Genomic DNA, 55,603 nt, shown 5'->3' with positions numbered 1-55,603 from the left:
CGTGCTGTCCTGGCTCGAGGGGCACGGGCGGACGGTCGTCAACGGGCGCGGCGTCCTCGAGCTCGAGATGAGCAAGGTCGCCCAGCACGCCGCCCTGCGGGCGGCGGGCGTCGACGTCCCGCGGACGACGGCCGTCCTGGGGCAGGACCGGCTCGTCGCGGCGGCGGAGCGCTTCACCGCCGTCAGCGGGGGCGCGCCCTTCATCACCAAGCACGACCAGGGCGGCAAGGGCCTCGGCGTCCGGCGCTTCGACGGCGTGGACGAGCTGCGCGACGCCCTGGCCGCCGGCGAGCTGGACCCGCCCGCCAACGGCGTCTGGCTCCTGCAGGAGCTGCTCGTCGCGGCCGAGCCGGTCGTCACGCGCACCGAGGTCGTCGACGGCGAGCACGTGTACTCCGTGCGGGTCTCCACCGCGCAGGGCTTCGAGCTGTGCCCCGCCGACGCGTGCGCCCTGCCCGGCCAGGAGCCGCTGTTCTCCCTGCGCGAGGGCTACGAGCCCCCGCAGCTGGACGCCTACCGCCGCTTCCTCGCGGCCACGGGCACGGCGATCGCCGGCATCGAGTCGATCGAGACGGTCGACGGCCGGGTCGTGACGTACGACGTCAACACGAACACCAACTACAACCCCGACGTCGAGGCGGTCGCGCCGCGCTCGGGGCCCCGGGCGATCGCGCGCTACCTCGGGCGCCTGGACGCCTGAGCGGCCCACCCGGCGCGGCTCGGGTGCGGCACCGCGTCGGGCGCGCCAGCGACGCCTCAGGTCGACGGCGGACCTGCCGACGGGGGGAGGGGAGCGCCCCGGCTCCTCCGACGACCGACCCCTCCAGGAGCACACCCCGTGACGTACCGCCTGGTCACCCGCAGCGACTTCGACGGCCTGGTCTGCGCGGTGCTGCTGCGCCAGCTCGGCCTCGTCGACGAGATCACCTTCGTCCACCCCAAGGACGTCCAGGACGGCGTCGTGGAGATCACCGGGCGCGACGTCCTCACGAACCTGCCCTACGCCCCCGCCGCGCACCTCGTCTTCGACCACCACCACTCCGAGACGCTGCGCCTGGCCGGGGAGCGCCCGAACCACGTCATCGACGCCGGCGCGCCGTCGGCCGCCCGGGTCGTCTACGACCACTTCGGCGGCGCCGAGCGCTTCCCGCAGGTCTCGCCCGAGCTCATGGACGCCGTCGACCGCGCCGACTCGGCCGCGTACGGGATCGAGGAGGTGCTGGACCCGCAGGGCTGGACGCTGCTCAACGTGCTCATGGACAGCCGGACCGGGCTGGGCCGCTTCCGGGAGTTCCGCGTCTCGAACTACCAGCTGATGATGCAGCTGGTGGACGCGTGCATCGAGCACCAGCACGTCGACGAGATCCTCGCCCTGCCCGACGTCGCCGAGCGCGTGGAGCTCTACCGCGCGCAGTCCGCGCTCTTCGAGGCCCAGCTGCGGCGCTGCAGCACCGTGCGCGGGGACGTCGTCGTCGTCGACCTGCGCGAGGAGGAGGTCGTCCACGCCGGCAACCGGTTCGTCGTCTACGCGCTGTACCCGACCGCGCGCGTGTCCGTCCACGTCCTCTGGGGCCGGGAGAGGCTGAACACCGTGCTCGCGGTGGGCAAGTCGATCGTCGACCGCACCTCGCCCGTGGACGTCGGCGCCGTCTGCCTGACCCACGGCGGCGGCGGCCACCAGGCCGCCGGCACCTGCCAGGTGCCGCACGCCGACGCCGAGCGCGTGCTCGCCGAGGTCGTCGACGCCGTCTCCACCGAGCGCGGGGCGCTGGTCGCCGGCTGAGGGCCCACGGCTCCGCGGCGGCGACCCGGGCAGCCCGGGCGGCGACCCGGGCAGCCCGGGCGTCGCCGGCCGCCGGGAGCGTCCCGGGTCCTCCTGCGTGCCACCGTGGGCCCATGGGCACCGACGGCACGACGAGCACCGACGGCACGACGAGCACCGGCCTGCGACGCGAGCAGGTGGAGGTCGACGGCGTCTCGCTGTCCTGCCTCACGGCGGGGCGCCCGGACGCGCCCCCGCTCCTGCTCCTGCACGGCACCTTCTGGAGCCGCGTCTGGCAGCCGGTGCTCCCGCAGCTCGGGGAGCACTTCCGCGCGGTCGCGCTCGACCTGCCCGGCTTCGGGCTCAGCGACGGCGAGCTGGACGTCGCCCGCGCCACCGTGCCCGCGCTCGCCGAGACGGTGCTGCGCGCCGCGGACGCGCTCGGCATGGAGGAGTTCCTCCTCGGCGCCCACGACATCGGCGGCGGCGTCGCCCAGCACCTCGTCGTCCACGGGGGCGACCGCGTCCGCCGGCTGGTGCTCCTGAACGCCGTGGTGCTCGACTCCTGGCCTGTGCCGGCCGTCGCCCGGTTCCAGGACCCGAGGGTGCGCGCCGCCGCCACCGTCGCGTCGACGCTGGACGGACGCCGGGCGTCCGTGGGCGCGGCCGTCGGGCGGGAGCTGAGCTCCGACGAGGTGGAGGACTACGTCCAGCCGTGGCGCTCCGAGGCGCGGGTCCGCTCCTGGTCGGCCATGGCCGGGGCGGCCGACCCCCGGTACACGCTCGACCTCGTGCCCGGCCTCGTGGACAGGGCGCTCCCGACGCGCCTGGTGTGGGGCCGCGACGACGACTTCCAGAAGATCGAGTTCGCCCGGCGCTACGTGGAGCAGGTGCCGGGCGCCGACCTCGTCGAGGTGGCCGGCAAGCACATCCCCACGGAGGACTCCCCCCGCGATGTCGCGGCCGCGATGCTGGAGCACCTGCGGGGCTGAGGTCGCGCCCCCGGGCGCGAGGGCTGGGCCGCGAGGTCGGACGGGGCGGCCCGCCGGCCGCGGCCGACCGCCGTGCGCGGCTGCGCCCCGGGACGGCAGGATCAGCGGGCATGAGCGCGCCGCCGTCCACCTCCGCCCGCCCCCGCGTCGTCACGGCGCCCGACGGGGCGGGTCCGGGCCCGGGTGCGGCGCCCTGGTGGACCAGCGCGGTCGTCTACCAGGTGTACCCGCGGTCCTTCGCCGACTCCGACGGCGACGGCGTGGGCGACCTGCGCGGGATCACCTCGCGGCTGGACCACCTCGCCGACCTCGGGGTCGACGTCGTCTGGCTCTCCCCGGTGTACGCCTCGCCGCAGGACGACAACGGGTACGACATCAGCGACTACCGAGCGGTGGACCCGGCCTTCGGGACGCTGGAGGACCTCGACGCCCTCACCGAGGGGCTGCACGCCCGCGGGATGAAGCTGGTGATGGACCTCGTGGTCAACCACACCAGCGACGAGCACCCGTGGTTCGTCGAGTCCCGCAGCTCGCCGTCGAGCGCGAAGCGCGACTGGTACTGGTGGCGGGGCCCGCGCGAGGGCATGCCGGCCGGCGCGCCCGGCGCGGAGCCCACGAACTGGCGCTCGCACTTCTCCGGGCCCACCTGGACCCTCGACGAGGCCTCCGGGGAGTACTACCTGCACCTGTTCGCACGCAAGCAGCCCGACCTCAACTGGGAGAACCCGCAGGTCCGCGCGGCGGTGCACGACATGATGCGGTGGTGGCTCGACCGGGGGGTCGACGGCTTCCGCATGGACGTCATCAACATGATCAGCAAGCACGTCGCCGAGGACGGGTCGCTGGCCGACGGCCGTGACGCCGACCCGCGCACGGGCCTGGCCGGTGGGGGCGAGCAGTACCTCTGCGGCCCGCGCATCCACGACTACCTGGCGGAGATGCACGCCGAGGTGTTCGCCGGGCGGCCGGAGGCGCTGCTGACCGTGGGGGAGATGCCCGGGGTGACGGTCGCCGACGCCCAGCGGTTCACCGACCCGCAGTCGGCCGAGGTCGACATGGTCTTCCAGTTCGAGCACGTCGACCTCGACCACGACGGCAGCAAGTGGCGACCGGTGCCGCTGGACCTGCTGGCGCTCAAGGCCTCGTTCGGGCGCTGGCAGGCGGGCCTGGCCGAGCGCGGCTGGAACAGCCTGTACTGGAACAACCACGACCAGCCGCGGATCGTGTCGCGGTGGGGCGACGACTCCCCGGAGCACCGGGCGGCGTCGGCGCGGTGCCTGGCCACGCTGCTCCACCTGCACCGGGGGACGCCGTACGTCTACCAGGGCGAGGAGCTCGCGATGGCGAACTTCCCGTGGCGCTCGGCCGGGGAGCTGCGGGACATCGAGAGCCTCAACCACCTCGCCGAGGAGGCGGGCCACGGCGCCGACCCCGAGGAGGTCCTGGCGCGGGTGGCGGTCTCCAGCCGCGACAACGCCCGCACCCCGGTGCAGTGGGACGCCTCGGCGTCGGCGGGCTTCACGACGGGCGAGCCGTGGATCGCGGTGAACCCCGACCACGGGGAGTGGAACGCCGAGGCCCAGCGGGCCGACCCCACCTCGGTGCTCGCGCACTACCGGCGCCTGGTCGCGCTGCGGCACGAGTGGCCGGTGGTGGCCCTGGGCGACTTCCGCATGCTGCTGCCCGAGCACGAGCAGGTCTACGCCTTCACGCGCCGCCTCGAGGGCGCCGACGCCGACGGCCGTCCGGCGTCGGACGAGCTGCTCGTGGTCGCCAACGTGGGCGGCACGCCGGTGGACCTGGCCGACCTGCTGCCCGAGGCCGTGGGCGCCGCCGAGCTGGTGCTCGGCACCGCGCACGGCCGCGACGAGGCCGACGTGCTCGCCGACCCCGTTCTCGCCCCGTGGGAGGCCCGCGTGCTGCGCACCGCCTGAGCGCCCCGGCGCCGGTCCGGGCGCCCTGCAGGACGCCTCCCGGGCGCTTCGGCGCGGCGCCGGAGGCGGACGAGCACGACGATGGGCGGATGGACGAGCGCGGGAGGCCCGCGGACGGCGGCGCCGACCCCGACGGGGCCGGTGTGGCCGACCCGTGGGGCGTGCCCTCGGTCGTGCACCTGCGCGCCGCGGGCACGAGCGTGCTGCTCGCCGCGGACGCCCCCGGTGCCCCGCGGGTGCTGCACTGGGGCGGCGACCTGGGTGACCTCTCGCCCGACGAGACGGAGGCGCTGGCGCTCGCGGCGGCGTCCCCCGCCTCCGGCGAGGTGCTGCCCGGCTCGCCCCTGCTGCCGACCGGGGCCGACCCTGGGGACGAGCGGGGCCGCGACCGCGGGGGCGACCCCGCGCCGGGCCTGCTGGTCGTCCCGGGGGAGGACGCCGCCGCGCCGGTGCTGGTGCGCCGGTCGGCCGCGCTCGAGGTCACCAGCGGCGGGTCCCAGCGCCTCGTGGTGCGGTCGCGGGACGAGGCCCTGGGCGTGGACGCGGACGTGGAGCTCGAGCTGGGGCGCACGGGCGTCCTGAGGGTGCGCGCCTCGGCGGCCGTCCGGCGCGACGGCCCGGTGCGGCTGCGCGGGCTGCACCTCTCGCTGCCCGTGCCCGCGGTGGGCCGGCAGGTGCTCGTCGACATCGGCGGCCGGCTCCGCCCGGCGCGCTCCCTGGTGCCCACGGCCGCTGCAGCGGCCTCCACCGGGCGCAGCGGGGACGCCGTCGTGGTGCAGACGGCGGGGAGGGGGCCGGAGGAGCTGTGGGCGATGGCGTCCTCGGCCGGCCGGGGAGCCGCCCTCGGCGGTCCGCCGACGGCGCCGGCGGTCCGCGCCGTCCGCGTGCCCGGGAGGGCGCTGGCCCTCGTGGGCGGCACGGACGCCTCGGCGGAGGCCGGCGTCCTGCGGTGGGCGACGCCCGCGCTCGTCGCCGTGCACGGCGGCTCGTGGCCGCACGTGCGGCGCCGCCTGGACGCCGCCGTCCGCCCCGGCTGAGGCGCCGTCGCGCCGCCGGGGGCGCTGGGCCGGACGGGTGGGCGCGCCGGGCCGGACGGGTGAGCGCTGGAGGCGGCGGCGCGTCGCGCCGAGGACCAGGGCACCCGCGGACCAGTCGGTCCGCCCCGAGACCCCGGAGGTCTCCGTGGCCCGCACCGGTCCCCAGCCCAGCACCACGCGCACCTCTGCCGACCAGGCCGGCGCGCGTCCCGCCGGGCCGTGCCCGCCCGCCGCAGCCCGCGTCCCGCGGCCCCGCAGCCCGGAGGAGCTCGACGCCCTCCTCGCGCACGCCCGCGCCGACCGCCTCGTGCGCCCGCGGGCGGCCCGCGTCCTGTCCGACGTCATCGACCGGCTGCTCGACGAGCGACTGGCCGCGACGGGCGGCGCCTCGCTCGTCGGCTGAGCCCGGACCTGCCGTCGGCGCGGGGCCGTGGCGGCCGACGCCGCGCGCGCGAGCCGGCGGCTGCCTAGCGTGGTCGGCATGGACACCGGCTCGCTGCTGCAGGAGGTGCTCGGGCGCGCCCGGGCGCTGGCCCCCACCGTCGTCGACGGGCTCGACGAGGAGGAGCTGGCGCGGCCGCCCCGGCCGGGCGCCAACCCGGTGGCCTGGCTCGTGTGGCACCAGGCGCGGGTGATGGACGACCACGTCGCCGACGCCGCGGGCCTCGAGCAGGTCTGGACCTCGCCCGTCGACGGCGGCCCGAGCTGGGCGGACCGCTTCGCGCTCGACCTGCCCCCGGAGGACACGGGCTACGGGCACGGCCCGGAGCAGGTGGCCCGGGTCCGCGCGAGCGCCGACCTGCTGGCCGGGTACGCCGACGCGGTCGGCGCGCGGACGGACGAGGTGGTCGCGCAGCTGTCGCCCGAGGACCTCGACCGGGTCGTCGACGAGGCGTGGGACCCGCCGGTCACCTACGGCGTCCGCCTGGCGAGCGTGGCCTCGGACTGCCTGCAGCACCTCGGCCAGGCCGGCTACGCGCGGGGGCTGCTGGGGCGCTGAGCGCCCGGCGGGGGCGGCGTCAGCGGCGCCGGGAGTCGGCGGGCACCGGCATGTGCCACCGCAGCCGCAGCGTGAGCAGCCGCAGGACGACGACCAGGGCGACGCCGGCCGCGGCGGCGGCCAGCCCGTAGACCTCCAGCTCCCACGTGACCGCGACGAGGAGCGCCCCGGCGAGGGCGGACACCGCGTAGAACTGCCCGTCCGACAGGACGAGCGGCACCTCGCGCAGCAGCACGTCGCGGATGACCCCGCCCCCGACGCCCGTGAGCACCCCCAGCAGGCACGCCTGCGGCGGCGCCAGGCCGGCCGTCAGGGCGGTCGCCGTGCCCGACACCGAGAAGAAGCCGAGCCCGAAGGCGTCCGCCACCCGCACGGAGCGGCGCAGGCGCTCCAGGCGGGGGTGCAGCCCCCAGGCCAGCGCGGCGGCCGCCGTCGGCACCGCCAGGTAGCGCCAGTCCCGCAGCGCGAGAGGCGGTTCCGTGCCCAGCAGGACGTCGCGCACGAGGCCGCCGCCGATCGAGGACACCATGGCGACGACGACGAGGCCGATCACGTCCAGGCGCGCCCGCACGGCGGCCAGCGCCCCGGCGAGGGCGAAGACGAACACGCCGCCGAGGTCCAGGACGAGCGACAGCACGGACGTCTCCACGCGGAGAGGCTAGGGGCGCACGGCTTCCGCGCTGCGACGCCGCGGGGCCCGTGGCACTGTCGCGGGCATGCGCGCCCGCCACCTCGCCCCCGCTGCCCCCCTCCTGCTCCTGCTCAGCGCGTGCAGCGCCTCGGTGGAGACCGGCACCGACCGGGAGCCGGACCTGATCTCCCAGGCCCCCGCCTACGAGGTGGTCTCCGAGGAGACCACCGACGCCGGCACGGCCATCGAGGTGAGCATCGACGAGGAGCCGGTGGAGCTCGGCGTGGAGGCGATCGTCGCCGACCTGCAGGGGGACCGCAGCGAGGACGGCGTCTACTCCCTGACGGTCCTGTGCGAGGGCTCCGACGAGGAGCTGGCCACGGCCGACTGGGCGCAGGGCGAGGACGCCCTCGCCGAGTCCGGGCTCGACACGGGCGAGATCGACACCGAGGTCGCCCCCGACGCGACCTGCGGGGCCTGAGCCCCGCGCGGGTCCACTCGCCCAGCCCGGGGCCGCGGCCGCGACCGCGCTCCCGGACGGGCGCGGGACGGGGTGACACTGGAGCCGCGCGCACCGCGCCGCCACCGCCGCCTCACCGCCGAGGAGCTCCCGTGCCCGACGCCGTCGTCGTCTCCCTCGCCCGCTCGCCCATCGGCCGCGCGGGGAGGGGCTCGCTCGCGGGCCTGCGCGCGGACGACCTGACCGCCCAGGTCGTGCGCTCCGCCCTCGAGGCGGTGCCCGAGCTGGACCCGGCCTCGGTCGACGACCTGCTGCTCGGCTGCGGCATGCCCGGCGGTGAGCAGGGCTTCAACATGGCCAGGGTCGTCGCCGTCCTGCTCGGCCTGGACGGGGTGCCCGGCGCCACGGTGACGCGCTACTGCAGCTCGAGCCTGCAGACCACGCGGATGGCGATGCACGCGATCCGCGCCGGGGAGGCCGACGTCGTCGTCTCCGCCGGGGTCGAGGTCGTCAGCCGCTTCGCGCGGGGCTCGAGCGACGCCCCGCCCGCGGACGCCCCGTCGGCGACGGCGGGCGAGCGCAACCCCTGGACCAACCCCCGCTTCGACGACGCCCGCGCGCGCACCGCCGAGCGCGCGGCGGGCGGCGCCCCGACGTGGCGGGACCCCCGCGAGGACGGGCTGCTGCCGGACGCCTACGTGGCCATGGGCCAGACGGCCGAGGACGTGGCCGCCCGGTGGGGCGTGACGCGCGAGGAGCAGGACGCCTACGCCCTGCGGTCGCAGCAGCGCGCCCAGGACGCGATCGCCTCCGGCTTCTGGGCGCGCGACATCACGCCCGTCGTCCTGCCCGACGGCTCCGTCGTCGACGCCGACGACTCGCCCCGCGCCGGCGTCACGGCGGAGGGGCTGGCGGCGCTGCAGCCGGTCTTCCGCCCCGACGGCACCGTGACCGCCGGCAACTGCTGCCCGCTCAACGACGGCGCCGCCGCGCTCGTCGTCATGAGCGACGTCCGCGCCCGCGAGCTCGGCATCACGCCGCTGGCGCGCGTCGTCTCCACCGCCGTGTCGGCGCTGTCCCCGGAGGTCATGGGCCTGGGGCCGGTGGAGGCCAGCCGTCGCGCGCTCGCGCTCGCGGGGATGGAGATCGGCGACGTGGACCTCGTCGAGCTGAACGAGGCCTTCGCCGCGCAGGTCGTGCCCGCGGCGCGCCAGCTCGGCGTCCAGGAGGACCGGCTCAACGTCCACGGCGGCGCGATCGCCGTCGGCCACCCCTTCGGGATGACGGGGGCCCGGATGACCTCCACGCTCGTCCACGGCCTCCAGGAGCGCGACGCGACCATCGGCCTGGAGACGATGTGCGTCGGCGGCGGCCAGGGCATGGCGATGGTGCTCGAGCGGCTGTCCTGACGCCGGCGGAGCGCTCCGCCGGGGCGCCGGGGCCGGTGGCTCAGCCCGTCGGCCCCGGGGCCCGCGGGGGGCGGGGGAGGGCGAGCACGAGGTCGGCGAGCCCGCGCAGGGTCGTCGTCCGGTGCGCCTCGTCCGCCGGGCCCTCGCCGCGGCGGTCCAGGTGGACGGCGCGCAGGCCGGCGGCCCGGGCGGCCACGACGTCGAGGGCGTGGTCGTCGCCGACCGAGACGACCTCGGCCGCAGCTCGTCCGAGGCGCGCGCAGGCCCGGGCGAAGGCGCGCGGGTCGGGCTTGGCCACGCCGAGCTCCTCGGCCGTCACCGCGGTGCCGACCCGGTCGCGCAGGCCGATCGCGGCCAGCTTCGCCCGCTGCTGGGAGACGACGCCGTTGGTCAGGACGGCCGTCCGCAGCCCCGCCGCCGCGAGCTCCTCCAGGGCGGCGTCCACGTCGGGGAAGGCCGTCCACGCGGCCTCGTAGGCGGTCAGGTACCCGGTGAAGACGGCGTCGAGCTCGTCGTCGTCCCCCACGGGCAGGCCCAGCAGGGGCAGCACGTCCCGCAGCCGTCGCCGGCGCTGCTCGGCGAAGCTCGCCGAGCCCTCGCGCCAGGCCGGGTAGTGGCGCTGCTCGGCCGCCAGCCACGCCCCGTGCAGGTCCGCGGGGAGGCGCGGCGGTCGCAGCTCGTCGGTCCAGCGCTCGAGGGCGAGGCGCACGGAGGTGCGGTGGTCCAGCAGCGTGCCGTCGAGGTCGAGCAGCACGAGGGGCGGGGCGGGCACGGCGCCATCCTGGGCCGCGCCGCCGCGCCGGCGCGCCTCGCGCGGCCCGGCGCCACGGGGGCGAGTCGTCGTCGGCTCGCCCTCGAGGAGGGGCCCCGGTGGGCGATCCGTCGCCGGCTGGGCCCTCGGAGGGGAGCCCGGTGCGCCCGGATGCCGGGCCGACGTCCCGCGCCGGGCCGCGACCTGGTGGGATCCGGCGTCGTGACCTCCTTCGACGACGTGCTGGCCGCCAACGCCGACCACGCGCGCACCTACACGGACACGGGCCTGCCGGGGCAGGCCGCCAAGGGCCTCGGCCTCGTGATGTGCATGGACTCCCGGATCTCCCCGCTGGAGATGCTGGGCCTGCAGCCCGGCGACGCCAAGATCCTGCGCAACGCGGGGGCGCGCGTGACCGGCGACGTCCTGCGCACCCTCGTGCTCGCCGTCCACCTGCTCGGGGTCGAGCGCGTGCTCGTGGTGGGGCACACCGACTGCCGCATGACCAAGGCCACCGACGAGCAGGTGCACGAGACCATCGCGGCCGGCGCCGGGGTGGACACGCGCAGCCTGCACTTCCGCACCATCCCCGACCAGCAGCGCACCCTCGAGCACGACGTGCAGCGCATCCGCAGCTCCCCCTACCTGCCCGCCGGGCTGCCCGTGGCCGGGAGCATCTACGACGTGCGCACCGGCCGCCTCGAGGTCGTCGTCCCGGAGGTCTGACGACCGACCCCCTCCCACCCCCGACCGCCTCCCACCCCTGCCCCCTTCCCACCCCTGCCCCCTTCCCACCCCCGAGCCCCTCCCGACCGCGGCCCCGTGCGCCGGCGGACGGCGCCCGCGCCGCCGACCGGGTGCACGGGGCGCTCGCGTCGGTGGGCGCGCGCGCACGCGGCGCCGCGTGCGGTAGACACTCGTCCCGTGGCGCTCGTCGTGGAGACACCGGCCGACCTCCTCGGGCACGAGGGAGAGGACCTCGGCACCAGCAGCTGGCACGAGGTCAGCCAGCCCGAGGTGGACGCCTTCGCGCGCGCCACGCACGACGAGCAGTGGATCCACGTCGACGCCGAGCGCGCGGCGGCGGGGCCCTTCGGGACGACGGTCGTCCACGGGTTCATGACCCTCGCCCTCGTCGTCCCGCTCACCGCCGAGCTGCTCCGGGTCGAGCGGTCCTCCCTGGTCCTCAACTACGGCCTGGACCGCGTCCGCTTCCCGGCGCCCCTGCCGGTGGGCTCGCGCCTGCGCCTGTCGGGGACGCTCGCGTCGGCCGCCGAGGTGGCCGGGGGCGTGCAGGTGGTCCTGTCCCTCCTGGGCGAGCGAGAGGGCGGTGAGCGGCCCGTGCTGGCGGCCGACGTCGTCCTCCGCCACCTGGCCTGAGGCGGAAGACCGCGGTGCTCCGATGACGCACCAGGCGCAGGGGCCGCCCGAGGAGGTCGTCGACGGCTCCCTCGGCGTGGCCTCGGCCTGGTCGCTGCTGGAGGTGGCGACGGCGCTGGTGGGGGCCACGACGCGCGGCGAGGTGGTCGAGCGGGTGCTGGGCTCGGGGGTGCCGCTCACGGGCGCGTCCGGCGGCGCGGTCCTGCTCCTGGACGCCGAGGGGGAGCCCGCAGGAGCCGGCGGCGCGTCGGGGGAGGAGCCCGCGATGCTCCGCTGGTCGGCGCCCGGCGGCGTCGCGGAGGGGGTGCCCGCCGGCTCGGACCTGCCGGAGACCAGGGCCGCCCGCACCGGGCGCGTGGTCGCCGCCGTCTCCGCCGCCGACGTCGCCCGCCGCTTCCCCGAGCTCGTCGCGGGGGGCTCGGCCCCGGCGGCCGCCGCGGCCGTGCCGCTGCGCGTGCGCGGCAGCGTCCTCGGCGCCCTCGCGGCCAGCTGGGCCTCGCCGCCCCCCTCGGAGGCGGCGGTGCTCCTGGAGGCCCTGGGCGCGGTGGCGGCGCAGGCGCTGGGCCGGGTCGCCGCCGACGAGCAGCGCGACCGCGCGCTCGCGGACGTCGAGGACGCCCGGGCGCGCCTGGCGGTGCTCTCCGAGGTCGGGCGGGTCCTCGCGGCGACGGCGTCCGGCCACGTCGGGGAGCCGGCGCTCCTCGGGTCGGGACCCGACGAGGAGGTGCTCGAGAGCACGTCCGTGGACCGCTCCGTCGGCGCGCTGGCGCGGCTCGTGGTCCCCGCGCTCGGGGACTGGTGCCTCGTGACCCTCGTGGACGAGCACGGCCGCTGGCGCGAGGGCGGCCACGCCCACCGCGACCCCGCCCGCGCCGAGGAGGTGGCGGCGCTGGGCGCCGCCCTCGTCCGGGGGCGCGCCCTCGGCGCCTCGCTGGCGGGCCCGCTGCGCTCGCGGCGGCCGGTGGTCGTGGAGCGCATCTCCGAGGCCGAGGTGGCCGCGGCGATCCCCGACGCGGCCACGGCGGCCGCCTTCTCCGCGCTCGACCCGTGCGGGACCGTCCTCCTGCCCCTCGGCGTCCGGGACCGGACCGTCGGCTCGCTGCTCCTGGTGACCAGCCGCGAGCGGGGGCCGCACACCCCGGCGGAGCTGGAGACGGCGGCCGAGGTCGCCCGCCGCGCCGGGGGCGCCCTGGACTCCGCGGTGCTCTTCCGCGCCCAGAAGCGCCTGGCCGAGGGGCTGCAGCGCAGCATGCTGACGCCGCCGCCCAGGCTGCCCGGGCTGGAGGTCGCGGTCCGCTACGAGCCCTCGGCGCGCCGCGTCGAGGTCGGCGGTGACTGGTACGACGTCCTCGTCCAGCCGAGCGGGTCGCCGGTCGTGGTCATCGGGGACGTCATGGGCCACGACGTCGCGGCCGCCGCCGGCATGGGGCAGCTGCGCAGCCTGCTGCGCGGCATCGCCTACACGACGGACGAGCCGCCGGACGAGGTGCTCGCGCGCACCGACGCGGCCATGGACGGCCTGGGGCTGGGCACGATCGCGACCGCCCTCGTCGGGCGCCTGGACGACCTCGGCCCCCGCGGCTGGCGCCTCGTGTGGTCCAACGCGGGCCACCCCCCGCCCGTCGTGCTCCGCGCGGACGGGCGGGCGGAGATCGCCCCGGGCGACCACGACCTCCTGCTCGGCGTGCGGCCGACGACCGCGCGCACCCCGGTCTCGGTCCTGCTCGCCCCCGGCGACGTCCTCGTGCTGTGCACCGACGGCCTGCTCGAGCGCCGCGACCAGGGCGTGGACGTCGGCCAGGCGAGGCTGCTCGAGGTGCTGTCGGCGCTCTCGGCCGACGAGCGCCGCTCGGCCCAGCGCCTGTGCGACGTCGTGCTGGAGGCCTGCGCGCCCGGGCCGCGCGAGGACGACGTGGCGCTCGTCGCCGTCAGGGTGCTCTGACGCCGCGGGACGGCGGGCTGACGCCGGCTGCTGGGCCGGGGGGAGGGTCGACCCGCGGGTGGCCGCCCGTGACCGCCCCCGTCACCCGGAGGTCGCGTCGCCGCCCTCGGCGAGGACGGCGACGTCCTCGCGGCCGCGGCCGCTCGCGGTGACGGCGCGCAGGCGCTCGCGCACGGGCTCGAGCGCCCCGGGCAGCGCTCCGCCCTCCGCCGCGAGGTCGAGGTCCTTCAGGGCCAGCTCGGCGGGGAAGCCCGCCGGGTAGGCGCCGCTCGTCATCATGGCCGCCTTGCCGAGCGCGTACGGCATGCCCAGGGGGCCGCCGTCCAGGACGTCGCGCAGGGCCGCCGGGTCCGTGCCGAGGCGCTCGGCGAGCGCGAGGGCGTCGGCCATGACGGCGGTCGCCCCGGTCATCCACGCGTTGACGACGAGCTTGAGCGCGCTGGCCTCCTCGCGGGCGCCGACGAGCTGCACCCGCTGGCCGAGGTCGTCGAGCACCGGGCGGGCGCGCTCGAGGACGTCCGGGTCGCCCGCCACGAGCCACGTCAGGGCGCCGCGGCGGGCGGGGTCCGTGCTGCCGGAGACGGGCGCGTCGAGGACGGCGACGCCCGCCTCGTCGGCGAGCGCGCGCAGCTCGCCCGCCGCTCGCGGGCCCACGGTGCTCGCCTGCACCCACACCGGTCCGCCGGGCACGGGGGAGGCCCGCTGGGCGAGGGCGGGCAGGACCCGGCGCGCCACCGCGGCCACGGCGTCGCCGTCCCGCAGCACCGTCAGGACGACGCCGACGCCCTGGACGGCGCGGCCGAGGTCCTCGACCGCCCGGACGCCCGGTGCGTCGCGGGCGGCCTCGACGGCGCGCGCCGGGGAGCGGTTCCAGAGCCGCACGTCACGACCGCGCTCGCCGAGCCGCGCGGCCATGGCCGACCCGAGCAGGCCGGCGCCGAGGACGGCGACGGGGGCGGGGACGTCGGGGGCGGGGGTGTCGGGAGCGGAGGGCGCCGGGCTCATGGGGCGATCGTGGCCCTCGCGCGCGACCCCCGCACGCGCACCGGCACCCGGGCGCCGGGCGCTCGCGGCCTCAGACCGCCCGGAGCAGCGGGGTCTCGTGCTCGGCGTCGACGCCGCCGTCACCGGGGACCGTGCGCCGCAGCGCCGCGTACACGGCGTCGGGGGTGAGCACGCCGAGGTAGCGGTCGCCGTCGACGACGGGCAGCCACCCGGCGTCGTGCTGCACCAGCTCGGACAGGGCCCGGCGCAGGAACTCCCCGAGGCCCACCGTCTCGCCGAAGCGGCGCGCCACCTCCTCGACCGGTGCGTCCGCGGAGCACTGCTCGAGCGCCCGCGCCGACACCCAGCCGCGCAGGTCGCCCGCCTCGTCGACGACGACGGCGTAGGGCTCGGGGGCGCCGGCGATGGTCCGGCGGGCCTCGGCCGCGCGGTCGTGCAGGCGCACGACGGGCGGGTGCACCAGGTCCTGCTCCTCCACGGGCTGCACGGCGAGGCGCCGCAGCCCGCGGTCGCTGCCGACGAAGTCGGCGACGAACTCGCTGGCGGGCGCGCCGAGGACGGCGGCCGGCTCGGCGAGCTGCTCGAGCTTCCCGCCCTCGCTGAACACGGCGATGCGGTCGGCCAGCCGCACGGCCTCGTCGATGTCGTGCGTGACGAAGAGCACGGTCTTGTGCAGGTCGGACTGGATGCGGCGGAACTCGCCCTGCAGGCGGTCGCGGGCGATCGGGTCCACGGCGCCGAAGGGCTCGTCCATGAGCAGGACGTCGGGGTCGGCGGCGAGGCCGCGCGCGACGCCGATGCGCTGCTGCTGGCCGCCCGAGAGCTCGTGGGGGTACCGGTCGGCGTAGGTGCCGGCGGGCAGCCCGACGAGGTCCAGCATCTCCGCGGTGCGCTCGCGCCGGCGCGCCTTGTCCCACCCCAGCAGCCGCGGGACGGTCGCGACGTTGTCCCCGACGCTCAGGTGGGGGAAGAGGCCCACCTGCTGGATGACGTAGCCGATGCGGCGGCGCAGCTCGACCGCGCTGACGTCGGTGACGTCGTCCCCGTCGAGGACGATGCGCCCGCTCGTCGGCTCGATGAGGCGGTTGACCATCCGCAGCGTCGTGGACTTGCCGCAGCCCGACGGCCCCACGAGCGCGACGAGCTCGCCGCGGCCGACCTCCATGTCCAGCTCGCCGACCGCGACGGTGCCGTCGGGGTAGCGCTTGCCCAGGCCGTCGAGCCGGATCATGGCGTCTCCACTAGCGTCTCCGCGGTGATCGACGTGGCTGCTGGCTCGGTTCTGCACGCGGGGAGCGTCGCGGACAACTGCCTGCTGCGCAACGAGTGGGTCTGCCCGCTGTACGTGACGACGCGCTCGGAGCAGATCCTCGCGGCCCTGCAGCAGCACGTGGCGATCCTGCTCGTGACGCTCGCGGTGAGCGTGCTCCTGGCCCTGCCGCTCGCGGTGCTCGCGCACCGCACGGCGTGGGTGCGCGGGTTCGTGCTGGGGGCCTCGACCGTCGTCTACACGATCCCCTCGCTGGCGATGTTCTCCCTGCTCCTGCCGGTGATCGGGTTCAGCGCCCGGACGGTGGTGGTCGCGCTCGTCCTCTACTCCCTGACGGTGCTCGTGCGGGGCCTCGTGGCCGGCCTCGACGCCGTCCCCGGGGAGGCCGTCGACGCGGCCGTCGGCATGGGCTACGGCCGCTGGCGGCTGCTCCGCGAGGTGCAGCTGCCGCTCGCGCTGCCCACGGCCTTCGCCGGGCTGCGCATCGCCGCCGTCTCGACGGTCGCGCTCACGACGATCGGCTTCCTCTTCGACTCCGGCGGGCTGGGCAACCTCGTCAACCAGGGGCTCACCAGCTACTTCAAGGCCGAGGTGCTGACGGCGACCGTGCTGTGCGTGGTGCTCGCCGTCCTCGTGGACCTCCTGCTGGTCGGGCTGCGGCGATGGCTGACCCCGTGGCGCAGGGGGGTCGCGGCGTGAGCGGCGTCCTGGAGTACCTGCTGGACCCGGCCACCTGGACGCGGGAGGACGGCCTGGTCGACCGCCTCGTCGAGCACGTGGGGATCAGCGCGCTCGCCCTCCTCGTGGCCGCGGTCGTCGCGATCCCCGTGGGGCTCTGGCTCGGCCACGTGGGCCGCGGCGGGTTCGTCGCCCTCAACATCGGCGGGATCGGGCGCGCCGTGCCGACCTACGCCCTCCTGGTCCTCCTCGTCCTCATGCCCGCCCCCTTCGGCGCCAACGTGCCGAGCTTCACCGTCGCGCTGGCGCTCTTCACCATCCCCCCGCTGCTGACGAACACCTGGACGGGCGTCCGCGAGGCCGACCCCGCGGCCGTGGACGCCGGGCGGGGGCTGGGGATGAGCGGCTGGCAGCTGCTCTGGCGCGTCGAGCTGCCCATGGCGATGCCGCTCCTGCTCAGCGGCCTGCGGCTCGCGGCGGTGCAGGTGGTGGCGACGACGACGGTGGTGGGCCTGGTCGGAGGCGGCGCGCTCGGCCGCGTGATCAACACGGGCTTCGTCAGCCAGGACACCCGGCTGGTCATCGCCGGCGCGGGTCTCGTGGCCCTGCTGGCGCTGGCCACGGAGGTCGGGCTGGGCGCCGTGGAGCGCCGGTCCGGCCGCCGGTCGCGGCGCGGCGGCGACGACGCCCCCGAGGACCCCGTGCCCGGGCGCTCCGCCGGCGAGGGAGCCGGCACGTCGGCCCAGGGGGCGGCCCAGGCCGCTCGGTGACGCGGCGCCTCCCGGCGTGACGCGATCGTGACGGGAGCGGGCCGCTCCCCGCGCGACGCCGCCTCGGGCGTCGGGTTCACTGGCTGCTCGTGCGGGCCCGAAGGCCCGCGCCGGACACGCGCGGCCCCGTGGCCGCGGGACACAGAAGGCGAGACCCCCGAGTGCGCACCCAGAAGCTCCTCCTGCCCGGCCTGCTGGCCGGCTCCCTGCTCCTGACCGCCTGCGGCGGCGGCGGCGACGCCTTCGAGGAGGCCGACCCGGGCGCGACCGCGGGCGGCGGCGGCGGTGGCTCGCTCACCGTCGGTGGCGCGCAGTTCACCGAGATGTCGGTGATGCAGAGCATGTACGCCCTCCTGCTCGAGGAGGCCGGCTACACCGTCGACACGCAGACCGCCGAGCAGCGCGAGATCTACGCGCCGGCGCTCGTCAGCGGCGAGATGGACGTCGTGCCGGAGTACGCGGCCACGTTCGTGCAGTACCTCAACCGCCAGGCCAACGGCCCGGACGCCGAGGAGATCACCAGCAGCGACGTCGACGCGACGATCGAGGCGGGGCAGCCGCTGCTCGAGGAGCAGGGGCTCGCGTTCCTCGAGCCCGCCGAGGCCGCGGACACCAACGGCTTCTACGTGACGCAGGCGTTCGCCGAGGAGAACGGCCTCGAGACCCTCACCGACCTCGGCGAGCTGGGGCAGCCCGTCACCATCGCCGCGGGCGACGAGTGCCTGGACCGGCCCTTCTGCGCCCCCGGGCTCGAGGAGACCTACGGCCTCGACGTCGCCGGCGTCACGGGCGACTCCTTCGCCAGCATCACCGGCAAGCAGAAGGTGGTCGACGGCAGCGCCCAGCTGGGCCTCACCGGGACGACCGACGGCACGCTCGAGGGCCTCGGGCTGGTCATCCTCGAGGACGACCAGGGGCTGCAGGCCGCGGACAACCTGGTGCCCGTCGTCAACGAGGAGACCGCCGGCGACCCGGGCGTCGCCGAGGCGCTGAACGCGCTCGCCCCCGTGCTCACCACGGAGGACCTGACGCAGCTGAACCTGCAGGTGGACGAGCAGCGCCTGCTGCCCGAGGACGTCGCCCGCGACTACCTCGTCGAGCAGGGCCTCATCGAGGGCTGACACCCGCTCCGACGCCGAGAGCCCCCGCGCACCGCGCGGGGGCTCTCGGCGTCCGCACCCGTCGTGCACCCCCTGTCGTGCGCTCGGCGGCGCGCAGCAGGGGCGGGTGTCAGTGCTCGGCCCAGGGGCCGGCGTGGGCCTCGCCGACCTCCAGGGGGGCCTCGACGCGGTTGTCCGCCGGCGGCAGCGGGCAGGCCCACGCCGGGTCGTAGGCGCACGAGGGCGGGTAGGCGAAGTTGAGGTCGAGCACGAGCCGCCCGTCGCTCGCCGCGCCCAGGTCGGCCCCCTTGACCGTGTCGAGGACGTAGCGGCCGCCGCCGTAGCTCCAGCGGCCGGAGGCGCCGTCGCGCAGCGGGACGAACAGGCCGCCGCCGTAGCCGACGAGCCACCACAGCGCGAGGGACCCGACGCCGGGCAGGTCCGCCGTGCCCGCCCGCTCGAACTCGACCACGCCGTCGGTGCCGGTGCGGTAGGAGAAGCGGCCGCCCGGTGCGTCCGGGCCCCCGGTCCAGGGCTCGACCTCGACCTCGTGGCGGTGCGCGGCGTCGTAGGGCGCCACCGGCAGCCCGGCGAAGCCCTCGCGGTGCTCGGGCAGCAGCGGGGAGGCCGGGTGCCGCGCCAGCAGCCCCTCGCGCCCCGCGCGCCAGTGCGCGTGGGCCGCCGCGGGGTCCTCCTGCGCGGCGGCGCGGACCTCGGCGTAGAGCCGCTCGACGCGTCGGCGCCAGTCGAGCAACACCAGGCGGGAGGATGCGGGGGTCTGCCCCGCGGCCGCGGGGCTGCCGGTGCTCGCGCTCGTCACCGTGCCACCCTCGCACCGCGGCGGGCGGCCCGCTCCTGCGGGGGCTCGACCCCGCGGGAGGTCGACGCGGGCACCGCAGGACACGACCGGGACGGACGAGGGTGGGCATGGCGGCCAGGGCGGACGACGGGGTCTTCGACCCGCAGGGCGTGGAGTGGACGCGGGTGTCCCCGCGGCTGGCGACGGTGCGCCGCATCGGCAGCGCCGTCGGCCACCTCGTGATGCTCGTGCCGGCGGTGGTGCTGGCGCTCGTGCTGGACCGGACGTGGATCCTGCTGCTGTGGCTGCCCTTCGGCGTCATGCTCGTCGTGGCGCAGGTGCTGATCGGGCGCCAGGTCGCGGCCATCGGGTACGCCGAGCGCGAGGACGACCTGCTGGTGCGCGAGGGCCTGCTCTTCCGGACGCTCGTCGTCGTCCCCTACGGGCGGATGCAGTACGTGGACGTCTCCGCGGGGCCGGTGGACCGCCGCTTCGGCATCGCGACGGTCCAGCTCCACACCGCCTCGGCCGGGACCGACGCGACCATCCCGGGCCTGCCGCCCGCCGACGCCGAGCGGCTGCGCGACCGCCTGGCCTCCCGCGGCGAGGCGCGGCTGGCGGGCCTGTGAGCGCCGACCCGGGCGACCCCGCCGAGCCGGCGCGCTCGCACGAGCCGGCCGCCCCCACGACCCGTCCCGCGGAGCCGGGGGGTCGGCAGCCCCTCGACGGGGCCGCTGGTCCCCGCGTCCCGGAGCCGGGAGCCGAGCCGGAGCCGGGAGCCGAGCCGGAGCCGGGAGCCGAGCCGGAGCCGGCGCCGGAGGCGGACGGCACGTGGCAGCGGATGCACCCCGTGACCCCGCTCGTGCGCGGCTGGGCCGCCCTCGCGGTGCTCCTGTTCTTCGTGGTGCAGCAGCGCGGCGAGAGCTTCGTCGCGGGGGAGGGGCCCGGTGGCGCCGACGCCGGCGCGGGGCCCCTCGGCCGCGTCCAGCTCCTGGTGTCGCTGGGCCTCATCGGCGGTGGCGTGCTCGTGGTGGCCGCGTGGGCCTACGTGTCGTGGCGCGTCACGCGCTACCGGGTGGGGGAGGAGGTCGTGGAGCTGCGCACCGGCGTCCTCAACCGCCAGCACCGGCGGGTCCGCCTGGACCGGCTGCAGGCCGTCGACGTCGTCCAGCCGCTCGTGGCCCGGCTCACGGGTCTGTCCGAGCTCAAGCTCGAGGTGGCCGGCGGGTCCGGCTCGGACGTCTCGCTGGCCTACCTGCGCTCGGGCGAGGCCCAGCGCCTGCGCCGGACCCTGCTGGCCCGGGCCGCGGGCGTGGGCGTCGACGAGGCGGGCGAGGCCCCCGAGGCGCCCGAGCGCGAGGTGCTCCAGGTGCCGGTGGACCGGCTGCTGCTGAGCATGGCGCGCTCGGCGTGGCCCGTCGTCGGCCTGGTGGTCGTCGTGGCCCTCGTCGTCGTCGTGGTCGTCACCGGGGAGCCCGGCATCGCCCTGGCGCTCGTGCCGGGCCTCTTCGGCGTGGTGGCGGGCGTCTGGGGCGCCTTCGCGCGGGGCTTCGGGTTCCGCATCGCGGCGTCGGCGGACGGGCTCCGCCTGCGCCACGGGCTCACCGAGACGCGCGCCCAGACCGTGCCGCCCGGTCGCGTGCAGGCGGTGCGGCTGCGGCAGCCGCTGCTGTGGCGCGGGCCGGACTGGTGGTCCATGCAGATGGACGTCGCCGGCTACGCGGGCGGCGGCAGCGACGACGCCGGCAAGGAGACCGTGCTGCTGCCCGTGGGCACCCGCGCGGAGGCCGTCGAGGTCCTCTCCCTCCTGCTGCCCGACCCCGGGTGCGAGGACCCCGCGGGCGTCTTGGCCGCCGGGCTGGCCGGCACCGGGCGCGAGCACGGCTGGGTCGACGCGCCGCGGTCGGCGCGCTGGCTCGACCCGGTGGCCTGGCGCCGCCTCGGCTACCGCGTCACGGGCACGGCCCTGCTGGCCCGGCGCGGCCGCCTGGTGCGCCAGCTCGACGTCGTCCCGCACGAGCGCACGCAGAGCCTCGGGCTGGAGCAGGGGCCGCTGCAGCGGCGGCTGGGGCTCGCCACGGTCGTGGCGCACACCACCCCGGGCCCGGTGACCCCCCGCGCGGAGCACCTCGCGGCGGCGGACGCCGCCGACCTGCTGGCCGAGCAGGCCGCGCGGGCGCGCGCGGCGCGCCGCAGCGCCGGACCGGAGCTGTGGATGACCTCGCTCGCCCGGAGCGCGGTGCAGGACCCCGCCGCCGCGACGGGCGCCCACGAGCCGGGCGGCACCGCGGGGGGTCCCGCGGCGGGCGCGCCCGCCGCACGGGTGGTCGCGGGGGAGCCCACGACCACCCGGGAGGAGGACGTCTCGCCGCCGGTCTCGCGGGAGGAGCCCCGGTGGCGGGAGGATGCGCCGTGACCACCGTGGAGCGCACCTTCGCCTGCCCGCCCGAGGACGTCGCCGCCGTCCTCTCCGACGGCTGGCTCTACGGCCTGTGGGTCGTCGGGGCCACGCGCATCCGCGCGGTCGAGGAGGACTGGCCGCAGGAGGGCCAGCGCCTGCACCACTCCACCGGCCCGTGGCCGTTCCACCTCGACGACCACACCACCGTCCTGCGCTCGGAGCTGCCCGACCGGCTGGTGCTCACCGCCCGCGGCTGGCCCTGGGGGCAGGCCCGCATCGACATCCGCCTCGAGGAGGTGGACGGGGGGACGCGCCTGGTCATGTGGGAGGACGTCATCACCGGGGTGATGCTGCTGGTCCCGGCCCCGCTGCGCGCCCTGCTCCTCGCGCCGCGGCAGAAGGAGTGCCTGGACCGCCTCGAGCAGCTGGTCCTCGGGCGCTCCGGCCGCCGGCCCGCCCACGAGGAGGACGACGACGGCGACGGCAGCGCGAAGGTGTAGGTCCTCGTCCTCGTCCTCGTCCCCGTCCCCGGGCGCCTCGGGGCCGCTCGGGGACGGCCGCGACGTCGGTGCCGGCAGCGCGGAGGTGCGGGGGAGCGCTGTCCTGGGGCCCCGAGCGCCTCAGCGCCGCTCGAGGACGACCGCGACGTCGGTGACGGCGAAGAGGAACTGGCCGGCCTCGGCGAGCGCGCGCAGGTCCTCGACCCAGCCGGCGGCCCGGGCGGCCAGGGCCGGCTCGTCGGCGGCGGCCGCGAGGACGGCGGTGGCGACCTTCCACGCCACCGAGCCGTCGTCGAAGCGGCGGTGCCCGTCGGCCCACACGTGGACCCCGCGCACGGCCCACGGCGCCCCGGCGGCGCCCGAGGCGTCGGCCAGGGCGAGCAGCTTGCGGCCCATGAAGCCGTCCGAGCGCGGGGCCGGCCCGTGGGCGGCGGCGACGAAGCGGTCCACCAGCGCGCGCGTCAGGGCGTCGTCGGAGCTGGTGAACAGCGCGGTGTCCCAGTCGCTGTGGGCGAGCACCAGGCGGCCCCCGGGACGCAGCACGCGGTGGCAGTCGGCGAGGTGGTGGGCCGGCGACGCGAGGTGCTCGACGACGTTCAGCGACACGGCGGCGTCGAGACCGGCGTCCCCCAGCGGGACGCCCTCGTCGAGGTCGGCCAGCCCGCTGCGCACGCGCGCGTCCGCCAGCAGGTCGTCGTCCAGGTCCGAGGTGCGGTCGAGCGCGTGGACGCGGCGGGGGCCGGCGGCCAGCAGCGCTCGCACGGTGCGCCCGGGGCCGCAGCCGAGGTCGGCGACCTCCAGGCCGGCGAGGTCCTCGCCCACGAGCTCCGCCACCCGCTCGTGCCTGCCCACGCCGCGACAGTAGGCGCCGGAGTCGCCGCGAGCCGGTGGGCGCGCCCGGCGCGGGCGGGGCGGGCGCCGGGGCCGGGGCGTCCTCGCGTGCCAGACTCCCGCCGTGCCCGAGCCCGTCCCGAGCCCCGGCCCCCCGGCGAGCCCCGACCCGACGGGCTCTCGCCCGGCGGGCTCCGGCCCCTCGAGCCCTGGCCCGTCGAGCCCTGGCCCCTCGAGCCCTGGCCCCTCGAGCCCTGGCCTGTCGAGCCCTGGCCCGTCGAGCCCCGGCCCTTCGAGCTCGGTTCCGTCGAGCCCGGTCGCGCGGAGCTCTGGGGCGCCGAGCCCCGATCCCCGGTCGCGGCCCGGGCGGCTGGGCGTGGGCGTGGTGGGCGGGGGCCGGGTCGGCGCCGTGCTGGGGGCGGCGCTGCGCTCCGCCGGGCACGCCGTCGTCGGCGCGAGCGGGGTGTCGGAGCAGACGCGCGACCGGGTCGAGGCGCTCCTGCCGGGCGTGCCCCTGCTTGAGGTGCCCGAGGTGGTGCGCCGCGCCGAGCTCGTGCTGCTGGCGGTGCCGGACGACGCCCTGCCCGACCTGGTGGCCGGGATCGCGGCCACGGGCGGCTGGCAGGCGGGCCAGCTGGTCGTGCACACGGCGGGGCGCTACGGCGTCGACGTCCTCGCCCCGGCGCGGGCCGCGGGCGCCATCCCCCTGGCCGTCCACCCCGCGATGACCTTCACCGGCACGTCGCTGGACCTGGCCCGCCTCGTGGACTGCAGCTTCGCCGTCACCGCCCCGGGGCCGGTGCTCCCCGTGGCGCAGGCGCTGGTCGTCGAGATGGGCGGCGACCCCGTCGTCGTCGCCGAGGACGACCGCGCGCTCTACCACGCGGCGCTCTCGCACGGCGCGAACCACCTCGTGACGCTGGTCGCGCAGGCGCGCGAGCTGCTCGCCGCGGCGGGCGTGGACGAGCCGGGCCGGGTGCTCGGGCCGCTGCTGCAGGCCAGCCTCGACGGCGCGCTGCGCGCGGGCGACGACGCCCTCACCGGCCCGGTGGCGCGCGCCGACGCCGGCACCCTGGCGGCCCACCGGGCGGCGCTCGCCGAGCACGCGACCCGCTCGGGCTCGGCGGAGCTGCCCGACACCCACCGCGCCCTGGCGCGCGCCACCGCGGGCCGGGCGCTCGCGCGCGGACGCCTCTCGCCCGAGGCCGCCGCTCGCATGCTCTCCCTCCTCGCCGACCCGCCGCCGTCGGGCTGAGACGCACGCCCGGCCTCGTGGGGGGCGGCCTCGTGGGGGGCGGGCCCTTCGCCGCCGGCACCCCGCGTGCTCGGGCAGCCGCGGCGCGCCGACCGGTCTGACGGGCGTCCTCCGTCGCCGCCGCGCCGACGTCGCCGGCGGGCGACCGGTGCCCCCGGTCGCGGGAAGAGCCCCGCGGCGCACGTCGTTGCCGCACGCATGCCCATCCCCGACGCCGACGGAGCCGTCCTGCCCCACGAGGCGGAGGGCGACCACCCGCGTCCCTCGCCCGTGCCCGCCGGCGGGCGGCCCCTGCTGGTCCGCACCCGCGCGGAGCTGGCCCGCGCCCGCGCCGTCCTCCCCGGTCCCGTGGCTGCGGTCTTCACGATGGGCGCCCTGCACGAGGGCCACGCGAGCCTGGTGCGGGCCGCGCGCGGCCGCGCCCGCTCGGTCGTGGCCACGGTCTTCGTCAACCCGCTGCAGTTCGGGGCGGGCGAGGACCTAGACGCCTACCCCCGCACCCTGGACGCCGACCTGGAGCTGCTGGGCCGCGAGGGCGTCGACGTCGTCTTCGCGCCGTCGGCCCAGGAGGTCTACCCGGACGGGCCCCCGCAGGTCGTCGTCAGCGCGGGCCCGCTCGGCCGCGTCCTGGAGGGGGCCAGCCGGCCGGGGCACTTCGACGGCGTCCTGACGGTCGTGGCCAAGCTGCTGCACCTGACGCGCCCGGACGTCGTGCTGTTCGGCCAGAAGGACGCCCAGCAGCTGGTCCTGGTGCGCCGGATGGTCGCCGACCTGGACATGGGCGTGGACGTCGTCGCGGCTCCCACCTCCCGGGAGGAGGACGGGCTGGCCCGCTCGAGCCGCAACGCCTACCTCGACGAGGACGGTCGCCGCGCGTCGACCGCGCTGTCCCGGGCCCTGCGCCGCGGCCGGGACCGTGCCGCCGACGGCGCGGCCGCCGTGCGCCGGGCCGCCGCCGAGGAGCTCGGCCGCGAGCCGCGCGCCGTCGTGGACTACGTCGCCCTGGTGCACCCGTTGGAGCTCACCGAGGTCGGCGACGACCACCGCGGTCCCGCGCTGCTCGCCGTCGCCGCCCGGGTCGGCACGACGCGCCTCATCGACAACGTCCCCCTCGAGCTGCGGCCCGCCTGACCGCGGGCGTCGCCCGCGCGCGCCCGTCCGCGCGGGGGAGGAGCGCCGCCCCGCGCCGATAGCCTCGCCCGGTGAGCGACGCACCGACGACCGACCCCGCGAGCACGGCCGGCGACCCCGAGCCCGACGACCGGGGGGCGGCTGCGGCCGACGACCTGAGCGAGCAGCAGCGGGTCCGGCACGAGAAGCGGGCGCGCATCCTCGAGGCCGGCGGCGACCCCTACCCGGTGCAGGTGCCGCGGACGACGACGCTGGCGGCCGTCCGCGAGCGCCACGCCGACCTGGGCCCGCAGGAGACCACCGAGGACGAGGTCGGCGTGACCGGTCGCGTCGTCTTCCAGCGGGGCCGCGGGAAGCTCTTCTTCGCGGTGCTGCAGGAGGGCGACGGCACCCGCCTGCAGGTCATGCTCGCCCAGGACGCCCGCCCCGACCGCGGCCTGCCCGTCGGCGTCGGCGCCGACGCGCTCGCGGCGTGGAAGGCCGACGTCGACATCGGCGACCACGTCGCCGTGCACGGCCGCGTCATCACCAGCGGCACCGGCGAGCTCAGCGTCCTCGCCGACTCCTGGCAGCTGGCCGCCAAGGCGCTGCGCCCGCTGCCGAACCTGTACGAGGGCGCGGAGATGTCCGAGGAGGCGCGGGTGCGCGCCCGCTACGTCGACCTGGTGGTGCGCCAGCGCGCCCGGGACGTGGTCCGGACCCGCGCCGCCGTCGTGCGCAGCCTCCGGCACGAGCTCGAGGACCGCGGCTACCTCGAGGTTGAGACCCCGATGCTCCAGACGCTGCACGGGGGCGCGAGCGCCCGCCCCTTCCGGACGCGCAGCAACGCGTTCGACCTGGAGCTGTTCCTGCGCATCGCGCCCGAGCTGTTCCTCAAGCGCTGCGTGGTCGGCGGGCTCGAGCGGGTCTTCGAGATCAACCGCAACTTCCGCAACGAGGGCGCCGACTCCACGCACAGCCCGGAGTTCGCGATGCTGGAGATGTACCAGGCGTACGCGGACTACGACGTGATGGCCGACCTCACCCGCGAGCTCGTGCAGGCGGCCGCGGTCGCCGCGTGCGGCTCGACGACGGTGACCCTCGCCGACGGCAGCACCGACGACCTGGGCGGCACCTGGACCTCGGTGACGATGTACGGCTCGCTGTCCGAGGCGGTCGGGCGGACGCTGTCGGCCGCGACGCCCGTCGAGGAGCTGCTGGCCCTCGCCGACCGGGCGGGGGCGCCCGTGGCCGACGACCCGGCCGAGCGCCGGCACGGCAAGGTCGTCGAGCACCTGTGGGAGCACCTCGTGGCGCCGACCCTGACCGGGCCGACCTTCGTGCGCGACTTCCCCGTCGACACCTCCCCGCTCGTGCGGGCGCACCGCAGCGAGCCCGGCGTGGTGGAGAAGTGGGACCTCTACGTGCGCGGCTTCGAGCTCGGCACCGGGTACTCCGAGCTGGTGGACCCGGTCGTCCAGCGCGAGCGCTTCGTCGAGCAGGCCCGGCTCGCCGCCGCGGGCGACGTCGAGGCGATGTCGCTGGACGAGGACTTCCTGGCGGCGATGGAGACGGGGATGCCGCCGACCGGCGGCGTCGGCGTCGGCGTCGACCGCCTCCTGATGGCGGTCACCGGGCTCGGCATCCGGGAGACGATCCTCTTCCCGATGGTGCGCCCGACCCGCTGACGCCTCCCCGACCCCGACCCGACGGCGCGACCGCTGAGCCCCGGGGCGCCCGCGGCGTCCCGGGGCGCGGGCGAGTCCTACCCTGGGGCGTGGACATCTGGCCCGTGCTGGGCGCCCTGCTGCCGTCCGCGGGCGTCCTCGCCCTCTTCGTGGTCGTCGTCCGCAAGATGATCTCCGCCGACCGCGACGAGCGCGCGGCCCAGGCCCGGCTGGAGGCCGCCGAGCGCCGCGCCGAGCGCGAGCGGACGACGGCGGCCGAGGAGCGCGGCGCCGAGCAGCAGTAGTCCGCCCGGCCCCGCCCCTCTCCCATTCTCGGCGCGAACATGCCGGAAAGGGACTTCCGCTTTGACCTGGCTATTGCCTGCTGCCATCGTGGGAACGCACCAGGGCGGTGGCGCGCGACTCGCGCGAGCTGCTCGGACGAGAAACCCCGGATATCGAGCACATCAGGAGACGCGCGTGGCGCAGAAGACGAAGGTCATCCTCATCGACGACGTCGAGGGTGGCGAGGCGGACGAGACCGTCACGTTCAGCCTGGACGGCGTGAGCTACGAGATCGACCTTACGAGCGAGCGGGCCGCGCAGCTGCGCGACGCCCTCGCGCCCTGGGTGGGCCACGCCCGCAAGTCGGGCGGTCGCTCGGGCGGCTCCGGGCGCCGGACGACGCGCTCGTCGAGCTCCGCGACCTCCTCCGGCTCCTCCGGCAGCGGCGTCGACACCGCCGCCGTGCGCGAGTGGGCGCGGGAGAACGGCCACACCGTCAGCGAGCGGGGCCGCATCTCCGGCGCCGTCCTCGACGCCTACAAGGCCGCGAACGGCTGACGCCCCACCTCTCGAGGACCCCGTGACCCTCCGGTCACGGGGTCCTCGTGCGCTCAGGCCCTTCGTGCGCTCAGGCCCTTCGTGCGCTCAGGCCCTTCGTGCGCTCAGGCCCTTCGTGCGCTCAGGCCCCTCGTGCGTCCAGCCCACCTCGTGCGCTCAGCCCCCTCGTGCGTCCAGCCCCCGCTGAGCCCGCTCAGCGGCCTGGCAGCCGCGGGCAGGTCCGGCACAGCAGGGCGGGCGAGGCCGCGTAGGCGAAGCAGCACGAGCGGCGCGCGCGGGTCCAGCCCTCCGAGCCGCAGGTGCGGACCCGGCCGGGCCGGCGCAGGGGGTGCGGCGCGCGGGAGAGCACCCGGTCGGAGTCCGCCGCACCGGCGGCGACGTCCCCGCGAGCGGCGCCGAGCGCGCCCAGCACCCCGTCGACGGCGTCGGCGAGCAGGCCCCACCGCTGGTGCGAGCCCACGCGCACCCGGGGCGTCCAGGCCCTCTCGACCGCGCGGGCGGCGCCCACCAGCTCCCGACCCAGCACGGCCGCGAGGTCGTCCTGGCCGGCGGCCGGCCGGGCGCCCGCCCGCTCGGCCGCGCGGTCCCCGGGCAGGCACCAGGAGCCGCCGGCGAGCAGGGCGACGGCGTCCGGCTGCCCGAGGGGGGCCGCCCGACGCACGGCCACGCGGGCGAGGTCGAGGTCCGGGACCCGTCGCAGGAGCGCGTAGGGCGTGCCCCCGGCCTGTGCGAGGGCGTCCAGGACGAACCCCAGCACGTACGTCGGCGCCACCTGCCCGGGCACGGGAGAGCCCCTGCGGACCATCGCCGCCAGACCGGCGTCCGCGACGGCGACCCAGCGCTCGACCTCCCCGGGCGCCAGCGCGTCGGCCAGCGCGACCCAGCCCGTGCCGTGCGAGGGCCCCTGCGGGAGCTCGTCGAGCACGTGCACGACGCGCTCGCGCGCGAGGGGGGCCACCGCTGCCAGGGCCGCGGCGAGGCTCCCCGCCCCGGCGCCGTCGGGGGCGCCGGGGGAGGGGCTCACGCGCCGCGCAGCGGGCGGATCGTCCAGGAGGCGGAGGCGCTCTGCCCGCGCGCCAGGCGCACGACGCCGGTGCCGCTGTTGAGGGCGTCCGGCGGGCACGTCATGGGCTCGACCGCGAGGCCGGCGCGGTCCAGCTCGGCCTCGGGGCGGTCGGCCGTGTGCACCTGGACCCACGGGAGCACGGCCGGGTCCCACACCATCTCGGCGCCGCGGCCGTCCGCCGCGACGACGGACAGGTGCGCGAGGCCGTCGGCCGGGTCGGGCCGCACGTCCGTCAGGGCGTCGTCCAGCTCGACGCCCGCGAGCGGGCGGCCCGCCCGCAGGTCGCGCGGCGTCCCGTCGACCGGGCGGACGTCGCCGGGCAGCATCCGGTCCCCGAGGGCCTCGAGGTAGGAGGAGGCGTCGGCGGTCGCCGTCCAGTCGTCCACCCTCCCGGTGCCGGCCGAGAGGTACGGGTGGGCCGCGCAGCCCCACGGCGCCGGGTCGTCGCCGAGCCCGGTGCCGGTCACGGTCGTCGTGAGGCCCGTCTCGTCCAGGCGCAGGTCGACGACGACGTCGACGGCGAAGGGGTAGCCCGCCTGCGGCACCACCCGCGCGCTGAGCTGGAGCGTGCTGGCCTCCTCGGTGGTGCTGCCGCCCGTGCGGGCGTAGGACGCCCAGACCAGCAGGCCGTGCAGGGCGTGCCCCCGCGCGGGCTCGGTGATCGCCAGCTGCTGCTCGACGCCGGAGGCCGACCCCAGGTCGGGCAGGCTCCAGCGCCCGTCGACGACGCGGTTGGGCCAGGGCGCCAGGACCGCGCCCCGGAACACGGGCCGGACCTCGTCGGCGCCGAAGGGCACCACCAGGTCGCGCCCGTCGTCGGTCAGCGAGCGCAGGCTCGCGCCCACCTCGGTGACCACCGCCCGCAGGGGTCCGTGCTCGAGGACGTGCTGGTCTCCACTGGGATGCACGGGACGGAGGCTAGCGAGTCACCCGGTCGGGGACCTCGCTTGACCCGTGGCGTGTGAACGTTCACTCTCCTCTCGGCCTGCGAGCGCCCACCGATGGTGGCGGTGCGCGCGCAGGTGCCGGCGCCGATGGAGGCGGCCGGGCACGCGCGTCTCGAGGAGGATTCATGTCCAGCAGCAGGACCATGGCCACGGCCGCCGCAGCAGCTCTCGTGCTCGGGCTGAGCGCCTGCGGGGGCGAGGGCGCCGGCAGCAGCGGCGAGGTGGCCGCCGAGGGCGCCGCCCCCGAGGACCTCACGATCGGCGTGGCGATGCCCACGGAGATCTCCGAGCGCTGGATCGCCGACGGCGAGGCCGTCTCGTCCGGCCTCGAGGAGGCCGGCTACCAGGTCGACCTCCAGTTCGCCGGGGACGACATCCCCACGCAGCAGCAGCAGGTCGACCAGATGATCACCCAGGGCGCGGACGCCCTCATCATCGCGGCCATCGACGGCACCGCCCTCAGCGGCCAGCTCGACGCGGCCGCCGCGGCCGGCATCCCGGTCGTCAGCTACGACCGCCTCATCCGCGACAGCGAGAGCGTCGACTTCTACGTGACGTTCGACAACTACAACGTCGGCGTCCAGCAGGGCACCGCGCTCCTGCAGGGCCTCGGCGTCCTCGACGAGGCGGGGGAGCCGGGGCAGGCCGAGGGGCCGTTCAACATCGAGCTGTTCGCCGGCTCGCTCGACGACAACAACGCGGGCTTCTTCTGGCAGGGCGCCATCGACACCCTGCAGCCCTTCCTCGACGACGGCACGCTCGTCGTCCCCTCGGGCCAGACGTCCATCGAGCAGGCCGCCACGCTCCGCTGGGACCAGGGCACCGCCCAGCGCCGCATGGAGGACCTCCTGACGTCCTCCTACTCCGGTGGCACCCGCGTGGACGGCGTCCTGTCGCCCTACGACGGCATCTCCCGCGGCATCATCACCGCGCTGCAGAACCGCGGCTACGGCGGCGCCGACAACCCCGTGCCGGTCATCACGGGCCAGGACGCCGAGATCGCGTCGGTCAAGCTCATCGCCGACGGGGTGCAGAGCTCGACGATCTTCAAGGACACGCGCAAGCTCGCCGACCAGGCCGTCGTCTCGACGCAGGCCTTCCTCGAGGGCGAGGAGCCCGAGGCCAACGACACCGAGACCTACGACAACGGCGTGAAGGTCGTGCCGTCGTACCTGCTCGAGTCCGACATCGTCTTCGCCGACGACATCGAGCCCCTGCTCGTCGAGTCCGACTACTACACCGCCGAGGAGGTCGCCGCCGGCCAGGCCGGCTGACGACCCGCCGGACCGGCGCCCTCGCGGCGCCGGTCCGGCACCCGGGCCCCGGGCCCGACCGGCCCCGCGGCTCCCAGGAGCCGCGGGGCCCCACCCACGTCGCCCCCCGGGGCGGCACCAACCGCGCAGCGGCCGCCCCGCGGTCGCCCGCGGACGGACGGCAAGAGGCGGTATGAGCGAGAACATCCTCGAGATGCGGGCCATCACGAAGACGTTCCCCGGGGTCAAGGCCCTCGAGGACGTCTCCCTGGCGGTCCGCCGGGGCGAGATCCACGCGATCTGCGGCGAGAACGGCGCGGGCAAGTCGACGCTGATGAAGGTGCTGTCGGGGGTGTACCCGGCCGGCACGTACGAGGGCGAGATCCTGCTCGACGGCGAGCCGCAGCGCTTCTCGGGCATCCGCGACAGCGAGCAGCACGGCGTCGTGATCATCCACCAGGAGCTCGCGCTGATCCCGCACCTGTCGGTGGCCGAGAACATCTTCCTCGGCAACGAGCGGCTCTCCGTGCGCGGCGTCGTGGACTGGAACCGCACCAACGCCGAGGCGGGCGAGCTCCTGCGCCGCGTCGGCCTGCGGGAGAACCCCATCACCCCGGTGGGGCAGCTGGGCGTCGGCAAGCAGCAGCTCGTCGAGATCGCCAAGGCGCTGTCGAAGGACGTGCGCCTGCTCATCCTCGACGAGCCCACCGCGGCGCTCAACGACGACGACTCCGAGCACCTGCTGGGGCTGCTGCGCCAGCTCCGCGAGCAGGGCATCACCTGCATCATCATCAGCCACAAGCTGGGCGAGATCACGGCGGTCGCGGACGCGACGACGATCATCCGCGACGGGCGCACCATCGAGACCCTCGACATGCGCGCCGACGAGATCAGCCAGGAGCGCATCATCCGCGGCATGGTGGGCCGCGAGCTGGGCGACCGCTTCCCCGAGCGCACGAGCACCCCCGGCGAGGAGGTCCTGCGCGTCGAGGGCTGGACGGTCCGCCACCCCGTGCAGGACCGCCTCGTCGTCGACGACGCCTCCTTCACCGTGCGCGCCGGCGAGGTCGTCGGCATCGCGGGGCTCATGGGCGCCGGGCGCACCGAGCTCGCGATGAGCGTCTTCGGCCGCTCCTACGGCAAGTACGTCTCCGGGAAGCTGTACCTGCACGGGCAGGAGGTCCAGGCCCGCAGCGTCCAGGAGGCCATCGCCCACCGGATGGCCTACGCGACCGAGGACCGCAAGACCTTCGGCCTCAACCTCATCGACGACATCCGGGGCAACGTGTCGGCGGCCGGGCTGCGCAAGCTCTCCCGCCGCGGCTGGGTGAACCGGCACGAGGAGGTCAAGGTCGCCGAGGAGAGCCGACGCAGCATGCGCATCAAGGCGCCCGGGGTCATGTCCGTGGTCGGGGGCCTGTCCGGCGGCAACCAGCAGAAGGTCGTGCTGTCGAAGTGGGTCTACACCGACCCCGACGTGCTCATCCTCGACGAGCCCACGCGCGGGATCGACGTGGGCGCCAAGGTCGAGATCTACACCATCATCAACAAGCTCGTCGCAGCCGGCAAGGCCGTCGTCGTCATCTCGTCGGAGCTCCCCGAGCTGCTCGGGGTGTGCGACCGGATCTACACGCTGGCGGAGGGGCGCACCACCGGTGAGCTCCCGGCGCGCGGCGCCAGCCAGGAGCGCCTCATGCAGCTCATGACCCAGGAGAAGGACACCGCGCGATGAGCCACACCACCGCCCCCGACCCGGGCACCGCCCGATCCGACGCGGGCGCCTCGACCGGGCAGCAGGGGGGAGGCGCGGGCTCGCGCGGCCCCCTCGCCCACCTGCAGGCGCTGACCGGCAACCTCCGCCAGAGCGGCATCTTCCTGGCGTTCGTCGCCATCGTGGCGCTCTTCGCGGTGGCCACGGACGGCGTCCTGCTCAGCCCGACCAACGTCACGAACCTCGTGCTGCAGTACAGCTACATCCTCGTGCTGGCCATCGGCATGGTCATCGTCATCATCGCGGGCCACATCGACCTGTCGGTCGGCTCGGTCGTCGCGCTGACGGGCGCCGTCTCGGCGGTCGTCGTCATCCAGGGCGGCGCCCCCTGGCCCGTGGGCGTCGCCGCCGCGCTCGCCGTGGGCATCGCGGTGGGCGCCTGGCACGGCTTCTGGGTCGCCCAGGTGGGCATCCCCGCCTTCATCGTGACGCTCGCGGGCATGCTGCTCTTCCGCGGCCTGACGCTGCGGGTCCTCGACAACGTCTCGCTGTCCCCGTTCCCCGACGGCTACTCCGCCATCGCGAGCGGCTTCATCAACGGGCTCCTCGGCGGGAACGGGTACGACGCCTTCACCCTGCTGGTCTTCGCGCTCGGCGTGGCCGGCTTCGCCGTCGCCGCCCTGCGCACGCGGCGCACGCGGCAGGGCTACGGCCAGCAGGTCGAGTCGCTCCCGCTCTTCGCGCTGAAGATCGTCCTCGTGGCCGCCGTCACGATGGGCTTCGCCTGGCTGATCGCCAACAGCCGAGGCCTGCCGGTCGTGCTCATCATCCTGGCCGTCCTGATCATCACGTACGCGCTGATCACCAAGAACACGGTCTTCGGGCGCCAGGTCTACGCCCTCGGCGGCAACCTCAGCGCGGCCCGGCTGTCCGGCGTCAACACCCGCAACATCAACTTCTGGGTGTTCGTCAACATGGGCTTCCTGTCCGGCGTCGCCGGCGTCATCTACTCCTCGCGCTCCAACAGCGCGCAGCCGAACGCCGGCAACATGTTCGAGCTCGACGCCATCGCCGCGGCCTTCATCGGCGGCGCGGCGGTCACCGGCGGCGTCGGCACCGTCGTCGGCGCGATGGTCGGCGGTCTGATCATGGCCGTCATGAGCAACGGCATGCAGCTGCTCAGCATCGACCAGTCCACGCAGTCGGTCGTGCGCGGCCTCGTGCTGCTCGCCGCCGTCGCCTTCGACGTCTACACGAAGAAGCGCGCGGGCATCACCCGCTGACACCGGGGGCAGCAGCAGGGGCGGTCGACCGGTGACGGGCGGCCGCCCCTGCTGCTGCCTAGGCTCCTCCCGAGGGCCGGGCGCGGGCGCCTGCGCCCGTCCCGAGTCCGACCACCACCAGAGCGAGGAGCGCCATGTTCGAGGCAGCTGACATCCGCGAGTACCGGGGCCACAAGGTCGTGGACGCCGACGGCGACAAGATCGGCGACCTCGAGGCCGTCTACGTCGACACGGCCACCGACCTGCCCGCGTTCGGCACCGTGACGCTGGGCGGGCTCCTCGGCGCCAAGCGACTGGCCTTCGTCCCCTTCGCCGGCGCCACGGTGGGCCCGGACTACCTGAAGGTGGCCTACTCGAAGGCGCTGGTGAAGGAGGCCCCGTCCATCGACACCGACGGCGAGCTCCTGGCCGACGACGAGCCCAGGGTGTTCCTCCACTACGGCATCGACGCGGGCGCCAGCACGGGCCGGCGCCTCGCCCGTCGCTGAGGTGACCTCCCCCCTGGCCCGGCTCGAGGCGCTGCTGAAGCGGCTCGTCGGCCCCGCCCAGCTCGGCCGGCACGACGAGCCCCCGGAGCAGCTGCGCCGCGAGGCCGCCGCGAGCCGGAGCGCCCACGAGCAGGCGTGGGAGACGGTCGTGGACTCCAGCGGCCGGCGGTACGTCCGCGCCCGCAGGGCCCCCGGGGCGCGGGCCGAGGGCTCGCCCGCGCGCCCGGCGGTCGGCGCCCGGGACGACGCGCCGCCCCCGTCCCGGGGCGGGCCCGGGGGGCCGACCCGCCCCGGCGGCGCGCCCCGCTGAGCGCGGCCCGGACGTCGTCACCCGTCCGGAGGAGCGGCCGCCTACGCCCAGGGCGAACGACGTGACCGGAACACCCCCGGATCGCCGGGGCGTTGTCCCCATCGGCAGGAAGGGCGCCGCGAGCAGCGGCGCCCGGGGCAAGGAGCGGCCGACCGCCGCCCCACCCGCGGGACTAGCATCGAGCGACTCGCTGGGGGACCGCCCTCCGCCGCCGGATCGTTCGCGAGGAGCGCCACATGTTCGAGAGGTTCACCGACCGAGCTCGTCGAGTCGTCGTCCTGGCACAGGAAGAAGCCAGGATGCTCAACCACAACTACATCGGCACGGAGCACATCCTCCTCGGCCTCATCCACGAGGGCGAGGGCGTCGCCGCGAAGGCGCTCGAGTCGCTGGGCATCTCCCTGGACTCCGTGCGCGAGCAGGTCCAGGAGATCATCGGCCAGGGCCAGCAGGCGCCCTCCGGCCACATCCCCTTCACCCCCCGCGCCAAGAAGGTCCTGGAGCTGAGCCTGCGCGAGGCGCTGCAGCTGGGCCACAACTACATCGGCACCGAGCACATCCTGCTCGGGCTCATCCGCGAGGGCGAGGGCGTCGCCGCCCAGGTCCTCGTGAAGCTGGGCGCCGACCTCAACCGCGTGCGCCAGCAGGTCCTGCAGCTCCTGTCGGGCTACCAGGGCAAGGAGCCGGCCGCGGCCGGCGGCCCCGCCGAGGGCACGCCCGCGGGCTCGCTCGTCCTCGACCAGTTCGGGCGCAACCTCACGCAGGCGGCGCGCGAGGGCAAGCTCGACCCGGTCATCGGGCGCGAGAAGGAGATCGAGCGCGTGATGCAGGTGCTGTCGCGGCGCACCAAGAACAACCCCGTGCTCATCGGCGAGCCCGGCGTCGGCAAGACCGCCGTCGTCGAGGGCCTGGCGCAGGCCGTGCACAAGGGCGAGGTCCCGGAGACGCTGAAGGACAAGCAGCTCTACACCCTCGACCTCGGCGCGCTCGTGGCCGGCAGCCGCTACCGCGGTGACTTCGAGGAGCGCCTGAAGAAGGTCCTCAAGGAGATCCGCACCCGCGGCGACATCGTCCTGTTCATCGACGAGATCCACACCCTCGTCGGGGCCGGGGCGGCCGAGGGCGCCATCGACGCCGCCAGCATCCTCAAGCCGATGCTCGCCCGCGGGGAGCTCCAGACCATCGGGGCCACCACCCTCGACGAGTACCGCAAGCACATCGAGAAGGACTCGGCCCTCGAGCGCCGGTTCCAGCCGATCCAGGTCGCCGAGCCGACCCTGGCCCAGGCCATCGAGATCCTCAAGGGCCTGCGCGACCGCTACGAGGCGCACCACCGCGTCTCGATCACCGACGGCGCGCTCGTCGCGGCGGCGAACCTGGCCGACCGCTACGTCAACGACCGGTTCCTCCCGGACAAGGCGATCGACCTCATCGACGAGGCGGGCGCGCGGCTGCGCATCCGCCGGATGACGGCGCCGCCGGACCTGCGCGAGTTCGACGAGAAGATCGCCGGGGTCCGTCGCGAGAAGGAGTCCGCGATCGACGCGCAGGACTTCGAGAAGGCCGCGTCGCTGCGCGACGACGAGAAGAAGCTGCTGGCCTCGCGCACCGAGCGCGAGAAGCAGTGGAAGGCCGGTGACATGGACGTCGTCGCCGAGGTCGACGAAGAGCTCGTCGCCGAGGTGCTGGCCATCGCCACGGGCATCCCGATCGTCAAGCTGACCGAGGAGGAGTCCAGCCGCCTGCTCAACATGGAGGCCGAGCTCCACAAGCGGGTCATCGGCCAGGAGGACGCCATCCACGCGCTCTCCCAGGCGATCCGGCGCACGCGCGCCGGCCTGAAGGACCCCAAGCGCCCCGGTGGCTCGTTCATCTTCGCCGGCCCCACCGGCGTCGGGAAGACCGAGCTCGCCAAGGCCCTCGCGGAGTTCCTCTTCGGCGACGAGGACGCGCTCATCCAGCTCGACATGAGCGAGTTCTCCGAGAAGCACACGGTCTCGCGGCTCTTCGGCTCGCCCCCCGGGTACGTCGGGTACGAGGAGGGCGGCCAGCTCACGGAGAAGGTCCGCCGCCGCCCGTTCTCGGTGGTGCTGTTCGACGAGGTGGAGAAGGCGCACGCCGACATCTTCAACTCGCTGCTGCAGATCCTCGAGGACGGCCGCCTGACCGACAGCCAGGGCCGCACGGTGGACTTCAAGAACACCGTGATCATCATGACGACCAACCTCGGCACGAGGGACATCGCCAAGGGCCTGCAGATGGGCTTCCAGGCCGGCGGCGACCTGTCGACCGACTACGACCGGATGAAGCGCAAGGTCGGCGAGGAGCTCAAGCAGCACTTCCGCCCCGAGTTCCTCAACCGCGTCGACGACACGGTCGTCTTCCCGCAGCTCACCCAGGACGAGATCATCCAGATCGTCGACCTGATGCTCGCCAAGCTGGACGGGCGCCTGCGCGACCAGGACATGGCGCTCGAGCTGACCCCGGCCGCCAAGCACGTGGTCGCCACCCGCGGGTACGACCCCGTCCTGGGTGCGCGCCCGCTGCGCCGGACCATCCAGCGCGACATCGAGGACGTCCTGTCGGAGAAGATCCTCTACGGGGAGATCGGCTCCGGCCAGATCATCGTCGTGGACGCCGAGGGCGAGGGCCCGGCCGAGAAGCTGACCTTCACGGGCACGCCCAAGGGCGAGGTGCCCGACGCCCCCGTCGTCGAGGCCGCCAGCACCGAGTGACCCGGAGCGCGGCGCCCGAGCACCGCTCGGGCGCCGCGACAGCACCACCGCCGGAGGGCGGGACGCCTCGTGCGTCCCGCCCTCCGGCGCGTCCGGGGCCCGTCGACGAGGCGAGTCGTCGCCTGGTCGCCCCCCGGGGGGTGCCTCGGGCGGGCGAGTCAGCGCCTGTTCGCCGCCGAGCGCGGGCGTCAGGCGGGGCGCAGGCCCTCGAGGTGGGCGATCTCCGCGGTCTGGACGGCCGTCATCTCGTCGGCCATCTCGCGCACCTGCAGGTCGACGCCGGCGCCCGCGTGCTCCTCGACCATGGCGAGGGCACCGCGGTGGTGGCGGACCATGAGGTCGACGAAGAGGGCGTCGAACGCCTCGCCCCGGGCGTCGGCCAGCTGCTGCACCTCGACGGCGGTCGCCATCCCCGCCATCGACCCCGAGCCGGACCCGTGCCCTGCGTGCGCGTCCGTCCCGCCGTCCGGTCCGTCGGCGACCTCGCCGCGGCCGGAGAGCCAGGAGCGCTCGGGCGGCACCTCCTGGTCGCGCTGCTCGAGCCACGAGGTCATGACCTGGACCTCGGGCGCCTGGCCGAGCCCGATGCGCTCGGCCAGCGCGGCGACGTCGGGGTCGCCGGCCCGCTCGGCCGCCAGGGCGCTCATCTCCACGGCCTGCCGGTGGTGGGTGACCATCTGCTGCAGGAACTCGGCGTCGGCGGGGCTCCAGCGCGCGCCGTCGGTCGGCGGGGCCGCGTCCTCGGGGGCGAGCGTGCGCGCCGGCTCTCCCGGCAGCCCGGGCTGGAGGACCGGCACCGAGGCCTCCGCCGTGGGCGGGGCGTACGCCTCGGGCGGGGCCGCGTCCTCGGAGCCGCTGCAGGAGGACGTGCCGACGGCGGCGAGCACGACGAGCCCGGACGCGGCCGCCCGGGCGAGGGCACGGCTCGCGGTGACGCGTCGACCGGTCGAGGGGGCGGGCATCGGACTCCTCCCGAGGTGGCGCACGAGGTCGTGGGGACCGCCACCGGTCTGCGGTCTGCTGTCCATCTCGCGTCGATGATCCCACGGTCGCCGGATCTGGTGGCATGCTCAGTCACTCCTGGTGGTCAGGAGTGACGCGACGTCGCCCACAGGGGCGCGACCCAGCGGGTCGGGGAGGACGGCAGCAGCGATGGCAGCAGCACACGCAGGCCAGGACCGCGCAGGAGACCGGGACGGGACGGGCGACCGGGGCCGCACGAGGCGCCACCGCGCGCTCGGGCCCCTCGTCGCGGCCGTGGCCGCGGCGGGCCTGGTCGGCGGCTCGGCCGCCACCGCGGTCGCCGCGCCCGACCAGGCGCCCCCGGCGCCGACGGCCCCGGTGGGCGAGGCGCCCACCGAGGTCGGCGCGACGGCCTCCAGCGCGAACATGCGCCTGACGCACAACACCCCGAAGCAGGGGAGCTTCGCCTCGGCGTCCGCGCTGAACAGCGACCTGGCGTTCCAGGGGAAGTACGCCTACGCCGGCAACTACAACGGCTTCGCGGTGTACGACCTGTCCAAGCCCGACGCTCCCGAGCTCGTCACGCAGGTGACGTGCCTGGGCGCGCAGAACGACGTCTCCGTCTACGGCGACGTCCTCGTCCTGTCCACGGACTCGGTCCGCAGCGACTCCTCGTGCGAGTCCACCTCGGTCCCCGCCTCCTCCGCCGACGTGTGGGAGGGGCTGAAGATCTTCGACATCAGCGACCCGCTCGCACCGGAGTACGTCGCCGCGGTCAAGACGACCTGCGGCTCGCACACCAACACGCTCGTCCCCGACGAGGAGAACGGCTCGCTGCTCGTCTACGTGAGCAGCTACGGGCCGAACCCGGCCACGCCCAACTGCCTGCCGCCGCACGACGCCATCTCCATCGTCGACATCCCGCTCGACGCCATGGAGGAGGCCGCCGTCATCGACGTGCCGCAGATCTTCCCCGACGGCGGGTTCCCCGGCGTCCCGGGCACGGTCCGCGGGCCCACCTCCGGCTGCCACGACATCACCTCCTTCGTGGAGCTCGACATCGCCGCCGGCGCCTGCATGGGCGACGGCGTCCTGCTCGACATCAGCGACCCGCGGTCGCCCGTGGTCACCGAGCGCATCCAGGACGAGAACTTCGCCTTCTGGCACTCCGCCACCTTCAACAACGACGGCACGAAGGTCGTCTTCACCGACGAGCTCGGCGGCGGCGGCGCGGCCACGTGCACGGCCGAGATCGGCCCCGAGCGCGGGGCCAACGCCATCTACGACGTCGTCGACGGGTCGCTGGAGTTCGGGAGCTACTACAAGATCCCGCGCCACCAGACGAAGTTCGAGAACTGCGTGGCCCACAACGGCTCCCTCCTCCCGGTCGAGGGGCGCGACGTGATGGTCCAGGCCTGGTACCAGGGCGGCATCTCGGTGTTCGACTTCACCGACTCCGCGAACCCGCGGGAGATCGCCTGGTTCGACCGCGGCCCGCTCTCGACGGAGACCATGGTCACGGGTGGGTCGTGGTCCGCGTACTGGTACGACGGCCGGGTGTACTCCAACGACATCCAGCAGGGCTTCGACGTCCTCTCCCTGCGGGGCTCGGCCTTCGCCCAGGCGCGGAACGTCGAGCTCGGCCAGCTGAACCCGCAGATGCAGGGCGCCTACACGTCCTGGCGGGACAGCCGCCGGGGCTGACCCCTCCGCTGCACGCCGGCACCGCCCGGGTCCGCCAGGGGCCCGGGCGGTGCTGCGTCCGGGGGCGGGGCGCCGCGCCGCTCCGCTCGGGCGAGGGGGAGTGGTCCGCACTACCGTCGGCCCATGAGCACCACGTCGCAGACGACGATCTCCTCCTCCAGCCCGCTGGCGCCCGACGTCCTCGTGGAGCGCCTCGTGCAGGCCCTGCACGGCGCGGCCCAGGTGAGCACGGACGAGGAGCGCACGACGCTGGTCTTCCCGCCGGCGGGAGAGGCCATCGGGGACAGCCCGGTGGGCTCGGCCCACCTGCAGGCCGGCGCCGAGACCGTGGTGGTGGACTGCACCGCCCCGAGCAGCCGCGAGCTCGAGCGCATCGAGGAGCTGCTCACGACCCGGCTGCGCACCGTGGACACGGCGGCCGCGAGCGCCGTCGCCTGGCGTCGCCACGAGTGAGCGCCGACGCAGGGGGCGGGCGCGTCCGCGTCCGCCCCGCCCGCACGTCCGACGTCCGGGCCATCCGGGCGCTGACGGCGCCGCTGGCCGAGCAGCGCGTCCTGGTCGCCAAGGAGGCCGTCGCCTACTACGAGGGGCTCCCCGAGCTCGTCGTCGCCGAGCTCGACGGCGCGGTGGTGGGCTGCGGCGCGCTGCACGTGTTCTGGGAGGACCTCGCGGAGGTGCGGACCCTGGCCGTCTCGACGCAGGCGCGGGGCGTCGGCGTGGGCGGCCTCGTCCTCGCCGAGCTGCTGCGCCGGGCGCGCGAGCTCGGCGTCGCCCGGGTGTTCTGCCTCACCTTCGAGACCCGCTTCTTCGCGGCCCACGGCTTCGAGGAGATCGAGGGCACGCCGGTGGCGCCGGAGGTCTTCGCCGAGCTGCTGCGCTCCCACGACGACGGCGTCGCCGAGTTCCTCGACCTCGCCCGGGTGAAGCCGAACACCCTCGGCAACAGCCGGATGATCCACTACCTCGAGGAGTCGGCCCGGGCGCTGGACGCCGCGCGCGCGGGAGCCCTCGGCCCCGCCGCCCACCCCGGCAGCGCGTAGGCGTCGCCCGGAGCGGGCTCCACGAGCCCGTCGTCCAGGAGCGAGGCGAGGCAGCGCTCCCGCTGGTCGTCCTCGGCCCACGCGGTGCTCAGCTCGGCGGCCCCGACGGGACCGTCCGCCGCTCGCAGGAGCGCGAGCAGCCGGCCGCGGACCTGCCGGTCGGTGCCCTCCCAGCGCTGGGCCCGCCGAGCGGGCCCCGCCGCCGGCGGGGACCCGGCGAGCAGCCAGGCGCACCGGTCGGCCACCGGGCACGCCGCGCAGCGCGGTGCGCGGGCCGTGCAGACCAGCGCCCCCAGCTCCATGACGGCCACCCCCCACCGCGCCGCCGCGGCGTCGTCGGCCGGCAGCAGCACGGCGGCCAGCGCCGTCTCCGCGGCCGAGAGCGAGGGGGCGGGCTGCGCCGCACCGGCCACGAGCCGGGCGTGGACCCGCCGGACGTTGGTGTCGACGACGGCGTGCCGGCGCCCGTGGGCGAAGGAGGCCACCGCGGCCGCGGTGTAGGCGCCGACGCCGGGCAGGGCCCGCAGCGCGTCGAGGTCCGCCGGCACCACGCCGTCGTGCCGCTCGACGAGCGCGACCGCGGCGGCGTGCAGCCGCAGCGCCCGCCGCGGGTAGCCCAGGCGGCCCCAGGCGCGGACGGCCTCGCCCGCGGGCTCGGCGGCCAGGGCGGCCGGGTCGGGCCAGCGCTCCAGCCACTGGCCCCACACGGGCAGCACCCGGGCGACCGGGGTCTGCTGGAGCATCACCTCGCTGACCAGGACGCCCCACGGGTCGGGGTCCTCGCCGCGCCAGGGCAGGTCGCGCGCCTCGCGGGCGTACCAGGCCAGCAGGTCCGCGTGCAGGCTCGCGAGCGCGGCGGGCGGCGGGGCCGCGGCGGTGCTGCCCGCTCGCCGGGGGGTGCGGGAGGGGCTCAGACGTACCGCTCGAGGATGCTCGACTCGGCCAGGCGGGACAGGCCCTCGCGCACGGCGCGGGCGCGCTGGTCGCCGACGCCGTCGACGGCCATCAGGTCGTCGATGCCCGCGGCGAGCAGCTGCTGCAGCCCGTCGAAGTGGTGCACGAGCCGCTCCACGATCGCGCCCGGCAGCCGGGGGATCTTGTGCAGGAGGCGGAAGCCCCGAGGGCTGATGGCGCTGTCGAGGCTCTCGCCGGCAGCGGTCAGGGAGAGCGCCCGGGACACCTGGGCGAGGTCGACGAGCTCGGTGGACTCCAGCCGCGCCAGGTCCGCCAGCACGTCGGGCACGGACGCGCCGACCCGCTCCGGGTCGGTGTAGTCGCGCAGGACCAGCTCCTGGTCCGGCCCGATGCCCCCGATGAGCTCCTCCAGCTGCAGCGAGAGGAGGCGGCCGTCCGCGCCGAGCTCGACGACGTACCCGGCGATCTCGTCGGAGATGCGGCGGACCATCTCCTGGCGCTGCACGACGGCCGCGACGTCCCGGACGGTGACGAGGTCCTCGATCTCCAGGGCGGACAGGGTGCCCGCCACCTCGTCCAGCCGGGACTTGTAGCGCTCGAGGGTGGCGAGCGCCTGCTCGGCCCGTCCGAGGATCGCGGCGGAGCCCTCGAGGACGAAGCGCCGGTCCGCGACGTAGAGCGCCACGATGCGCATGGAGGCGCTGACCGAGATCACGGGCATGCGCGTCTGCTTGGCCACGCGCTCGGCGGTGCGGTGGCGCGTGCCCGACTCGGACGTCTCGATCGTGTGGTCGGGGACCAGCTGCACGGCGGCGCGCAGGATCTTGCTGGCCCCGGCGTCCAGGACGATCGCGCCGTCCATCTTGGCGAGCTCGCGCAGCCGGGTGGCGGAGAAGTCGACGTCGAGGGTGAACCCGCCGCTGCAGAGGGACTCGACGACGCGGTCGTGGCCCAGCACGACCAGGGCCCCGGTGCGGCCCCTCAGGATGCGCTCGAGCCCGTCGCGCAGCTCGGTGCCCGGCGCGACAGCGGCCAGGGTGGCGAGGAGGAGCTCCTCGGGCGAGCGCTCGGCGGCCATCGTCCCCCTCAGCCCGGCGTCGGTCGGCGCACCGGACGGCGGGCCGGAGCGCAGGCTACCGGCGCTGCGAGGGCGTCCGAGCCGCCGCGGCCGGTCGTCGCCGAGCCGTGACCTGCGGCGGGTGCGGGGCTACCGCTCGCCGGGGGACGAGCGGTGACCGCCCCCCGGGGCCCCGTCGGAGGCGGCGAACAGGCGCAGCACGCACGAGCGGACGTCGTCGACCTCGAGGACCTGCATCGCCCCCCACGGCGGAGGGCCGACGGGGCCGTCGCCGTCGGGGCCGGCCGACGGCGAGGAGCCGGCCCGCAGGGACCGGTCGGTGCGCCCGCCGCCGGCCGGGGAGGGGGAGTGCACGCCGAGCGCGCCGCGGGGGACCAGGGCGCGCTGCATGCCCAGGCGGGCGGCCTCCACCAGGCGGCGCTCGGTGCCCGGCACCGCGCGCACGTCGCCCGAGAGGCCGAGCTCGCCGATCGCCACGGTGCCCGGGGGCAGCGGGGTGTCGAAGCAGGCGCTGGCGATGGCGACGGCGAGCGCGAGGTCGACGCCCGGCTCGGTGGTGCGCACGCCGCCCACCGTGGCGGTGAAGACGTCGCTCGGGGTGCGCAGCAGCCCCGCTCTCGCCTGCAGCACGGCGACCGCCAGGGCGACGCGGCTGGCGTCCAGGCCGGTGGAGCGCGTCTTGGGCGCGTTCCCGGCCGCGGGCGCCACCAGTGCCTGCACCTCGACGACGAGCGGGCGCCGCCCCTCCAGCGCCACCGTGGCGCAGGTGCCGGGCACCGGTGTCGTGGTGCGGGAGAGGAACAGCTCGCTCGGGTCGACCAGGCCGGTGATGCCCCCCTCGGAGAGGTCGAAGCAGCCGACCTCGTCGGTGGGGCCGTAGCGGTTCTTCACCGCGCGGACCATGCGCAGCCGCGAGTGGCGGTCGCCCTCGAAGGTGCAGACGACGTCGACGAGGTGCTCGAGCACGCGGGGGCCGGCCACCGAGCCGTCCTTGGTGACGTGACCGACCAGGAGCGCGGCCATGCCGCGCTCCTTGGCGGTGGCGATGACCGCCGCCGCGACCTCGCGGACCTGGGTGACCCCGCCCGCGGAGCCCTCGACGGCCGCGGACGCCACCGTCTGCACCGAGTCGAGCACCAGCAGGTCGGGCGAGACCGCCTCCACGTGGGCCAGGACGGCGGCCAGGTCGTTCTCCGCGGCCAGGTACAGGCGCGGGCGCAGCGCGCCGATGCGCTCGGCGCGCAGGCGCACCTGCGCCGCGGTCTCCTCGCCCGTGACGTACAGCACCGTCTTGCCCGTGGTGGCGGTGCGGGCCGCCACCTCGAGCAGCAGGGTGGACTTGCCCACGCCGGGCTCGCCCGCGAGGAGGACGACGGCGCCGGGGACGATGCCGCCGCCCAGCACGCGGTCGAGCTCGTCGACGCCCGTGGGCGCGGCCGAGGCCTCCTGGGCGTCCACCTCGGCGATCGGCTGCGCGGCGCGGCGCACGGCCCGCGCGGGGGCCGTGCGCGGGCCGGAGGGCGCCGCGACCTCCTCGACGGTGCCCCAGGCGTGGCACTCCGCGCACCGCCCGACCCACTTGCCCGTGGCCCAGCCGCAGTCGGCGCAGCGGTAGGCGGGGCGCGGAGGTCGCGGGGCGGCGCTCTTGGAGACCATGGGCGGGACGCTAGGCGGACCCACCGACAGCGGCGGGGGACCCGCCCGCGGGGCCGCCGCCCGCCCGTCGCCAGCGGACGGCCACCGCGTCGTCCAGCGAGGTCCCCGGGTGGCCGGCCAGCACCTCGTCGGCGAGCGCCGGCGGCAGCTCGATGCGCACCACCGCCTCCAGGGCGGCGCGGTCGGGCATGGACCAGCGGACGTCGACCGAGCGCTCGGCGAAGCCGTGCCGGCGCCAGAAGCGGCGGACGGCCGCGGCGTCGTGCCAGGGCCGCGCGCGGGCGAACCAGCCGCCGAAGGTGGAGCGCGACGCGTCGGTGTCGACGACGACGGCGACGCCGCCCGGGCGCAGCACCCGGTCCAGCTCGGCCAGCCCCGGCTCGCAGCCCGGCCCGAAGAAGTAGGCCCAGCGCGCCAGCGCGACGTCCGCCGAGGCGTCGGGCAGCGGCAGGTCCTGCGCCGTCCCCGCCACGACGCTCACCCGGCTCCCCGCGGGGCCGAGGCCCGCCACGAGCGCGCGGGCGCGCTCGCGCAGCGGGGGGTGCGGCTCGACGCCGACGACCGAGGCGGCCGCCCCGCGCGCGGCCGCCGCCGCGTCCTCGCCGGGCCCGGGGTCGGCGCCCGCCAGGCGCGGGAGCATCACGCCGGGTCCGCACCCGATGTCGACGACGTCGAGCCCCGTCCAGTCGGCCACCTCGCGCACGGCCGCGTCCACGCGGCGCTCGACGTCGACGAACGCGTTCTCCAGCGCGTAGGCGTCGGGGTGGTGCCAGGCGTTGGGGCTCGGGACGACCCCCGGCAGCGGACCCCGCGGGTCCCCGCCCTCGGCGCGACCGCCCTCGGCGCGACCGCCGTCCGGACCGCTGTCGCCGCCGAGGGCGTCGGCGGGGCCGCTGCGTCGGGGGAGGGCTGGCACGGGCGGGATGCTAGGCGCCGCTACGGTTCCGGCCCATGCGCCTCGGGGTCCTCGACGTCGGTTCGAACACCGTCCACCTGCTCGTCGTCGACGCCCACCCGGGCGCCTCGCCGGTGCCCACCGCCTCGCACAAGCGGGTGCTGCGCCTCGCCGAGCGCCTGGACGCCGAGGGCGCGGTGCACGAGGAGGGCGTCGCGGACCTCCTCGACGCCGTCCGGTCGGCCCGCGAGGTGGCCACCGCCGAGGGGGTCGAGGAGCTGTCGGGCTTCGCGACGAGCGCCCTGCGCGAGGCGCCCAACGGCCTGGAGGTCCTCGAGCGCGTGCGCCGCGAGACGGGCGTGGCGCTGGAGGTCCTCAGCGGCGGGGCCGAGGCGCGGCTGACGTTCTTCGCGGTGCGCCGGTGGTTCGGCTGGTCCGCGGGGCGGCTGCTGGTCCTGGACATCGGGGGCGGCTCCCTCGAGCTCGCCGTCGGCCGCGACGAGGACGCCGAGGTCGCCCTGAGCACGCCGCTGGGCGCCGGTCGCACGACCCGCTCCCACCTGGCCGGCGGCGTCACCCGCCCCCGCGACGTCGCGCCGCTGCGCGAGCACGCGCGCGCGGTGCTCGAGGCCTCGACGGGCCGCGTGCGGGACGCCGGCGCCGTCGACCTCGCCGTCGGCTCCAGCAAGACGTTCCGCACGCTCGGGAGGCTCACGGGAGCGGCGCCGGCGCGCGAGGGCATGCACGTGCCGCGCGTCCTCGAGCAGGAGGCGCTCGCCGAGCTGGTGCCCCGCCTCGCGTCCCTGGGCCCGGCCGGCCGCCGCCGGCTCGCCGGGGTGTCCGAGGCCCGCGCCGGCCAGGTCGTGGCCGGCGCCGTCGTCGCCCTGGAGGCGATGCGCGCGCTCGACGTCGAGCGGCTCTCCCTGAGCCCGTGGGCGCTGCGCGAGGGCGTCATCCTGCGGCGCCTCGACGCGCTCACGCCCCTGCTCGGCCGCTGACCGCGCCGGGAACCCCCGTCGGGGGACGCCCCCGGCGGGCGGGGCCTACTGTGGAGGCGTGAGCGAGCCCGTGACGCCCCGACGCTCACCCGCCATCACCCTCTCCACCAGCTCGGTCTACCCGGGGTCGTGCGCCGACGCCTTCGAGACCGCGGCCCGCCTCGGCTACGACGGCGTGGAGGTCATGGTCTGGACCGACCCGGTCAGCCGCGACGCGGTCGCGCTGCGGCGCCTGGCCGAGCACTACGGGATGCCCGTCCTGTCCGTGCACGCCCCGACGCTCCTGCTCACGCAGCGGGTCTGGGGCCGCGACCCGTGGACGAAGCTGGAGCTCTCGGTCGAGCTGGCCCAGGACCTGGGCGCCGACGTCGTCGTGGCCCACCCGCCGTTCCGGTGGCAGCGCGAGTACGCCGCGGGCTTCGTCGACGGCGTGCGGGAGGTGTCCCGGCGCACGGGCACCGCGATCGCGGTGGAGAACATGTTCCCGTGGCGCGCGGGCGGGCGGGACCTGCTCGCGTACTCCCCGGGCTGGGAGGTCGTCGACGAGGACTACGACCAGGTGACCCTCGACGTCTCCCACGCGGCCACGTCCGGGCGCGACGCCCAGGAGCTCGCCCGCGAGCTGGCCGGCCGCCTGCGCCACCTGCACCTGACCGACGGCAGCGGGTCGGCCAAGGACGAGCACCTGGTGCCGGGGCGCGGCGCCCAGCCCGTGGCCGGGCTGCTGGGCGACCTGGTGGACGCCGGGTTCACCGGGCACGTCGTCGCCGAGATCAACACGCGGCGCTCGCGCGCACCGGGCGAGCGCGAGCGCGACCTCGCCGAGACCCTCGCCTTCGCCCGCCGCCACCTGCGCCAGTCCTGAGCGACCCCGGGCGCCCCGCGGGGGCGCCGCGCCGAGGACCTCCCCGCGGGCTCCCGGGCCGCGGGAGGTCCGCCGGCGGGGCGCGGCGGCCGCGACGGGCGTGCTCCTAGGGTCGGGCCATGAGCGCTGAGCAGCCCCGTCCCGCCGGCAGCCCGAGCGGGCGGGGCGCCCGCCCCTCGGTCGCCGTCCTCGGCGTCGGCACCATGGGCGAGGCCGTGCTCGCCGGCGTCCTGCGCTCCGGGTGGTCGCCCGACGACGTCGTGGCCGTCGTCCGCCGGGACGAGCGGGCCGCCGAGCTCGCCGACGCCCACGGCGTGCGCTCCGTCCCCCTGGCCGAGGGCGCTGCGCGCGACGTGCTCGTCGTCGCGGTCAAGCCCCAGCAGCTCGACGACCTCCTGGCGCAGGCGGCGCCGCACGTGCGCGCCGGCGCGCTCGTCGTCTCCGTCGCCGCGGGCGTGACGACGGCGCGCCTGGCCGCGGCGCTGCCCGAGGGGGTCGCCGTGGTGCGGGCGATGCCCAACACGCCCGCGCTCGTCGGGTCGGGCGTGACGGCCGTCTCGGCCGGCCCCGGGGCGGGGGAGGAGCAGGTGGCCCTGGTGGCCGAGATGCTCTCCGGCGCGGGCGACGTCGTGCACCTGCCGGAGTCCCAGCAGGACGCCGCCACCGCCGTCTCCGGGTCGGGCCCGGCGTACGTGCTCCACGTGCTCGAGGCGCTCGTCGAGGCGGGCGTCCACGCCGGCCTGCCGCGGGCGACGGCCGCGCGGCTGGCCACGGGGACGCTGGCCGGGACGGCGGCGCTGCTGCAGGAGACGGGCGAGCACCCCTCGCTGCTGCGCGAGCGCGTCACCTCCCCCGGGGGGACGACGGCGGCGGGGCTGCGCCAGCTCGACGAGCGCGGCGTGCGCGCCGCCCTCCTGGCCGCCGTCGAGGCCGCCCGCGCCCGGGCCGGGGAGCTGGCCTGACCGGCGTCCCGGGACGCCGCGACGACGACGGGGGTGCGGTCACCCCCGGGGCCGTCGGTGGCGACGGCCCCGACCTCGCGGCGGGTGGCGGGGCCTCAGCCCCCGAGCTCGGCGCGGCGGGCGAGCAGGCGCTCGCGCTCGGCCTCCAGGCGCTCGCGCTCGCGGCCGGCGAGGCGGCGCACCTGCAGGTCGAGCACCGCGCGGGCCTGGGCGTCGTCGAGGCCCCACGCGCCGAGGGCGGCCGCGGCGGCGCCGACGTCGGGGGCGTCGGCGACGAGGTCGACGAGATCGGCCCGGCGCTCCACGGCGAGCGCCAGGGCGGACAGGACGTGCAGGCGCATCTCGATGTAGCCGAGCTCGCGCTCGGCCCCCGCGCCGCCGCTCACGGCCGCCCCGCGAACTTCTCGATGAGGCTGGTGCGGCCCGAGACGATGAGGACGTCGCGGTCGCGCACCCGGGTGTCGGGCTGGGCGTAGTGGAAGTCCTCGCCGGGCGACTTCACGCCGACGATCGTCACCCCGTACTTCTCGCGGACCCTGCTCTGCCCGAGGGTGAACCCCTGGCACTCGCGGGGCGGGCGCATCTTGACGATGGCGAAGCCGTCGTCGAACTCGATGAAGTCGAGCAGCCGGCCGCCCACGAGGTGGGCGACGCGCTCGCCGGCGTCCGCCTCGGGGTAGACCACGTGGTGGGCGCCGAGCCGGGTGAGGATGCGCCCGTGCGAGGGGGTGATCGCCTTCGCCCAGATCTGCGGGACGCCCATGTCGACGAGCGTGGACGCCGTCAGGACGCTCGCCTCGAGCGAGGTGCCGATGCCCACCACGGCCACCCCGAAGTCCTGGGCGCCGAGCTGGGCGAGCGCGTCGCCGTTGGTGGCGTCCGCCTCCACGACGTGGGTGAGGCGACCCGACCACTCCTGGACCAGGCCGGGGTCGCGCTCGACGGCGAGGACGTCGTGCCCCATGCGGTCGAGCGCAGCGGCCATGGCGCTGCCGAAGCGCCCGAGCCCGATGACGAGCACGGCGTCGTCGCGCGATCTGTCAGCCAACGATGGGCCTCTCCTCCGGGAGTCGGAACAGCCGGCCGCTCTCGCGCAGGGCGAGGGCGGCGGCCAGGGTCATGGTGCCCGTCCGGCCGACGACCATGAGCGCGGAGAGCACCCACTTGCCGGCGTCGGGCAGGTCGCTCGTGCCGCCGACGGACAGGCCGACGGTGGCGAAGGCGGAGATCACCTCGAACAGGACGACGTCCAGGCTGTCACCGGTGATCGCCAGCATGGCGACGGTCCCGACGAGCACCGTCGTCGTGCCGACGAGGCCGACCGCGACGGCCAGGCGCAGCGAGCCCTGGGGCACGCGGCGCCCGAAGGCCTCGGCGTCGCGGTCCCCGCGGGCCTCGGCGACGACGGCCAGGACGAGCACCGCCAGCGTCGTGACGCGGATGCCGCCGGCCGTGGAGGCGCTCCCGCCGCCGACGAACATCAGCGCGTCCTGGACGAGCCAGGTCGCCGTCGACATCTCCGTGAGGTCCACGGTGTTGAACCCGCCGGAGCGGGGCATCACCGAGGCGAAGCCCGTCGCGAGGACCCGGTCGCCCAGCGGGAGCCCGCCGAGCGTGCGCGGGTTGCCCCACTCCATGGCCCCGATGAGCACGGCGCCGAGGACGAGCAGGACGGCCGTGGCGGCCAGCGTCATGTGGGTGTGCAGCCCCCACCGGTGGGGGTGGCGCCAGCGGTCGCGCAGCACGAGCAGCACCGGGAAGCCGAGGCTGCCGAGGACGACGCCGACCATGATCGGCACGCACAGCCACCAGTCGCCGGCGGGCGAGGCGCCCTCGAGGGCGGGCAGCCCGCCGGGGTGGGAGACGAAGCCGGCGTTGTTGAAGGCCGAGACGCCGTAGAAGGCGGCGTGCCAGGCGGCGCTGGGCAGGCTCTCCCCGGCCGTGAGGAACCGGGGGAAGAGGACCAGCGCGAGCACGGCCTCGATCGCCAGCGAGGCCAGGATGACGGTGCGCACGAGCACGCCCACCTCGCCCAGGCGCAGCGCCTTGGTCTCGCTCTGGGCGAGCAGCCGCTGGGAGAGGCCGAGGCGCCGCGAGACGAGCAGGCCCAGGAGGCTGGCGAGCACGAGCACGCCGAACCCGCCGACGGCGATGCCGACCAGGATGATCGCCTCGCCCAGGTCCGACCAGTACGTGGCGGTGTCGACGACGACGAGCCCCGTGACGCAGACCGCGGAGACGGCGGTGAAGGCGGCGTCGGCCAGCGGCGCCCGCTCGCCGGAGCTGGTGGCGCCGGGCAGGCTCAGCAGCGCGGTGAAGACGGCGATGACCGAGACGAAGGCGAGGACCGCCAGCCGGGCGGGGGAGCGGCGCAGCAGCCCGGCCAGGCCCCCGCGGGAGGCGCCCCGCGCGAGGGGAGGGGTCTCCAGGTCCACCGCGCGTCCTCCCGTGGCCGGGTCGGGCTCCCGGCCTCCCGGCGCGCCCGGGGGGCCGCGACCCTCGGCGGGCCGGACCACCGGGTGGCTCCGGCAGCGCGCCCGGACCGGCCGGACGCAGGGGGGACGCTAGCGTCGCCGCATGACCAGCAGCACCCGGGTCGTGTGGGACCCCGCCTTCACGGCGTACGACTTCGGCCCCGACCACCCGATGAGCCCGGTGCGCCTGGAGCTGACGGTCCGGCTGCTGTCCGACCTCGGCGTCCTCGACCGCCCGGGCGTGGACGTGCGCGGCGCGGAGGTCGCGGACGACGCGCTGCTCCACACCGTCCACCTGCCCGAGTACGTGGCGGCGGTGCGCCGGGTCTCGGAGGACCCCCGGCGCGCGGACCCTGAGCGCGGCCTCGGCACCGAGGACGACCCCGCCTTCGCCGGCATGCACGAGGCGAGCGCGCGCATCCTCGCCGCGAGCGTCGACTGCGCCGACGACGTCTGGCGCGGCGACGTCTCGCACGCCGTCAACTTCACGGGCGGGCTGCACCACGCGATGGCCGGCCGCGCCAGCGGCTTCTGCGTGTACAACGACGTCGCCGCCGCCATCCGGCGGCTGCTGGACGCCGGCGCGCGCCGCGTGGCCTACGTGGACGTCGACGTCCACCACGGCGACGGCGTCCAGGCCGCCTTCTGGGACGACCCGCGCGTCCTGACCGTCTCGATGCACCAGAGCGGGCGGACGCTCTTCCCGGGCACCGGCTTCCCGGACGAGGTCGGCGGCCCCGGGGCCGAGGGCACGGCGGCGAACATCGCCCTGCCCCCGGGCACGCGCGACGCCGCCTGGCTGCGGGCGCTGCACGCGGTGGCGCACCCCCTGGTGCGCGCCTTCGCCCCGGACGTCCTGGTCACCCAGCACGGCTGCGACAGCCACCAGCTCGACCCGCTGGCCGACCTCGCCGTGTCCGTGGACGCCCAGCGCGCCGCGGCCGACAGCCTCCACGAGCTCAGCCACGAGGTGTGCGACGGCCGGTGGCTGGCCACGGGCGGCGGCGGCTACGCGGTCGTCGACGTCGTACCGCGCACGTGGTCCCACGTCGTCGCCATCGCGGCGCACGCCCCGATCCGCCCCTCGACCCCCGTCCCCGAGCCGTGGCGCGACCACGTGCGGCGCACCTACCGGCGGGAGGCCCCCCTGCTCATGGGCGACGCCGGGCCCGACGGCCGGTGCGAGGACCGGCCGCCGTGGTACCGGCCGTGGTCCGGCGGCCACGACCCCGAGGACGCCGTGGACCGGGCGGTCCTGGCCACGCGCCGCGCCGTCTTCCCCTCCCAGGGCCTCGACCCCTTCTTCGACTGAGCGCCTCCGTCGACCGAGTCGTCTCCTCCGCCGGCGTCGGGGCGTCGGGGCGGCCCGTCAGGCCGCCGGTGCGGGCGGAGCCGTCCCGGTGGCCGCGGCCGCGGGCGCAGACGCGGGTCCCCGCGGTCCCCTAGGGTCGAGGCCACGAGGGCCTTCCGCGCCCGACGAGGCGGCCGGTGGGCCGCCACCACGACGAGGGGGCCCAGGTGCCGACGGACGGGCGACCAGCAGGTGGGGACGCGCGCCCCGACGAGGGCGCGCGACCGGCCGCCGGGCGCGGGCTGACGGACGGGGACCTGCTGACGGTGGCCGAGGTCGCCGACGCGCTGCGCGTCTCCCGCATGACCGTCTACCGCCTCGTGCACTCGGGCGAGCTCCCCGCCGTGCGCGTCGGGCGCTCCTACCGGGTGCCCGAGGGAGCGGCCGCCGCCTTCCTGGCCGCGGCCCGCACGGTGCCGGGGACGCTGCCCGGCGCGGGGCCGGCGGACGAGCAGCGGCGGGCCGGCAGCGCCTGAGCGCTCCCGCCGCGGGGACCGCACCGAGCCGTCCGCGGCCGTCGCGCGCTCCGGGGCGCGGCGCCGGCGCGGCGCCGGGAGGGCGGCCCGCGCCGTCGCCCCGGTGGCACCGGTAGGCTCGGCCGCAGACCAGGACCACGTCGGCCAGCTCCGGACGCGGTCGCAGCACCGAGACGACAGGCAGGCCCCATGGGTTCGGTCATCAAGAAGCGCCGCAAGCGGATGGCGAAGAAGAAGCACCGCAAGCTGCTCCGCAAGACGCGCCACCAGCGCCGCAACAAGAAGTGACCTGCTGCAGGCGGACGGGCGCGCCCCGCGCGACGCCCCCCGCCTGCCCGACGACGCCCGCCCCGCCCCGCGGTGGCGGGCGTCGTCCGTCCTGGCCCGTCCGCGCCGCGCACCGGCGTCCCGTCGTCGAGCGCTGAGGGGAGGAGCTGTGGAGGCTCCCCGCTCCGCCGCCGGTCCGGACGCCGTCCGCCCCGACGCCGCCGGCTCCGCCCCCGTCGATCTGCGCCGCGAGGTGGTCGCCGTCACCGGCGCGGCGCACCCCCTGGCCGCGGCGCTCGCGCGCCGGCTGGCCGGCGGCGAGCCCTCCGCGCCCTCCCGCCGCCCGGCCCCGGTGGTCCTGGCGCTGGACGAGCGCAGCCCCGCCGAGGACCTCGGGGCGGCGCGGCGGGTGCGCGTGGACGCCCGGGGCGCCTCCCTGGCCCGGGTCCTGGACGCCGAGGGCGTCGGCGTCGTCGTGGACTGCTCCCTGCTCCCCGGCGGCTCCTCGCGCACCGGGGGACAGGCCCGCGACGGGCAGCCGCCGCCGGGCCTTCACGTGCTGTCGGCCGTCCAGCGGGTCCCCTCGGTGCGCCGCGTCGTGCTCGCCTCGTCCACCGGGGTCTACGGCGCGAGCCCCCGGGCGCCCTCGGTGCGCACCGAGGCGTCCGAGCTGGCCACCCCCTCGGGCGGCCTCGAGCGCGCGGCCGCCGAGGTCGAGGCGGCGCTGCGGGCCACCACGCGCCGGCGCGAGGACGTCGCAGCGGTCGTGCTGCGGCTGGCCGAGGTCGTCGGCCCGGGCCTGCGGACGCCGCTGGGGGAGTGGCTCGAGCTCCCGGCCGTGCCGTGCCTGTGGGGCCACGACCCGCGGCTGCAGGTGCTGCACGCCGAGGACGCGGTCGAGGCGCTCCTGCTCGCCGTCCGCGGGGACGTCTCGGGCGTGGTCAACGTGGCCGGCGACGGGGTGGTGACGCTGTCCCAGGCGGCGGCGCTCTGCGGTCGCACGGTGCTGCCCGTGCCGGCGGCCCTGCTCGGGCGGACCGCCAGCGCGCTGGTGGGCCGCGCCGTCCCCCTGCCCTGGGGCGACGCCGACCGGGTGCTGCGCTCGGGACGAGTGGTCGACCTGCGCCGCATGCACGAGGACCTGGGCCTCTCGCCGCGCTGGTCCAGCCGCGCCGCGGTCGAGGACCTGGCGCGGGGGCGCGGGCTCGCCGGGCCGCTGTCGCCCGAGGTGCGCCGCGCCGCCGCCGACCGGGCGGCCGGCGCCTGGGCCCGGCTCCGGGCGGTCGCGGCCGCCGCCGGGCACGAGCGGGACGGCGCCGCGCGGTGACGGCCGACGTCGGAGCGAGCGCCGCGCACCGCGGGGGCCGGGGGCAGACTGGGCGAGGACCTCGAGGGGGTGGGCGGACGTGAGCAGCACGCCGGCGGCACGCGATCGCGACGGCGTCGTGGTGCCCCTGCGCCGTCCCGGCGCCGCACCGGGCCCGACCCGCGAGGACGCCCCCGGCGGTCCCGCCGGGGCGGGGCCCGCAGGCGGTGGCCGGGACGGCGGCACCGGTTCGTCGGGTGACCAGGCGGCCCTCGAGGACCGGCTGGCCGCGGCGCTCGCCGCGGCGCGGGCGGGGAGCCTGGCCGCGCGGCGCACGGCGCGCCGGGCCGCGGAGCGCGTCGCCGCGGCGGCGGAGGGCCCCGCCGGCGACCTGGGGCGGCGCGCGCGGCGCACCGCCGGCGTGCTCGGGCGGCGCGTCACGGGCGACTACGAGGTGGACGAGCTCGGCTTCGACCGGGAGCTCACCGAGGAGGTCCTGCTGGACCTCCTGCGCCCCCTGTACCGCCGCTGGTTCCGCGTCGAGCTGCGCGGGGCCGAGCGCGTGCCGCCGGGCACCGGCGCCCTGCTCGTGGCCAACCACTCCGGCACCGTCGGCATCGACGCCCTCATGACCATGGTGGCCGTCCACGACGACGTGCCCGGCGGTCGCCACCTGCGGGTGCTCGCCGCCGACCTGGTGCTCGCCGCGCCGGTGCTCGGCGACCTCGCGCGGCGCGCGGGCATCACCCTCGCGACGCCCGCGGACGCGGAGCGGCTGCTGGCGGACGGCGAGCTCGTCGGCGTCTGGCCGGAGGGCTACAAGGGCGTGGGCAAGCACTTCCGCGACCGCTACCGCCTGCAGCGCTTCGGCCGGGGCGGCTTCGTCGCCTCGGCCCTGCGCGCCGGGGTGCCGATCGTGCCGTGCGCCATCGTCGGGGCGGAGGAGGTCTACCCCAAGATCGGGGACATCGCGCCGCTGGCCCGCCTGCTCGGCCTGCCCTACGTGCCGGTGACGCCGTTCTTCCCGCTGCTCGGCCCGCTGGGGCTGGTGCCCCTCCCGAGCCGGTGGGTCGTCGAGCTCGGCGAGCCGGTGCGCACCGACCTCGCTCCCGCCGGCACGGCCGACGACCCCGCCGCGGTGCTCGACCTGGCCGACCAGGTCCGCGAGACGATCCAGGAGACGCTGCACGACCTGCTGCTGCACCGCGGGTCGGTCTTCCGGTGAGCCCAGGGGCAGGGGCAGGGGCAGGGGAGGGCGACGGGCGCCTCGGCCGGCTGCGGCGCGCCCTGCGCGGGGCCGGGGCGCCGGGGGGCCGCGCCCGCCGGGCGGGCG

The 55,603-nt window shown here is 76.9% G+C and carries 56 protein-coding genes and 1 pseudogene (2 of these 57 cut by a window edge); 41 read left to right on the top strand and 16 right to left on the bottom strand.

Annotated elements, in window-relative coordinates:
• The 7 genes from Q0848_RS13105 to Q0848_RS13075 all read left to right on the top strand — a co-directional run.
• Window positions 1-700, top strand: partial view of a RimK family alpha-L-glutamate ligase gene (locus Q0848_RS13105; RefSeq protein ID WP_299038254.1) — the 3' portion only. Its footprint begins 212 nt before the window's first position; 700 of the gene's 912 nt are visible here — the last part of the coding sequence; its start codon lies beyond the left edge, outside the window; it ends in the stop codon at window positions 698-700.
• Between the two features lie 138 nt (window positions 701-838).
• Window positions 839-1,783 (top strand): exopolyphosphatase, encoded by a 945-nt coding sequence (locus Q0848_RS13100; protein WP_299038252.1) that lies wholly within the window; start codon window positions 839-841, stop codon window positions 1,781-1,783.
• 113 nt (window positions 1,784-1,896) lie between these two features.
• Window positions 1,897-2,754 (top strand): alpha/beta fold hydrolase, encoded by an 858-nt coding sequence (locus Q0848_RS13095; protein WP_299038250.1) that lies wholly within the window; start codon window positions 1,897-1,899, stop codon window positions 2,752-2,754.
• A gap of 110 nt (window positions 2,755-2,864) precedes the next feature.
• Window positions 2,865-4,688, top strand: coding sequence for an alpha-glucosidase (locus Q0848_RS13090; protein WP_299038248.1), 1,824 nt, complete (start codon window positions 2,865-2,867; stop codon window positions 4,686-4,688).
• 89 nt (window positions 4,689-4,777) lie between these two features.
• Complete coding sequence (locus Q0848_RS13085; RefSeq protein WP_299038245.1) at window positions 4,778-5,725, top strand: hypothetical protein; 948 nt, start codon at window positions 4,778-4,780, stop codon at window positions 5,723-5,725.
• 145 nt (window positions 5,726-5,870) lie between these two features.
• Window positions 5,871-6,128 (top strand): hypothetical protein, encoded by a 258-nt coding sequence (locus Q0848_RS13080; RefSeq protein ID WP_299038243.1) that lies wholly within the window; start codon window positions 5,871-5,873, stop codon window positions 6,126-6,128.
• A gap of 78 nt (window positions 6,129-6,206) precedes the next feature.
• Window positions 6,207-6,725: a mycothiol transferase gene (locus tag Q0848_RS13075; protein WP_299038241.1), complete on the top strand. Its 519-nt coding sequence runs from the start codon at window positions 6,207-6,209 to the stop codon at window positions 6,723-6,725.
• 19 nt (window positions 6,726-6,744) lie between these two features.
• Here the strand turns inward: Q0848_RS13075 and Q0848_RS13070 are convergent, their stop codons facing one another.
• On the bottom strand, window positions 6,745-7,374 hold the full coding sequence (locus Q0848_RS13070) for a trimeric intracellular cation channel family protein (RefSeq protein ID WP_299038239.1): 630 nt from the start codon (window positions 7,372-7,374) through the stop codon (window positions 6,745-6,747).
• A gap of 67 nt (window positions 7,375-7,441) precedes the next feature.
• On the opposite strand from Q0848_RS13070, the gene Q0848_RS13065 reads away from it, so the two are divergent.
• Both Q0848_RS13065 and Q0848_RS13060 read left to right on the top strand, forming a co-directional pair.
• A complete protein-coding gene (locus Q0848_RS13065) occupies window positions 7,442-7,837 on the top strand; it encodes a hypothetical protein (RefSeq protein WP_299038237.1) in 396 nt (131 codons plus the stop codon).
• 131 nt (window positions 7,838-7,968) lie between these two features.
• Entirely contained in the window at window positions 7,969-9,225 is a 1,257-nt protein-coding gene (locus Q0848_RS13060) for an acetyl-CoA C-acetyltransferase (protein ID WP_299038235.1), read from the top strand.
• Window positions 9,226-9,265: 40 nt separating this feature from the next.
• On the opposite strand, the gene Q0848_RS13055 is transcribed toward Q0848_RS13060, so the two are convergent.
• On the bottom strand, window positions 9,266-9,997 hold the full coding sequence (locus Q0848_RS13055) for an HAD family hydrolase (RefSeq protein WP_299038233.1): 732 nt from the start codon (window positions 9,995-9,997) through the stop codon (window positions 9,266-9,268).
• 150 nt (window positions 9,998-10,147) lie between these two features.
• Between Q0848_RS13055 and Q0848_RS13050 the strand changes: the two genes are divergently transcribed.
• From Q0848_RS13050 to Q0848_RS13040, 3 genes are all read left to right on the top strand, one after another.
• Window positions 10,148-10,702, top strand: a complete 555-nt coding sequence (locus Q0848_RS13050; protein WP_366146588.1) for a carbonic anhydrase — start codon at window positions 10,148-10,150, stop codon at window positions 10,700-10,702.
• A gap of 198 nt (window positions 10,703-10,900) precedes the next feature.
• Window positions 10,901-11,356 (top strand): MaoC family dehydratase, encoded by a 456-nt coding sequence (locus Q0848_RS13045; protein WP_299038229.1) that lies wholly within the window; start codon window positions 10,901-10,903, stop codon window positions 11,354-11,356.
• 22 nt (window positions 11,357-11,378) lie between these two features.
• Window positions 11,379-13,298: a PP2C family protein-serine/threonine phosphatase gene (locus tag Q0848_RS13040; RefSeq protein WP_299038227.1), complete on the top strand. Its 1,920-nt coding sequence runs from the start codon at window positions 11,379-11,381 to the stop codon at window positions 13,296-13,298.
• A gap of 81 nt (window positions 13,299-13,379) precedes the next feature.
• Here Q0848_RS13040 and Q0848_RS13035 read toward each other — a convergent pair whose 3' ends face one another.
• Together Q0848_RS13035 and Q0848_RS13030 are read right to left on the bottom strand one after the other, a co-directional pair.
• Window positions 13,380-14,303 carry an NAD(P)-dependent oxidoreductase gene (locus Q0848_RS13035; protein WP_299038225.1) on the bottom strand — a complete coding sequence of 308 codons (924 nt, stop codon included), beginning with the start codon at window positions 14,301-14,303 and terminating at the stop codon, window positions 13,380-13,382.
• Between the two features lie 70 nt (window positions 14,304-14,373).
• Window positions 14,374-15,534 (bottom strand): ABC transporter ATP-binding protein, encoded by a 1,161-nt coding sequence (locus Q0848_RS13030; RefSeq protein WP_299038222.1) that lies wholly within the window; start codon window positions 15,532-15,534, stop codon window positions 14,374-14,376.
• A 24-nt stretch (window positions 15,535-15,558) separates the two neighbouring features.
• Between Q0848_RS13030 and Q0848_RS13025 the strand changes: the two genes are divergently transcribed.
• The 3 genes from Q0848_RS13025 (at window position 15,559) to Q0848_RS13015 (ending at window position 18,142) form a co-directional block, all read left to right on the top strand.
• Window positions 15,559-16,272 carry an ABC transporter permease gene (locus Q0848_RS13025; protein WP_299038220.1) on the top strand — a complete coding sequence of 238 codons (714 nt, stop codon included), beginning with the start codon at window positions 15,559-15,561 and terminating at the stop codon, window positions 16,270-16,272.
• Window positions 16,269-17,021: an ABC transporter permease gene (locus tag Q0848_RS13020; RefSeq protein ID WP_299038219.1), complete on the top strand. Its 753-nt coding sequence runs from the start codon at window positions 16,269-16,271 to the stop codon at window positions 17,019-17,021. The genes Q0848_RS13025 and Q0848_RS13020 overlap by 4 nt, the downstream gene beginning before the upstream one ends.
• A gap of 161 nt (window positions 17,022-17,182) precedes the next feature.
• A complete protein-coding gene (locus tag Q0848_RS13015; RefSeq protein ID WP_299038217.1) occupies window positions 17,183-18,142 on the top strand; it encodes an ABC transporter substrate-binding protein in 960 nt (319 codons plus the stop codon).
• 109 nt (window positions 18,143-18,251) lie between these two features.
• Here Q0848_RS13015 and Q0848_RS13010 read toward each other — a convergent pair whose 3' ends face one another.
• A complete protein-coding gene (locus Q0848_RS13010) occupies window positions 18,252-18,941 on the bottom strand; it encodes a DUF1684 domain-containing protein (protein ID WP_299038215.1) in 690 nt (229 codons plus the stop codon).
• 107 nt (window positions 18,942-19,048) lie between these two features.
• Here Q0848_RS13010 and Q0848_RS13005 point away from each other — a divergent pair, with 107 nt between their 5' ends.
• From Q0848_RS13005 to Q0848_RS12995, 3 genes are all read left to right on the top strand, one after another.
• Complete coding sequence (locus tag Q0848_RS13005; protein WP_299038213.1) at window positions 19,049-19,549, top strand: PH domain-containing protein; 501 nt, start codon at window positions 19,049-19,051, stop codon at window positions 19,547-19,549.
• Between the two features lie 212 nt (window positions 19,550-19,761).
• On the top strand, window positions 19,762-21,336 hold the full coding sequence (locus Q0848_RS13000) for a PH domain-containing protein (protein WP_366146587.1): 1,575 nt from the start codon (window positions 19,762-19,764) through the stop codon (window positions 21,334-21,336).
• On the top strand, window positions 21,333-21,821 hold the full coding sequence (locus Q0848_RS12995; RefSeq protein ID WP_299038209.1) for an SRPBCC domain-containing protein: 489 nt from the start codon (window positions 21,333-21,335) through the stop codon (window positions 21,819-21,821). Before Q0848_RS13000 ends, Q0848_RS12995 begins: the two co-directional genes overlap by 4 nt.
• 120 nt (window positions 21,822-21,941) lie before the next feature.
• On the opposite strand, the gene Q0848_RS12990 is transcribed toward Q0848_RS12995, so the two are convergent.
• Window positions 21,942-22,673, bottom strand: a complete 732-nt coding sequence (locus tag Q0848_RS12990; protein WP_299038207.1) for a methyltransferase domain-containing protein — start codon at window positions 22,671-22,673, stop codon at window positions 21,942-21,944.
• A 337-nt stretch (window positions 22,674-23,010) separates the two neighbouring features.
• Here Q0848_RS12990 and Q0848_RS12985 point away from each other — a divergent pair.
• From Q0848_RS12985 to Q0848_RS12965, 5 genes and pseudogenes are all read left to right on the top strand, one after another.
• Window positions 23,011-23,907 (top strand): annotated as a pseudogene (locus Q0848_RS12985) (DUF2520 domain-containing protein); the annotation flags it as partial.
• Between the two features lie 198 nt (window positions 23,908-24,105).
• Entirely contained in the window at window positions 24,106-25,038 is a 933-nt protein-coding gene (gene panC, locus Q0848_RS12980; protein ID WP_299038203.1) for a pantoate--beta-alanine ligase, read from the top strand.
• 155 nt (window positions 25,039-25,193) lie between these two features.
• Window positions 25,194-26,705 carry a lysine--tRNA ligase gene (gene lysS, locus Q0848_RS12975; RefSeq protein ID WP_366146601.1) on the top strand — a complete coding sequence of 504 codons (1,512 nt, stop codon included), beginning with the start codon at window positions 25,194-25,196 and terminating at the stop codon, window positions 26,703-26,705.
• Window positions 26,706-26,794: 89 nt separating this feature from the next.
• A complete protein-coding gene (locus tag Q0848_RS12970; protein WP_299038199.1) occupies window positions 26,795-26,989 on the top strand; it encodes a hypothetical protein in 195 nt (64 codons plus the stop codon).
• A gap of 175 nt (window positions 26,990-27,164) precedes the next feature.
• Window positions 27,165-27,527 (top strand): Lsr2 family protein, encoded by a 363-nt coding sequence (locus Q0848_RS12965; RefSeq protein ID WP_299038197.1) that lies wholly within the window; start codon window positions 27,165-27,167, stop codon window positions 27,525-27,527.
• A gap of 193 nt (window positions 27,528-27,720) precedes the next feature.
• Here Q0848_RS12965 and Q0848_RS12960 read toward each other — a convergent pair whose 3' ends face one another.
• Window positions 27,721-28,551, bottom strand: a complete 831-nt coding sequence (locus tag Q0848_RS12960; RefSeq protein ID WP_299038195.1) for a (2Fe-2S)-binding protein — start codon at window positions 28,549-28,551, stop codon at window positions 27,721-27,723.
• Entirely contained in the window at window positions 28,548-29,501 is a 954-nt protein-coding gene (locus Q0848_RS12955) for an aldose 1-epimerase family protein (protein ID WP_299038193.1), read from the bottom strand. The genes Q0848_RS12960 and Q0848_RS12955 overlap by 4 nt, the downstream gene beginning before the upstream one ends.
• Window positions 29,502-29,665: 164 nt before the next feature.
• Between Q0848_RS12955 and chvE the strand changes: the two genes are divergently transcribed.
• The 6 genes from chvE to Q0848_RS12925 all read left to right on the top strand — a co-directional run bounded on the left by chvE (window position 29,666) and on the right by Q0848_RS12925 (window position 37,320).
• The gene (gene chvE, locus Q0848_RS12950) at window positions 29,666-30,814 is read left to right on the top strand and encodes a multiple monosaccharide ABC transporter substrate-binding protein (protein ID WP_299038192.1); all 1,149 of its coding nucleotides are present in this window, start codon (window positions 29,666-29,668) and stop codon (window positions 30,812-30,814) included.
• A gap of 172 nt (window positions 30,815-30,986) precedes the next feature.
• Window positions 30,987-32,525, top strand: a complete 1,539-nt coding sequence (gene mmsA, locus Q0848_RS12945) for a multiple monosaccharide ABC transporter ATP-binding protein (protein WP_299038190.1) — start codon at window positions 30,987-30,989, stop codon at window positions 32,523-32,525.
• Window positions 32,522-33,787, top strand: coding sequence for a multiple monosaccharide ABC transporter permease (mmsB, locus tag Q0848_RS12940; protein ID WP_299038187.1), 1,266 nt, complete (start codon window positions 32,522-32,524; stop codon window positions 33,785-33,787). Before mmsA ends, mmsB begins: the two co-directional genes overlap by 4 nt.
• Window positions 33,788-33,921: 134 nt before the next feature.
• A complete protein-coding gene (locus tag Q0848_RS12935; RefSeq protein ID WP_299038185.1) occupies window positions 33,922-34,275 on the top strand; it encodes a PRC-barrel domain-containing protein in 354 nt (117 codons plus the stop codon).
• A gap of 1 nt (window position 34,276) precedes the next feature.
• On the top strand, window positions 34,277-34,585 hold the full coding sequence (locus Q0848_RS12930) for a hypothetical protein (protein ID WP_299038183.1): 309 nt from the start codon (window positions 34,277-34,279) through the stop codon (window positions 34,583-34,585).
• A gap of 236 nt (window positions 34,586-34,821) precedes the next feature.
• Window positions 34,822-37,320 carry an ATP-dependent Clp protease ATP-binding subunit gene (locus Q0848_RS12925; protein ID WP_299038182.1) on the top strand — a complete coding sequence of 833 codons (2,499 nt, stop codon included), beginning with the start codon at window positions 34,822-34,824 and terminating at the stop codon, window positions 37,318-37,320.
• Between the two features lie 188 nt (window positions 37,321-37,508).
• Here the strand turns inward: Q0848_RS12925 and Q0848_RS12920 are convergent, their stop codons facing one another.
• Window positions 37,509-38,282: a DUF305 domain-containing protein gene (locus Q0848_RS12920; RefSeq protein ID WP_299038181.1), complete on the bottom strand. Its 774-nt coding sequence runs from the start codon at window positions 38,280-38,282 to the stop codon at window positions 37,509-37,511.
• Between the two features lie 190 nt (window positions 38,283-38,472).
• Between Q0848_RS12920 and Q0848_RS12915 the strand changes: the two genes are divergently transcribed.
• From Q0848_RS12915 to Q0848_RS12905, 3 genes are all read left to right on the top strand, one after another.
• On the top strand, window positions 38,473-39,987 hold the full coding sequence (locus tag Q0848_RS12915; protein WP_299038179.1) for an LVIVD repeat-containing protein: 1,515 nt from the start codon (window positions 38,473-38,475) through the stop codon (window positions 39,985-39,987).
• Window positions 39,988-40,110: 123 nt separating this feature from the next.
• Window positions 40,111-40,440 carry a DUF2218 domain-containing protein gene (locus tag Q0848_RS12910; RefSeq protein WP_299038177.1) on the top strand — a complete coding sequence of 110 codons (330 nt, stop codon included), beginning with the start codon at window positions 40,111-40,113 and terminating at the stop codon, window positions 40,438-40,440.
• Entirely contained in the window at window positions 40,437-41,027 is a 591-nt protein-coding gene (locus tag Q0848_RS12905) for an amino-acid N-acetyltransferase (protein WP_299038175.1), read from the top strand. Before Q0848_RS12910 ends, Q0848_RS12905 begins: the two co-directional genes overlap by 4 nt.
• Here Q0848_RS12905 and Q0848_RS12900 read toward each other — a convergent pair.
• The 4 genes from Q0848_RS12900 to Q0848_RS12885 form a co-directional block, all read right to left on the bottom strand.
• Complete coding sequence (locus Q0848_RS12900) at window positions 40,946-41,869, bottom strand: A/G-specific adenine glycosylase (protein ID WP_366146600.1); 924 nt, start codon at window positions 41,867-41,869, stop codon at window positions 40,946-40,948. The genes Q0848_RS12905 and Q0848_RS12900 overlap by 82 nt on opposite strands.
• Window positions 41,870-41,937: 68 nt before the next feature.
• A complete protein-coding gene (gene disA / locus Q0848_RS12895) occupies window positions 41,938-43,020 on the bottom strand; it encodes a DNA integrity scanning diadenylate cyclase DisA (RefSeq protein ID WP_299038173.1) in 1,083 nt (360 codons plus the stop codon).
• A 129-nt stretch (window positions 43,021-43,149) separates the two neighbouring features.
• A complete protein-coding gene (gene radA / locus Q0848_RS12890; protein WP_299038172.1) occupies window positions 43,150-44,676 on the bottom strand; it encodes a DNA repair protein RadA in 1,527 nt (508 codons plus the stop codon).
• 10 nt (window positions 44,677-44,686) lie between these two features.
• On the bottom strand, window positions 44,687-45,592 hold the full coding sequence (locus Q0848_RS12885; protein WP_299038170.1) for a class I SAM-dependent methyltransferase: 906 nt from the start codon (window positions 45,590-45,592) through the stop codon (window positions 44,687-44,689).
• Window positions 45,593-45,627: 35 nt separating this feature from the next.
• On the opposite strand from Q0848_RS12885, the gene Q0848_RS12880 reads away from it, so the two are divergent.
• The 3 genes from Q0848_RS12880 to proC all read left to right on the top strand — a co-directional run bounded on the left by Q0848_RS12880 (window position 45,628) and on the right by proC (window position 48,396).
• Complete coding sequence (locus Q0848_RS12880; RefSeq protein WP_299038168.1) at window positions 45,628-46,569, top strand: Ppx/GppA phosphatase family protein; 942 nt, start codon at window positions 45,628-45,630, stop codon at window positions 46,567-46,569.
• A gap of 58 nt (window positions 46,570-46,627) precedes the next feature.
• A complete protein-coding gene (locus Q0848_RS12875) occupies window positions 46,628-47,434 on the top strand; it encodes a sugar phosphate isomerase/epimerase (protein ID WP_299038166.1) in 807 nt (268 codons plus the stop codon).
• A 119-nt stretch (window positions 47,435-47,553) separates the two neighbouring features.
• A complete protein-coding gene (gene proC / locus Q0848_RS12870) occupies window positions 47,554-48,396 on the top strand; it encodes a pyrroline-5-carboxylate reductase (RefSeq protein WP_299038164.1) in 843 nt (280 codons plus the stop codon).
• Window positions 48,397-48,491: 95 nt separating this feature from the next.
• Here the strand turns inward: proC and Q0848_RS12865 are convergent, their stop codons facing one another.
• The 3 genes from Q0848_RS12865 to Q0848_RS12855 are packed head-to-tail and all read right to left on the bottom strand — an operon-like array spanning window position 48,492 to window position 50,825.
• Window positions 48,492-48,782, bottom strand: a complete 291-nt coding sequence (locus Q0848_RS12865) for a hypothetical protein (RefSeq protein ID WP_299038161.1) — start codon at window positions 48,780-48,782, stop codon at window positions 48,492-48,494.
• Window positions 48,779-49,444 (bottom strand): TrkA family potassium uptake protein, encoded by a 666-nt coding sequence (locus Q0848_RS12860; protein WP_299038159.1) that lies wholly within the window; start codon window positions 49,442-49,444, stop codon window positions 48,779-48,781. Before Q0848_RS12860 ends, Q0848_RS12865 begins: the two co-directional genes overlap by 4 nt.
• Window positions 49,437-50,825 (bottom strand): potassium transporter TrkG, encoded by a 1,389-nt coding sequence (locus tag Q0848_RS12855; protein WP_366146599.1) that lies wholly within the window; start codon window positions 50,823-50,825, stop codon window positions 49,437-49,439. The genes Q0848_RS12860 and Q0848_RS12855 overlap by 8 nt, the downstream gene beginning before the upstream one ends.
• A gap of 148 nt (window positions 50,826-50,973) precedes the next feature.
• Between Q0848_RS12855 and Q0848_RS12850 the strand changes: the two genes are divergently transcribed.
• From Q0848_RS12850 to Q0848_RS12825, 6 genes are all read left to right on the top strand, one after another.
• Window positions 50,974-52,182, top strand: a complete 1,209-nt coding sequence (locus Q0848_RS12850) for an acetoin utilization protein AcuC (protein WP_299038155.1) — start codon at window positions 50,974-50,976, stop codon at window positions 52,180-52,182.
• Window positions 52,183-52,463: 281 nt separating this feature from the next.
• A complete protein-coding gene (locus Q0848_RS12845; RefSeq protein WP_366146598.1) occupies window positions 52,464-52,697 on the top strand; it encodes a helix-turn-helix domain-containing protein in 234 nt (77 codons plus the stop codon).
• A gap of 189 nt (window positions 52,698-52,886) precedes the next feature.
• Entirely contained in the window at window positions 52,887-52,985 is a 99-nt protein-coding gene (locus tag Q0848_RS12840) for a 30S ribosomal protein bS22 (protein ID WP_003792170.1), read from the top strand.
• Between the two features lie 148 nt (window positions 52,986-53,133).
• Window positions 53,134-54,291, top strand: coding sequence for an NAD-dependent epimerase/dehydratase family protein (locus Q0848_RS12835; RefSeq protein WP_299038153.1), 1,158 nt, complete (start codon window positions 53,134-53,136; stop codon window positions 54,289-54,291).
• Window positions 54,292-54,370: 79 nt separating this feature from the next.
• Window positions 54,371-55,495, top strand: a complete 1,125-nt coding sequence (locus Q0848_RS12830; protein ID WP_299038152.1) for a lysophospholipid acyltransferase family protein — start codon at window positions 54,371-54,373, stop codon at window positions 55,493-55,495.
• Window positions 55,492-55,603 carry the 5' portion of a glutaredoxin family protein gene (locus Q0848_RS12825; RefSeq protein ID WP_299038149.1) on the top strand. The gene runs 296 nt beyond the window's last position, so the window shows 112 of its 408 coding nt (coding positions 1-112); it begins with the start codon at window positions 55,492-55,494; the stop codon falls past the right edge of the window. The genes Q0848_RS12830 and Q0848_RS12825 overlap by 4 nt, the downstream gene beginning before the upstream one ends.

It is taken from the genome of uncultured Pseudokineococcus sp., assembly GCF_947495735.1.
Lineage (GTDB): Bacteria > Actinomycetota > Actinomycetes > Actinomycetales > Quadrisphaeraceae > Pseudokineococcus.
The sequence above is the reverse complement of the archived record's forward strand: the minus strand, read 5'-3'. Positions and strand labels throughout refer to the sequence as shown.

What these genes read in the sequence shown, in the direction of transcription:
- Q0848_RS13095 (WP_299038250.1), top strand. Translation starts at nt 1,897, where the DNA reads ATGGGCACCGACGGCACGACGAGCACCGACGGCACGACGAGCACCGGC.
- Q0848_RS13090 (WP_299038248.1), top strand. Translation starts at nt 2,865, where the DNA reads ATGAGCGCGCCGCCGTCCACCTCCGCCCGCCCCCGCGTCGTCACGGCG.
- Q0848_RS13085 (WP_299038245.1), top strand. Translation starts at nt 4,778, where the DNA reads ATGGACGAGCGCGGGAGGCCCGCGGACGGCGGCGCCGACCCCGACGGG.
- Q0848_RS13075 (WP_299038241.1), top strand. Translation starts at nt 6,207, where the DNA reads ATGGACACCGGCTCGCTGCTGCAGGAGGTGCTCGGGCGCGCCCGGGCG.
- Q0848_RS13065 (WP_299038237.1), top strand. Translation starts at nt 7,442, where the DNA reads ATGCGCGCCCGCCACCTCGCCCCCGCTGCCCCCCTCCTGCTCCTGCTC.
- Q0848_RS13050 (WP_366146588.1), top strand. Translation starts at nt 10,148, where the DNA reads ATGCCGGGCCGACGTCCCGCGCCGGGCCGCGACCTGGTGGGATCCGGC.
- Q0848_RS13040 (WP_299038227.1), top strand. Translation starts at nt 11,379, where the DNA reads ATGACGCACCAGGCGCAGGGGCCGCCCGAGGAGGTCGTCGACGGCTCC.
- Q0848_RS13035 (WP_299038225.1), bottom strand. Translation starts at nt 14,303, where the DNA reads ATGAGCCCGGCGCCCTCCGCTCCCGACACCCCCGCCCCCGACGTCCCC.
- Q0848_RS13030 (WP_299038222.1), bottom strand. Translation starts at nt 15,534, where the DNA reads ATGATCCGGCTCGACGGCCTGGGCAAGCGCTACCCCGACGGCACCGTC.
- Q0848_RS13005 (WP_299038213.1), top strand. Translation starts at nt 19,049, where the DNA reads ATGGCGGCCAGGGCGGACGACGGGGTCTTCGACCCGCAGGGCGTGGAG.
- Q0848_RS13000 (WP_366146587.1), top strand. Translation starts at nt 19,762, where the DNA reads ATGCACCCCGTGACCCCGCTCGTGCGCGGCTGGGCCGCCCTCGCGGTG.
- panC (WP_299038203.1), top strand. Translation starts at nt 24,106, where the DNA reads ATGCCCATCCCCGACGCCGACGGAGCCGTCCTGCCCCACGAGGCGGAG.
- chvE (WP_299038192.1), top strand. Translation starts at nt 29,666, where the DNA reads ATGTCCAGCAGCAGGACCATGGCCACGGCCGCCGCAGCAGCTCTCGTG.
- mmsA (WP_299038190.1), top strand. Translation starts at nt 30,987, where the DNA reads ATGAGCGAGAACATCCTCGAGATGCGGGCCATCACGAAGACGTTCCCC.
- mmsB (WP_299038187.1), top strand. Translation starts at nt 32,522, where the DNA reads ATGAGCCACACCACCGCCCCCGACCCGGGCACCGCCCGATCCGACGCG.
- Q0848_RS12935 (WP_299038185.1), top strand. Translation starts at nt 33,922, where the DNA reads ATGTTCGAGGCAGCTGACATCCGCGAGTACCGGGGCCACAAGGTCGTG.
- Q0848_RS12925 (WP_299038182.1), top strand. Translation starts at nt 34,822, where the DNA reads ATGTTCGAGAGGTTCACCGACCGAGCTCGTCGAGTCGTCGTCCTGGCA.
- Q0848_RS12920 (WP_299038181.1), bottom strand. Translation starts at nt 38,282, where the DNA reads ATGCCCGCCCCCTCGACCGGTCGACGCGTCACCGCGAGCCGTGCCCTC.
- Q0848_RS12915 (WP_299038179.1), top strand. Translation starts at nt 38,473, where the DNA reads ATGGCAGCAGCACACGCAGGCCAGGACCGCGCAGGAGACCGGGACGGG.
- Q0848_RS12910 (WP_299038177.1), top strand. Translation starts at nt 40,111, where the DNA reads ATGAGCACCACGTCGCAGACGACGATCTCCTCCTCCAGCCCGCTGGCG.
- disA (WP_299038173.1), bottom strand. Translation starts at nt 43,020, where the DNA reads ATGGCCGCCGAGCGCTCGCCCGAGGAGCTCCTCCTCGCCACCCTGGCC.
- radA (WP_299038172.1), bottom strand. Translation starts at nt 44,676, where the DNA reads ATGGTCTCCAAGAGCGCCGCCCCGCGACCTCCGCGCCCCGCCTACCGC.
- Q0848_RS12880 (WP_299038168.1), top strand. Translation starts at nt 45,628, where the DNA reads ATGCGCCTCGGGGTCCTCGACGTCGGTTCGAACACCGTCCACCTGCTC.
- proC (WP_299038164.1), top strand. Translation starts at nt 47,554, where the DNA reads ATGAGCGCTGAGCAGCCCCGTCCCGCCGGCAGCCCGAGCGGGCGGGGC.
- Q0848_RS12850 (WP_299038155.1), top strand. Translation starts at nt 50,974, where the DNA reads ATGACCAGCAGCACCCGGGTCGTGTGGGACCCCGCCTTCACGGCGTAC.
- Q0848_RS12840 (WP_003792170.1), top strand. Translation starts at nt 52,887, where the DNA reads ATGGGTTCGGTCATCAAGAAGCGCCGCAAGCGGATGGCGAAGAAGAAG.